This window comes from Brevibacterium sp. MGP-B1, assembly GCF_057766545.1.
Map to the genome: position 1 here is coordinate 3,377,498 of NZ_CM173407.1, position 56,730 is coordinate 3,434,227.

The following is a 56,730-nucleotide window of genomic DNA, read 5'->3' on the forward strand; positions in this document are numbered from 1 at the left end:
GTTCGAATCTCGACGCGTCCCTCGACAGCCGCACTCCGGATTCAGGGGACCGGCCTGTGGCTTCGTCGACGAGCCGCAGGATCTCTTGGCGTGAGAACCGGCTTCTGCCTCTGCGGCGCGCGGCGGCCGCCTCCACGGTGCGACCGATGTCGGGGAACCGGCGGTCGGACTGCGACAGGATCGTCGACTCTCCCTCGGAGTGCTCGATCGACACGCGCACCTGTTCGGGGTGGTCGACGGATCCTCCGGTGACAGCGATCGTGAGGGTCACCTCGCAGCTCGTGGTCGGGAGCGACAGCAGCGCCGAGGCGGTGACGACCGTCGACGCACCCACCGACCCCGCCGCACCGTCCGCTGGCGACGGGTCATCGATCTCGGCGGGGATGTGCGTGCGCGCCATCAGCACATAGCCGTCGGTCACGGCCAAGGTGAGGGCCTCGGGTTTGATCTCCACACTCAGGTGGTCGAAGGGCGAATCGGCGGGGTCCGTCCCCTTCGGCTGCGCCAGCTGGCGCACCGCGGCGGCGAGCACGGCGGAGTCGACCCGAGCGCGGCTGAGCGTCGTCGTCTCGGTCCGGGATCGGAGCACCGATCTCAAGTCGTCGACCAGCGCCGCGGCGGACTCGGCTCGTCCGACGGCCTCGGCCAGCCAGTCGTCGAGGATGGCCTCGGCGATCGCCGGTTCGCTGTCGAGGATGGTCCCGATCGTGCTCAGCCGAAAACCCGCGTCACGCAGGCGTCGGATCCAGATCGCACGCTGCTGCTGGTCGAGCGCGTAGTACCGATAGCCGGTCCGGTCCTCGACATGTGCGGGCGACAGAAGACCGCTGCTGTCGTACCCGCGCAGGGCGCTGGCACTGAGCCCGACGGCACGAGCGAAGTCACCGATCGTCTGCAGCGACCGGCTCGTCGACTGCGGCACTCGTGCGGTGTCGGGTTCGCGGGTGGGATCCATGGACCCATCATCGACTTTCACCCTGACTGAAGGTCAAGAGTGCGGGAGAAAGTCGTTGCGCAGGCACGTCGGACCCACAGGACAGTTCCTCAGTCCAGGTCCCTGCCCCTGTGTACGCTGATCCCATGTCCGCGCCGCTGCCGCCAGATGCCGCAACCGCCATCAGGTCCTACCTGCGTGCCGCCGATCGGATCCTGCCCGGCGGCATCATCGCCTGCGCAGTCACCGGATCGATCGCCCTCGGCGCCTATCGTCCGGGCCGCAGCGACATCGACCTCGTCGCGGTCATCGCCGATGAGTGGCTGGACCGTCCGGATCTCATTCGGCGGCTGCGGCTGCTCCACCTCTCGCAGGTGCCCCGCCTGGTGGTAGGGGCGGCGCGCGGGCGAGGTGTGAGTGCGTGCTGCAATACCGTCTTCATCGCCGAATCCGAGGCCAGTCGCCCCGTCACCCAGATCAGTCCGATCGCCTCCCATACGGGTGAGATCTTCGATGCGCACGGGGCGTTCGACGTCAATCCGGTGATCTGGAAGGAGCTCGTCGACGGCGGCATCACGGTGCGGGGACGACCGATCGCTGCATGGGATCTCGATGCGCAGCCGGAGGCGCTTCGACCATGGGTCCGCACGAACTTGCGCGAGTACTGGACTCCGTTGGCCGCACAGCTGCGCGACCGACCGCGGAGAACTCCACGCACGCTGTTCCACCGTCTCCTCACGTCACCGCGGGGACTGAGCGCCGGCACGGTTGCGTGGTGCGTGCTCGGCCCCGCGCGCATGCATCGCACGCTCGCGACCGGTGAGATCATCGGCAAGGAGGCAGCGGGTCGCCACGGATTGGACGCATTCCCTCAGCATGCCCCCATCACCGAGGTGGCCCTGGCCACGGTGAGCGGCGCGCGGATCCCATCCGCACCGTCACGTGCACAGTGGCGGGCATTGACCGCCTCGGCGATGGAGGACATGATCACCGCATCACTCGGCTGATCGACGACCGTGGTGGGTTGAGCGGCCGCCGGGAACTCGACGACAGTTGCGGTGATCTTGGGGTCAGCCGAACTGCCCCTATTTCGCGATGAAGTGGAGGCGCTTATTCACGAACTCACCCATCCCGATCGGACCCATCTCACGACCGAAACCAGACCGCTTCACACCACCGAACGGCAACTCAGCCGCCTCAGCAGCAATCGTGTTCACATGCGTCATCCCCACCTCGAGACGAGCAGCCACACGATCAGCACGCGCCTCATCAGTCGAGAACACCGACCCACCCAAACCAAGGGCACAATCATTGGCCAACTCGAGAGCTTCCTCGTCGCTGGAGACCTTGAAGACAGTCGCCACCGGTCCGAAGAGCTCCTCACCATACGACTCGGAATCCCGGGGCACATCAACCAACACAGTCGGCGAATAGTACGCAGCCGGGCCCTCGCCCAGCTCACCACCGACGAGCACCCGAGCCCCCTCAGCAACGGCTTTCTTCACCTGCGCATCAACGGTCTCCGCGGCGGCACAACTCGACAACGGCACATACTCACCCTCACCCAGATTCAGCGGATCCCCCGGAGCGAGTCCGGTCCCCAACTTCACGAGTTCGGCAACGAAGTCGTCATAGATGTCGTCCATAACGATGAGGCGTTTGTTCGAGTTGCACACCTGTCCGGCGTTATACGTCCGAAACTCCCACGCCTCACGCGCCACCGCCGCCACATCGTCGGCGTCGAGAACAACCATCGGATCGATCCCGCCGAGTTCGAGCACGGCCTTCTTCAGGTTCTGACCGGCCTGGGCACCGATGATCGCGCCCGCCCGCTCCGACCCGGTCAGGGACACACCCTGAACCCGAGGGTCAGCGATGAGCGCAGCGATCTGATCATGAGTGGCAAACAGGTGGGAGTATCCGCCGGCGGGGACCCCGGCGGCGTGGAAGATCTCCTCGATCAACAGTGCCGACCGTCCACAGATGTCGGCATGTTTGAGCATGATCGTATTGCCCAGCACCAGATTCGGGGCAGCGAACCGGGCCACTTGGTAGTAGGGGAAGTTCCACGGCATCACGCCCAGCAGGGCACCGACCGGCAGGGATTCGATGCGTGCGGTACCGGGGATGGTCGACGGGATCTGATAATCCGTGACCAGACTGGGTCCGTGGACGCCGTAGTAGTCGATGATGTCGGCGGCGAACTCGACCTCGTCAACGGACTCGGCATACGACTTGCCCATCTCGACCGAGATCGTTCTGGCGAGTTCGTCCTTGCGTTCATGGAAGATCTCCGCCGCCCGACGCACAATCGACGCCCGCTCCTGAATGTCGGTGTCCTTCCACGTCAGGTACGTGGAGTGGGCGGCAGTCACGGTGGACTCGATCTCGGCATTCATTGCCTCGGGGAAGGTCTCGACGACCTCGCCCGTGGCGGGATTCTGAACACGATAGTTCGACATGGTTGCTCCTTCGCAGTCTCGGGTCGGAATCGCATCTGCGCGACCGGAGACGGTCAATGGTGTGGATTTCTGGTGGGCGGTCAGTGCTGCGACCAGGGCAGCGCGCCCGGATATGGGGATCATGAGGCGATGAATGGCGTCGCTGCGGCCCCATCACCGCAGTCAGTTATCACCCATACCATCGACGGAAGCGCCCGAATCGGCGCGAACGATCATTCCGACTTGATCGTAATACAGGTCACGGAGTTTCGCCGAGGCGGCCGCCCACCGACCCGGCGATCGGTTCGTCGTCGAGGCGACCCGTCCAGTAATGCCATAACCGTTGTCAGCGCACGACTTCGCGGTGTGTGGTGTCGAGTCGGCGCGTCCAGCCCCGGCCGTCGAGGTGTTCGAGCAGGGGGATGACGACGCGGCGGGTCGTCCCCAGCGCCTGCCGCGCCTGGCTTGTGGTGAAGGGCTGGTCGAGACCGGCGAGGACCCGCATCGCCTGCGCGGGGGTGCGCGGAGCCACGATGATTCCGCCGCCGAGGCGCAGGATCCGTCCCGCCTTCTCCGCGACCGCGAGCTCCCGCGCTCCGAGACCGAGTTCGCGCAGGTCATCGGCTTCCGGGGCGGCGAACGGGTCGGCTGCGAGCAGGCGCTCGATCTCGGCGATACTGGCCTCGGCGGCGCCGAGTCCCGCGGTATGTCCGGGCGGGCGGACCATTCCGTCGACGGCTTCGAGCCCGGCGCGGGAGATGACCTGGTTGAGCAGTCGGCGAGTCGCAGCGTCCGTGCCTTTGGGCAGGGGCAGAGTCGGCCCAGCGTGCGATGTCGACGAGGTGATCAACGAGGCGTTCGGTCTGCGACCTGAGTCCGGAGTTCGCCGAAGTGCCTCGGCGACGGCTTTGACGGGTACTCCGGCGGCCATCGGCGTGGCGGCGAGTTCACAGTTGACCAGGGACTTCGTCGCCTCGACCCAGGAGGTCAGAGTCGGCGAGTGGACGAGCCAGCCGCCCACGTCCTCAACGTCGGCAGGCAGGCCCTCGTCATCGGGCACATGCAGTCCGAACCGGGTAAGGACGGAGCGTTCGACGGCTCCGCGGCGGGCCACCTCGTCGAGGATATCGCCCTCGATGGGACGGTCGGCAAGCTCTTGAGCTCGCCTGGCACCGTCGCCTCGTCGGGACAGTTCGGGCGGGTCGACGTCGAGCACGAGGAGACCTGCGAAGACGTTGCGGCTGCCCGGGGCACGGAGCACAATCCGGTCGCTGACCTGCAGGGGAAGTGGTCGGTCGAGGGTGAGCCGGGCGTGTTCGGCATCGAAGGCCCGCAATCGTGCGGGTACGGCGGCGGTGCCGATATGGGCCATGAGTTCGTGGATGCCGGTGTCGAGGGTCTCGCCCATGGTGCGGCGCACGTCGATCGTGTCGACGATCGGCCAGGCCCCACTCGTAAGCAGTGCGTCGCCGCGGTGGAGGTCGTCGGCGGGGACGTCGCGGAGGTTGACGGCCACGCGGGCCTGCGGGACCACCTCGGTGGTGGTGGAATTACGGGACTGCAGACCCCGCACACCCACGGTCCGGTCGATGGTCTCTCCGCGCACCTCGACTGTATCGCCCGTGGTCAGGGCGCCTGCCGTGAGGGTTCCGGTGACGACGGTGCCGGCTCCCTTGATGGTGAAGGCCCGGTCGACCCACAAACGCACCCTCCCCGAGGTGGTCGGAGGCTCGGCCGTGGCCGTGACCTCGTCGAGGACGCTGATGAGTTCGGGCAGGCCCTGCCCGGTCGTGGCCGAGACAGTGACAATCGGCGCTGCTTCGAGTGGTGTTCCACGCAGCTGCGCTCTGACCTGAGCCTTTGTGGTCTCGACGGAGTCGGGGGCGAGGTCGGCCCGGGTGATGACGACGAGGCCGCAGGTGATGCCGAGCGCATTGATCGCGTCGCGATGGTCAGTCGATTGGGCTTGCCAGCCCTTGTCTGCGGCGATGACGAAGCAGGCGATGGGGGCGGGGCCGAGCCCGGCGAGCATGTTCGCGAGGAATTTCTCGTGTCCGGGAACGTCGACGAAGGCGAGTTCGCGTCCCGAGGGCAGCGTCGTCCAGGCGAAACCGAGGTCGATGGTCAGTCCGCGTTTCTTCTCTTCGGCCCACCGGTCGGGTTCCATCCCGGTCAGGGCACCCACCAGTGTCGACTTCCCGTGGTCGACGTGGCCTGCGGTGGCGATGACGAAAGTGTCAGGCATTGTAGGCACGGACTCGTTTGATGGCGGCAGCGATGCGGTTGTCTTCGCTTTCGGGTACGCAGCGCAGGTCGATGAGGCATCGACCCTGGTGGACGCGGGCGACGGTCGCCGGATCGCCGAGGCGCAGCGGCTCGGCGAAGGCTTCGGGCAGTTCGACGGCCCAGCCGGACAGGGGCACTCCGGGGGCTCCCCCGCCGCCGACTCGTCCGTCGTGGTCGACGATCGTGGCACCGACCGCCTCGGCGAGGGTTTCGGTGCGTTTCCGCAGGTGATCTGCGTCGATGTGGAGGGCGTCGTGGATCGGGTTCGCCGTGTGCGTGATCGTGGCTTCGAGGGCGGCGAGGGTGAGTTTGTCCGTGCGCAGCGCTCTGGCCAGGGAGTGGCTGGCCAGTGTCTGCACTGCTTCGGTGCGGCCGAGGATGAGGCCGGCCTGCGGGCCGCCGAGGAGTTTGTCGCCGGAGACGATGACGAGGTCGGCGCCGGCGCGCAGGGCGGTGTCGATATCGGGTTCGTCGGGCAAGGCAGGGTCGGGGGTGAAGAGTCCGGAGCCGAGGTCGACGATGAGCGGCAGGTTGTGCTCGTCGGCGAGTCCGCGCAGGTCGGCCACGTCGACGGAGGAGGTGAATCCTTCGACGCGGAAGTTGCTCGTGTGCACCTTGAGCAGGCAGGACGTGTCGTCGCTGATGGCCTCGGCGTAGTCGGCCAGGTGGGTGCGGTTCGTCGTGCCGACCTCGCGCAGCCTGGCGCCGGTCGTCGTCATGAGGTCGGTGAGGCGGAACCCGGCGCCGATCTCGATGAGTTCGCCGCGGCTGATGATGATCTCACCGGAACCTGCACCTCGACCGCGCATCGCAGTGACGGCCAGCAGCAGGGCGGCCGCACCGTTGTTGACCACGAGAGCATCCTCGGCAGCCGGGCTCGCCTGCAGCAGGGCGGCCTTCGCTCCGGTGCCCCGCTTGCTGCGTTTGCCGGTGCCGAGGTCCATTTCGACGTCGACATATCCGGCGGCTTCGGTGATTGCCTGGGTTGCCGCAGGTGAGAGCGGTGCCCGGCCGAGGTTCGTGTGGACGAGGATGCCGGTGGCATTGAGCACTGGGGTCAGGGAGGAAGCCGAACGAGAGCTGAGCTTGGAGGTGATGGCGGGGGCCACCTCGGCGACGGGGATCTCACCGGCTCGGGCGGCGTTCTGCACCTCGGAGATGATGGCCTTGATGGTCGCCTGGTTGAGGCGCTCACCTGCGGCGATGACCTCGGGGAGGGCGAGGAGATGATCCGTGCGCGGAATGGATCGACGCGGGTCGGGGTCGACCATCTGACCTCCTCCTCTGTGCGGGGTCACGGCGGCGCCGCTTGGTCGGCGGGACCGCGAAACGGTTGGCGGAGGCGGACGGGAATCGAACCCGCCAGACCGAGATACTCGGTCTCACTGGTTTTGAAGACCAGGGCGCCCACCAGGACACGGACGCCTCCATAAGGAATCCTATCGCGGGCGTGGACGAGTTGAGACGAAGGGCCGATGTGGTCGGGGCGGCGCTCGGTTGACCAATCGAACCAGTATCGAGCGCGCCGGTACCGATCTTCCGACCGAGTTCACTCACCATTCGCTCAGGCTTCTCCAAGCGCGACTTAAGGTGACAAGGTTCCCAGCCATCACCGCTCGAAGGTCGCCATGCCCTCCTCGCTTCATCCTGCCTGGTCACATCACCATTCCAATCCCACGGGCGCACGTCGCTCCCCCGCGTTCGTCCCCGCCGTCCTCACCACTCTGGCGGTCCTCGCCGCCCTCATCGCCCCGGTGGGATCGCTTCCCGGTCAGCCGGGTCCCGCCTCGGCGCCGGCCTATGCGGCACCGCCGAGCGATGAGGACCTCGGCAAGGACGGCTCAGCACTGCGCTCGGCAGAGACGAAGCGGGTGGCTCCGGGGCTCGAGCTGACGAACTTCTCCCGCCTTGAAGACGGCGGGTGGAACAACGGCAATGTGCTCACCGCGGACCTCACCACGGACTCCCTGTCGATGGACGTCCGCGACACCGGGAAGGTCGCCGGCGCCGGCACCACCAGCGAGATCATGGCAGGCGGCCCCGATGGGAAGAAGGCCGTGGCCGCCGTCAACGGCACGTTCTTCGACATCAACAAATCGTGGGCTCCGATCTATACGTCGGTGTCGAAGGACGGGATGCGCATCGGCTCGAAGGAGCCCAAACCCGCGCTCACTCTCGAGGACAAAAATGCGGCCGTGTCGATGCTCTCCGCGGCGGGAACGCTCACCCACGACGGGCAGGAGACAGAACTCGGCGGATTGAACAATCCGGAGCTGAGCCCCGACACCATCGGTGTGTACAACGAGGCGTGGGGAGACCATACGCTCGACCGCCCGGTCGGCGGCCCCGATGACATAGCCGCCGAGGTCGCCCGCGTCACTGTCGTCGACGGAAAGGTCACCGAAACCTCGGGCATGGTGGACGAAGCGGGCGACCCGGACATCCCGGCAGACGGACAGGTCCTGCTCGGCCGCGATGCCGGGGCGAAGACGCTGTCGGAACTCGAAGTCGGCGACGACGTCGACGTCGAGATCGGACCGAGCGAGGACGTCGACATGGGGATCGCGGGCAGCCACCAGATCCTGGCCGACGGCTCGGTTCCCGACCTCCCCGCCGGCGACCTCGAAGACACCGAACACCCGCGCACCGCGGTGGGCATCAGCAAGGACGGTTCGGAGCTGTTCGTCACCACCATCGACGGACGCAGCGAGTCCTCGGGAGGCATGAGTCTCGAGGACATGGGCGAGTTCTTCTCTGACATCGGCGCCTACAACGCGGTCAACCTCGACGGCGGCGGGTCGACGACGATGCTCGCCCGCACAGCCGGCGCAGATGCTCCGGCACTGCAGAACGACCCGTCCGACGGTAAACAGCGCACCGTCGCCAATGCCCTCGTCTTCTACTCAGATGCCCCCGCGGAGCAGCTGGCCGATGCGCAGATCGAACCCGAACTCGACGGACAGACCACCGTGCTCAAGGGGCTGAGCCGATCGATGAGGGGCACCGGGCTCGGTAAGAATCTCGAACCGATCGCCTCCTCCGGAACGTTCTCCGCCGACGGCGGAGTGAAGCTCGCCGACTCCGATGAGTCGAACGCCCGCGTGACCGGTGAGACCACCGGCAAGGGTCGCGTGAGCTATGCCGTCGACGGGCACACCGCGCGACAGGACCTCGATGTGCTCGGCGAACCGGTCGGACTCTGGCCGAGCGCGCGGAGCATCAACCTCGAGGACGCCCAGGACTCGCAGACCTTGTCCCTGACCGGCTTCGACTCCGAGGGCAGGCGTTCTCTCATCGAAACCGGCGACATCGACGTCGACGCCGACGAAGGGCTGAGGGTCGACACCGACAGCCTCGGCGAACTCGTCGTCTCCGCCGATTCGTCGACGGCTGGGAAAGGCAAGGACTCCCGCGACGACGAACTGACGTCCGGGAACGTGAAGCTCACCGTCGGAGACGTGACAACGACGATCCCGGTGACCGTCGGCACAGAGTCGGCAGAGGTCCTCGACTTCTCCGACACCTCGGCGTTCACCGACGGCGCGGACCGGGCCACCGGGTCCTTCGCCGACGGTGAGCCCAGCCCCGACGGCAAGCCGAGCATCGACCTCTCATATGACTTCTCTACCTCCTCGGCGACGCGCGGCTACTACCTCATCCCGAAGGAGCCGGTGAAGCTGGAAGGCAACACGGTGGCGTTCGAGATGATGGTCCGCGGCGACGGCACCGGGGCCTGGCCCAGGCTGCAGGTGAGCACTCCCGACGGCACGGTGACGAACATCGACGGTGACCACATCACCTTCGACGGGTGGCAGAAGGTCCGCTTCACCGTCCCCGAAGGGCTCTCCCAACCGCTCACCCTCGAACGGATCCGGATGATGGAGACCCGATCTGCCGAGAAGTACAAAGGGGACATTTCGATCTCGGACCTCCAGGCGATCTCCACGCCCGAGACCGACGATCCGGCCACCTCGGCGCGGCATGATCCCGCCCTGCTGACGACCGGGACCGTCGATGACCGCCCGCAGAACATCGCCGTGATGAGCGACGCCCAGTTCGTCGCCACCGACCCGGATTCCGAAGCGGTCAAGGGTGCCCGGCGGACGCTCAAGGAAATCCGTGCCGCGAAGCCGGATCTGCTCGTCATCAACGGTGACCTCGTCGACGAGGCCTCTCCGGAGGACTTCGAACTGGCGAAGACGATCCTCGATGAGGAATGGGATGAGTCGATCCCCTACGTCTACGTGCCCGGCAACCACGAAATCATGGGCGGGGAGATCGAGAACTTCGAGGCCGCCTTCGGGTCGCCGACCGGCGAACGCACAGTGGGGCGGACGAAGATCGTGACCCTCAACTCCTCGGATGGAACGTTGAACGGCAGCGATGATGAGCAGCTGAACATGCTCGAAGACGCCCTCGACGAGGTAGCCGAACGTGACGAGCTCACCGGCGTCACAGTGTTCTTCCACCATCCCCCGCAGGACCCGCTGCCGTCGAAGACGAGCCAGCTCGGGGACCGGCGGGAGGCCGAGGAGCTGGAGAAGAAGCTCGGCGACTTCCGCAAGGACAGCGGCAAGTCCGCGGCCGTGATCAACGGCCATGTGGGGGCGTTCCACGGGTCCGCGGTCGAGGGCGTGAGCTACCTCATCAACGGAAACTCCGGGAAGGGTCCGGCCGGCACTCCGGCAACCGGTGGATTCACCGGATGGACGATGCTCGGCGTCGATCCCGGCGTCGGCGACGTCGGTGACGATCCGACCACGGCCGATCGGGTCGGTTGGCTGGCCGCGGAGACGAAGCCGCGCGTCGATTCGATCTCACTCGAGGCACCCGGCTCCCTGGCCCCGGGCCAGTCCGCGGACGTCGCGGCGTCCTTCACTCAGGGTGAGCGCACCGTTCCCGTGGGGTGGCCGGCGACGGCTCAGTGGGGTGGTGACGGGGTCGTCGTCGATTCCGGCGCCGAGGTGGCCATGCAGCAGGCGACGGGCGCGAAGGTCAGTGCCCGGTCGGTGAAATCCGGTGCCCCCGAGGCGGCCTCCGACGTCGTCCGCGTCAACCCGGCGACGGGGCAGATCACCGCGGAGAATCCGGGGACCGCGACGCTCGAGGTCACCGTCAACGGCAAGACCGCGAAGGCCACCGTCGAGGTCGCGGGGGAAGAACCGCCTCCGGGTCCCGGCGATGACGACGGATCTGAGGACAGCGGCGGATCCGCCGACAGTGCGGGAGCTGAGGACGGAGGCGCTTCGGCGGACGAGTCCGACGGCGGTGCTTCGACGCGTGGCTCCGACGCTTCCTCCGCGGGAAGCGAAGAGGGCGCATCGGACGGGTCGGACGATGACGGAGCGTCCTCCGGAGCCTCAGCCGGCACCGACCGGAATTCCTCTGCGGACAGCGGCTCCGATGGATCCGGTTCGGGAGCGTCGATCGATGGATCGTCGAGTGCCTCGGGCGGCACCTCCGATGGCGGCGGCGATCTGCCGCGCACCGGCGGACCGGTTCTGCTCACCGCACTGCTCGGCGCGTTGCTGGTCATCGGCGGAATCATCGCCGTCCGCGCGGCACGGGCACGGGCGGGCGCCCGTCGCGCCTCTTGACCTGCGATGTTAGTCTCCGAGTATGACTGCGATTCAGGACCGTCTGACCTCGTTCGCCCACGGTGGAGGATGCGCCTGCAAAATCCCTCCCGGCGAGCTCGAGGACGCGGTGCGTGGATTGGTCGGGCAGCCCGGTCCGGATGTCCTCGTCGGCCTCGATGACGGTGATGATGCCTCGGCGGTGCGAGTCCGGGATGATCTTGCGGTGCTCTCGACCGCGGACTTCTTCACCCCCGTCATCGACGACGCGTACGACTGGGGGCGGATCGCCGCAGCCAATGCGCTCTCCGACATCTACGCGATGGGCGGAACCCCCGTCACGGCGATCAACCTCGTCGGGTGGCCGCGGGAGAAGCTGCCGATGGAGCTGCTCACCGAGGTTCTGCGCGGCGGGCTCGACGTTGCGGCACAGGCGAACTGCCCCGTGGCCGGCGGGCATTCGATCGACGACCCCGAACCGAAGTACGGGATGGCCGTGACCGGTGTGGCCCACCCGGATGAACTCATGCGCAATGATTCCGCCGAGGCGGGGCTGCCCCTGACATTGACCAAGCCGATCGGCGTGGGGATCCTCAACAATCGGCACAAAGTCACTGGTGAGACCTTCGATGAGGCAATCGCCACGATGACCGCGCTCAATGCCGAAGCGTCACGGGCGGCCGTGGCTGCAGGCGTACGAGCGGCCACCGACGTCACCGGTTTCGGTCTGCTCGGGCACCTGTTCAAGATGGCGCGGGCCTCAGGAGTCGGAGCAGTCATCGATGCGGCCGCGGTGCCCCGCCTCGGCGGAGTCGATGCGTCGATCGCTGACGGGTATGTGTCCGGCGGGACGAGGCGAAACCTCGACTGGGTGCGGCCTCATCTGACCGCGGATGCTTCCGTGACTGAGGACGATCTGCTGCTTCTGGCCGATGCGCAGACCTCGGGCGGGCTGCTCGTCGTCGGCGAACTGCCCGGTCACCCGATCATCGGCGAGATTGTCGCCGGCTCGGGCGTGCACGTGAGGTGAGGGGCACTATCGACGCGGAGTGACGTCCTCGTCGCGGAACTGGCGGAAGCTGGACGTGAAGAACCAGAAGAAAGCGCCGGTGAAGAGGCCGGCCGACAGTGTCTGCCACCAGTTGAATGACTCGTTGCCCCAGCCGAGCAGATGCATGCCGAAGTAGACCAGTGGGAAGAGCAGTGCTACGAGCACAGCACTACTCAGACTCTTGCGGTCTCTGAGCAAGTTCTTCATAGAACTCTCACGCTACCCAAAGAGGGCTATTTTGCAAGATGCTTTGCTGAATACGGTGTCTGGTGAGGCTGTTTTTGACACCGATCGGCGTTCGCAGAGAGAAATTTCGCGACGATTTCGAGCATCCTTCATCGGTCCTCGCACACCATCCCGTTGCACCGAGGTGTTTTGGCACTAAAGGCGAGGGGTGTCGCAGGAACTGTAGGAAGAGCCACTCGCGAGTGGGTGTTGGCACTGCCGGTGCCCAGCAACACGAACGGTGAGCGATGCTCACGGTGAGGGGCGCTCGCGCTTAGCGGTGATGCCTTGCCCGCGCGCCTACCGGCCGGTGGTGATGGAATCGTCGGTGACGCCGGCCGCGCGGCGCTCCTCGAGGCGAGCGCGCTGCGGCTCGACCACGTGGCGCGGATCCTTCGTCGATTCGATGCCGGCCTCCAACACACCGAAACGCGTGTACGCCGAAGCGGCCGCAAGTGCCGCACCGGAGACGACGGACAGCCCACGCAACACAGCGCGGGTCTTCCAACTCCGTTTGCCGATACCGGCTGATTCGCTCGCGCTGCCCACAGCTTCCGCAATCGCACCAGTCGCGCCACCAGCTGCACCACCACCGCGCGCCAGCTTCTTCGCGAACACCCTGGCGCCCACCTCGGCGACGGCGGTGCCAATGGCTCCGGCGATGAGCAGCTTCTCGGCCCGATGGAGCTTGTGACCGGGTTCGCCCTCTTCCATGGGATCGACCTCGGCCGGATGCATCCCCTTCTTCATCCGGTCCATCGCCACCACTTCACTCGCGGCACCGGTCAGCGCGAGCAGACGAGCGGGCCCCGCCTCGCGAACCGGCGCCAGCCCCATAGCGGCACCACCAGCAGCCAGCGCAGCAGATGACGTAAACACGTACGTCAGTCCGTTGCGACCGGCCGCGTTCCAGGTCGGAACCGCGGTAGCGCCGAGGAGCACACCGGTATACGCGGCCAGAGGAGTCGCGAAAAGGGCCGACTCGATGGCGGCCGGCGTCTCGAAAGTGTGGAGCAGGCGCCGCAACGGACCGAACAGCAACAGCTTCTCGCCTGTCAGCCGATCGACCTCGATGGCGGCGAGCACTCCCGAGCCGACGCCGAAGCCGGAGAGGATCCAGGTGCCCAAACTCATCGGCGAGGAGACCTTGAACACGCGCATCATGTTGATGAAGCGCTCCGGTCGGCCGAGGTCGGCCACCAGGGCCGCGCCACCCACACCCGTCGCGGTGATCGCTGTCAGCCTCGTAGCGATGCGCAGACCGGGCCGATCGGTCAACTGTGCACCCAGACCCAGCAGGGAGGAGCCGCCCGCCAGGCCACCGAGGAACAGGTAAAGGCCGATCTCATCACCCCATGGTGGAGCCTTGACGATCGGTCGGCCGTAGTAGGACGTGAACTCAACGTCCTCGACCATCGGCATCTCACGATTGCCGTCGGCTCCGCGATTCTTCCATCCGCCGCCGCGACGGCCCCGTCGGCCACCGGGGCCGTCGGATCCGCTGGGACCTCCGCGGCCGCCTCGGCGACGCCTCTTCCGCCCGCCTTCCGGCTCGGGTGGGCGGTAGGAATCAAATTCGGATGTGCTCAACGCCTGCTCCCCAGGAACGCGAGACCGGCCGCCGCCGCCATGCCGAGCGCCGCCATGCCGGCCTTCGCGTACATGCCGGGCAGGTCCTTCGTCGCGACTCGCGGATCCGGCGGCAGTCCGTAGACCTCGGGCTCGTCGAGGAGGAGGAACACGGACCCTGTACCGCCGACACCGTCGTTCGGGTTCGCTCCGTAGAGGCGAGCCTCGGTCAGTCCCTTCGCATGCAGTGCTGCCACGCGTTCATGCGCCTGGGCGACCATGTCGTCCCGGTCGCCGAACTTGATCGACTGGGTCGGGCACGTCTGCGCGCAGGCCGGTTCCTGGCCCTCGACGAGGCGGTCGTAGCAGAGAGTGCACTTGTTCGCGGTGCCCGCGTCCGGCACATCCATGTCCGCAGCTCTGCGGTCTTCGCGGTCGGTGGGGGTGTTGATCGTGCCGTCGTCGCGACGTTCGATGACGCCGAAGGGACACCCGGCCACGCAGGTGCCGCAGCCGTTGCAGACGTCGTTCTGGACGACGACGGTGTCGAATTCGGTGCGGAAGAGCGCACCGGTCGGGCAGACGTCGAGGCAGCCGGCATGCGTGCAGTGTTTGCACACGTCAGAGGACATCAGCCAGCGGAAGTCGGCGGTGTCCGGCGGTGTCGTATCGACGCCGGTGAAGTCGGCAGGGTCACTCGGTTCGAGCGCACCGGGAGCCAACAGGTCGACACCGAGCTCGGGTGTTGTCGGCAGTCCCGCGCTGGTCCGACCCTCCGCAGCAGCCCCGAGGGCGCCGTCGAGTGGCTGGGCCCCCGATGACTCATCGGTGCGCGGGCGGATCGTCGGCATGCCGAGGTTGACGAGTTTGCGACCGGACTCCCGCGCCTTTTCGATGCGTTCGGAGTCCTGTTCGATGAACGCGACGTGCCGCCAGGTGTTCGCCCCGAGGCTGCCCGTGTTGTCATAGGAGGAGCCGAGCAGTTCGAAGGTGCCGTCCTGCGGGTTGTTGTTCCACTCCTTGCACGCGACCTCGCAGGCCTTGCAGCCGATGCAGATCGAGGTGTCGGTGAAGAATCCCTTGCGGCTGTGCGGCGAATCGTGCCAGTGCCCGTCCGCCGGCGCCTCCCTGTCGAACGGGTCTGGCCCGGCTGCGGTGTCGAGTGTCTGAGCCGACATCATTCCTCCTTCCCCTTTGAGCCATCATCCCCGATGTTCTTGTCTTCGGCGGTACCGGACTCGCCGTCGTCGGCCTCCGGGCCGTCCCCTCGGGCATGATCGCCGGCACTCGCGCCGCCGGTGACTCCGTCGGCGCTGCCATCCGATGTGCCGTCGGCACCGTCAAGAGTTCCGTCGTCCGCTGCGATCAGCGAGGAACCGTCATCGGAGGACCGTTTGGCAGTCAGGTCCTCCTTCGTCGCCCCCGCCGGTCGGATGTCGACGGGTCCGCGACGATCCTCGGCACTGTCACGCAGACGCACTTCGGGGACCTCCTCTGCGTGACCCGGGGCCTCGGTGTCGTCAGACCCGGCCCGATCACCGGATCCCCTTCCATAGGTGCGGCTCGGAGACACTCCGACCGCAGAGTCTCCCCCGCGGTCGTGGTGGCCGCCTGAATGCGCCGAACTGTCGGCACCGGAGGATTCGGCGACGATGCCTTCGGACACCGTGACGTGGGCGTTACCCGACTCGGGGCTCAGTCCGGCGCTGGCCTGGTACTTCTCGACGAAGTCGACAAGCTCGGGGCCTCTCGGACGACGACCGGGAACGACCGCGCCGGCGACGTACTTGCTGTTCTGGATGAAAACATTCGGGTCCATGGTCACGCCGAGCAGGTCGTTAGCCGAATCGCCCTCGACCACGGCACCTGTGCCGCCCACGCCCCAGTGGTAGGGCAGACCGATCTGATGGACTGTCTTGCCGCCGATCGTCAGAGGAGTCATCCGCTTGGTCACGAGTACCCGGGCTTCGATCGCCGCGCGCGGCGACACCAGAGTGGCCCAGCCATAGGGTTCGAGCCCCACTTCGGCGGCGAGCTCCGGCGAAACCTCGCAGAACATCTCCGGCTGCAGCTCGGACAGGTACGGCAACCAGCGGGACATGCCGCCGGCCGTGTGATGCTCGGTCAGCCGATAGGTCGTGAATACGTACGGATAGACCTCGGAACCCGGATAGCCCGCGCCCGGTGCGGACAGGTTGTCCTCACGCTTCATCGTCAGCCGCGACGGGCTGTTCTGCTGATCGTAGAGCGGGTTGGCCACAGTCGATTCCTGCGGCTCGTAATGCGTGGGCAACGGACCGTCGACCATACCGCTGGGAGCGAACAGCCACCCCTTGCCGTCGGCCTGCATGATGAACGGGTCATCTCCGTCGAGGTGACTCGGTCCTCCGTACGCCTGATCGGAACGAGCCGATGGCGCGCGGTCGATGGGGAAGTCGGGCACGTCTTCTCCGACCCAACGCTGCGTCTCCTCATCGAACCACACGTACTTCTTCCGCTCCGACCACGGCGTCCCGTCCGGAGCTGCAGACGCGCGGTTGTAGAGGATGCGGCGGTTGAGCGGCCAGGCCCACGCCCATTCGAGCGCGGTCTCGTCCTGCTCCTCCCGCGGCTTCCTGCGGGCGGCCATGTTCTCGCCTCCCGCATAGATGCCTGCGTAGATCCAGCAGCCCCCCGCCGTCGTTCCGTCCGCGGTCATTTCGTTGAAGGTGGCCAGCGGCTGACCGTCCTGCTCACCGCCGATGTGATATCCGTTGATCTCGGCGAGCACGGATTCGGGGTCGACCTCGCCTTCCTCGTCGACTGGATAGTCCCAGGTGAGGTCGAGGATCGGCCTATCGCGCGGATCGGTGGAGTCTTTGAGTTTCTCTCTGATCCGCTTGCCCAGGAAGAAGAAGAAATCGAGCTCGCTCTGGGCATCTCCCGGCGGGTCGACGGCCTTGTGTCTCCACTGCACGAGCCGCTGAGTCTGCGTGAAGGTACCGGCCTTCTCGGTGTGGTTGGCGGCCGGCATGAAGAACATCTCCGTTTCGATGTCCTCGGTCTTCAGCTCTCCCGTGGCGATCTCCGGGCCGTCCTTCCACCAGGTGGCCGATTCGATGAGGCTGAAGTCGCGGACAACCATCCACTTGAGGTGGCTCATCGCCATCCGCTGCATCCGCCCGTTCGCCGAGCCCACGGCGGGGTTCTGTCCGAGCAGGAAGTATCCGTCGACGCCGTCGGCGAGCATCCGCTCTGTGCTCTGGTACGTCCCATGCGCACCGTTGATGCGCGGCAGGTAATCGAAGGCGAAGTCGTTGTCCTCCGTGGCCGCGTCACCCCACCAGGCCTTGAGCAGATTGACGGCGTAGTTGCGCCCGTTGGCCCAGAAGCCCTTGTGTGTTTCGGGCGTGCCCACTGCCGCGACATAGTCGTCGAAGGAGTCGTGGGCTCCCGCGCTCGGCATCGGCAGATACCCGGGCAGCAGATTGAAGAGGGTGGGAATGTCCGTCGAGCCCTGGATCGTCGCGTGCCCGCGCAGCGCCATGATTCCGCCGCCCGGTCGGCCCATGTTGCCGAGCAGCAGCTGGAGGATCGAGGCGGTGCGGATGAATTGCGCGCCGAGGCTGTGCTGAGTCCAGCCCACGGCGTAGGCGAAGCAGGTGGTCCGTTCCCGCCCCGAGTTTTCGGTCACCGATTCGTAGAGGTAGTCGAAGTCGTCAGGCCGGATGCCGCAGCTCTCGGCAACCATCTCCGAGGTGTAGCGCGAGTAGTGCCGTTTGAGGATCTGGAGCACCGAGCGCGGATCACCCATCGACGGATCGGTGCGCGGGGCACCGTCTTCGTCGGTCTGGTACGACCACGTCGAATTGTCATACGAGTTCGTCTCCGGGTCGTACCCGGAGAACAGCCCCTCGAGGTCCTCTGCGTCGACATAGTCCTCGCTGATGAGGTTCGTCGCATTCGTGTAGGCGCGCACGTACTCCTCGAAGTATGTGCCCTCAGACAGGACGCGGTTGATGAGCGCACCGAGCAGCACGATGTCGGAACCGGCCCGAATGGGCACGTGCTTATCGGCGATCGCTGTGGTGCGCGTGAAACGAGGATCGACGTGGATGATGCGGGCACCCCGGGCCTTGGCCTCACTCACCCATTGGAAGCCCACGGGGTGGCACTCGGCCATATTGGAACCCTGGATGATGATGCAGTCCGCATTCGCCATATCCTGGACGGGTTGTGTGGCGCCGCCGCGCCCGAACGAAGTTCCCAAACTGGGAACGGTGGCGGAGTGTCAAATACGCGCCTGGTTCTCGATCTGTATCGCCCCGGCCGCGGTGTAGAGCTTCTTGGCGAGGTAGTTCTCCTCGTTGTCGATGGTCGCCCCGCCGAGGCTGGCGATGCCCATCGTCCGCCGCAGCGGGTGGCCTTTGTCGTCGAAGTCCTCCCAGTGGTTGCGGCGGGCTTCGATGAATCGGTCGGCGATCATGTCGATCGCGGTCGACCGGTCGATCTTCGTCCAGTCCTTGGCCTTCGGGGCCCGGTAGAGGACGTCGGTGACACGGCCGGGAGCGTTGACGAGCTGTTCGCTGGCTGCGCCCTTCGGGCACAGGCGACCGCGTGAGATCGGTGAGTCCGGGTCGCCTTCGATCTGCACGACCTTGTCATCCTTGACGAAGATCTTCTGCCCACAGCCGACGGCGCAATAGGGGCACACGGATTGGACGACCTTGTCGGCCGTGACCGTGCGTGGAGTGGTGTCCCGAGTCTGCTGGGACACGACGGATTCGCCGCGTCCCGTCTTATCCGACGTGCGCAGCTGCCGGAGTACCGGCCACTCGAGGAAGCTGAACCGAGCCATGGCACCACCTTAGCCCCTCACAGGGTGGAAATGCACCAGGTGAGACCGGGTTTTCGACCCCATCTCAGGGGGTTGGGAATCGCCCGGTTCGCCGAGGCGGCTGCGCGGTCATGATCGACCGCGCAGCCGCCTCGGCGCTGGGTACCGGGTTCGAGTCTCTGGGTTGGCCGAGTTCAGACCCGGCGGGCCAGGAGGATCGCGTCCTCGAGTTCGGCGGGTTCGCCCGACGGGGAGGTCACTTCTCGGGTGCGGGTGTCGGCGAGTTCGATCTCCCAGCGGTGCGGGCTGGCGCCGATGAGGAGGGCGAAGTCTCCGTTCGGGCTGACCAGTTCATGGTGGTGGTCCATGCCGTGCTCGAACTTCTCGCTGTGTTCGGCGGCCCACGGCGGCATCGTCGCATGGGAGACGAGCAGGAGGGCCCCGCCCGGTGCCACGTGCGCGGCGACGCGGGTGAGGAGCTCTTCCCGGGTGTCGGGCAACCGGGTGTGGAGGAAGGATCCGGTGACGAGGTCGAAGCCGCCTCGGCGATCGGGGTCGTCCGGTTCCCAGGTGGAGACGTCGGCGACGGCGAATTCGGCGGAGATTCCGCGGGATTCGGCGGCCCGGCGGGCTCGGTCGATGGCTGTGGTCGACAGGTCGATGCCGGTGGCGTCCCAGCCGTTCTCGGCCATCCAGAGGACGTCGGCGCCTTCTCCGCAGCCGACGTCGAGGACGCGGCCGGGGGTCATCTCGGAGACGACGGCGACGAGGGATTCGTTTGGATTTCCGGACCAAATGGCATCGTCGGCCTCGGCGTAGCGCTCTTCCCAGGCGGCCACCGAATCGGGCACGCCGGCACCGTCTGCGGCGGTGCTGTCTGCGTGGGTGTGGTCGTTGCTGCTGGTCGCGGTCACTTGTCGACGCCCGGGTCGGCAGGGATCGAATCGGGTGCGGCACCGTCCGCGCCGTCGCTCTCTGCGGCAGCGGCGGCTTCCTGTTTGGCCAGTTCGGCACGGACCTCGTCCATGTCGAGTCCCTTGACGGCGGTGATGACCTGTTCGAGCTGCGGGGCGGCGAGCGCGCCGGGCTGGGCGAAGACGACGATGCCCTGGCGGAAGGCGACGAGGGTCGGGATCGAGGAGATCGCGAAGAGTCCAGCCAGCTGCTGCTGGGCTTCGGTGTCGATCTTGCCGAAGACGATGTCGGGGTTGGCCTCGGCGGCCTGTTCGAAGACCGGGGCGAACTGCTTGCAGGGGCCGCACCAATCGGCCCAGAAGTCGAGGAGGATGATCTCGTTGTCGTTGATGGTCGACTCGAAGTTGTCTTGCGTGATTTCGATCGTAGACATGCCGACCAGTCTAGGAGCCGCGGATGAATATCGCCTGGACGGAGGTCACATGACGGGGCCGATGTCCGGAACGACGGGGCGGCCGAAACGGAGCTGACAACCGCCACGACGGGGATCAACTCGGCGGGCGCCCGATGCTCAGCCCACGAGGTCCGTGATCGGTTCGTCGTCGATGATGGCGGTGAACACGGCGTCCGCCTCGGCGGATTTGACCACCCGGTTTGGGTCTTCCGGTGCGGGTGTCCACGGCATGATCTCGAAGGTGATGTCGTCCTCGGGCACGGAGGCAACCGTCGTGGCCAAGGAGGCCAGCGAACGCATCGAGTCGAGTTCGTCGTCGACGCCGATCGTCGAGGTCACAGCGTCGAGGAATCCGTACAGGCGGTCGGGCCGGGTGAGGACCTGGCCGCTCTTGGCGCGGTCGATGATGGCTTCCATGACCATCTGCTGGTTGCCCATCCGCGAGATGTCGCTGCCATCGCCCACGGCGTGCCGTGTCCGGGCCAGGGCGAGGGCGTCGTCTCCGCCGATCGTCTGGTGGCCGGCAGGCAGGTCGAGGTTCGCCTTCGAGTCGGTGAGAGGTTCGTCGAGGTCGACGGTGATCCCGTCGAGCGCGTCGACGATCGCTGAGAATCCGTCGAAGTCGACGTTGATGAAGTGGTCGACGCGCACCCCGGTGAGTTCCTCCGCCGCTGATACGGAGCAGGCCGGCCCCGCATTGAGGGCCGAGTTGATCATCCCGTGCGTGGCCGCTGACGCGCCGTGGCCGGTGTCGTCGCAGGCGGGAATGTCCATGATCGTGTCACGTGGGATCTGCACGGCGTCGATGCGGCCGCCGTCGGAGGCGACGTGAGCGAGGATCATCGCATCGCTGCGGGCACCCTCAGCGCTGCCGAATCCTTGGCCCGAGGCGGCCCCGGAGTTCGCGCCTTCACCTGTACCCGAGTCATCGGAGGCGTCCTTCGCCGAGTCGAGATCGCGAGTGTCGGATCCGATGATGAGGACGTTCGTCTCGTCGGTCAGCTTCTCCGGGACGTCGCCGCCGTGGGCGCGCAGCGGGGAGGAGGAGATGTTCGCGCCGAGGTTGTGCACCGCCACCGCGATCGTCACGGGGGCGCCGATGATGAGGACCGCAGCCACGGCGACGAAGGTGCGCCGACGCCGGTACTTCGCGGCGAGGCGTCGCTGTCGGCGGGGTCCTGGCGGCGGTGACGATTCTTCGTTGTCCACGGTTCGGGTGCTCCTGCGTCCGGGGTCACGGCGGATTGCATACAAAACAGAATGTATACAATCCTAAATGCCCGTGCGGTCGAGTGCACATCGCTGTGTTCCATCTCTCGACTGAAATCATTCGACCGAAATCACCCGCAGAGCGATCACTCTGTTAAGCTGGAATCGTTCTCGCACAGAAATGTGCGGAGCAGATGGTGTCTGAAGAGCAGGTAGATTCGCTCGTCACCATGTGTTTGCCCGTCGGCGCGTGTCTGCCTTCCGCGCCCCTCATGATTTTTCCCAGTTCAGTCGTCTGACGACTCCCGTCCAGCACCTTCGAGTGCATGATCGAAACCGAGAATCCCCACGATTTCGTCTGAGACAGAGACCTCACATCAGAGAACTCATCCTCACCAGCGATTCCAAGTCCTCGGTTCACCCACAGATTTTCGTTGGATCTGCGTCTGAAGATCCAGTCCAGCCAGCGGGAAAGCCGGATCCAGCAATGGGTCCGACCATCACGATCGCAGCAGCGGTCATCAGTTAAAAAATAAGGATACAAAGATTATGGCAACAGGTACCGTGAAATGGTTCAACGCGGAAAAGGGTTTCGGATTCATCCAGCCTGACGACGGTTCGGCTGACGTGTTCACTCACTTCTCCGCGATCGAAGCCTCCGGCTACCGCGAGCTCACCGAGGGTCAGAACGTCGAGTTCGACTCTGAGATGGGCTCCAAGGGCCTGCAGGCGACTCGCGTCCGCGGCCTCTGAGACTCTTTGAGAGTCTCACCTAGAGACTTCTGAGATTCACCAGCGACCCTGCGTTCACCCATTTGGCGTGAACGCAGGGTCGCTGTCGTCTCTTCCCCAATTGCTACCTGACGGGGGCCCAGCAACCTGGCGCCAGGTTGCTGGGCCGCCGTCACCGGCGTTGACAGGCACCCTTGCTCTACTTAGAGTCAGTGCCAACGGCCGTGAACCCTGACGTTGGAGGAGCGATGAAGCACTCGCGACTCACCAGCTGGATCGTCGCATTCATCCTGCTCGCCGCCGCCTGCATACTGAGTTCCCAGGCGGCACCATTCCATGACTTTGCCGCGTTTCTGTGGTTCTTGGCCCTCGTACTCATGATCACCGCCACGACTCTCGCGGTCATTCGTGACCGCCGGCGACGCCGATCTGGCTGAACACTCCGGCAGCTCCACGCACATCGGCCCGCCCGGTTATCCTGAACTCATGCCGCCCTGCGACACTCCTCATCTGCGCCTGCGGGAGATGACCGACGACGATCTCGACGATATGGCCGCCCTCCTCGGCGATCCACAGGTGATGGAGTATTACCCTCACCCCAAAGACCGCACCGAGGCGGCTGCGTGGATCCGGTGGAACCGACGCAATTACGCAGAGCACGGGTTCGGGCTGTGGATCGTGGAGACGCACAAAGGTGAGTTCCTCGGCGACTGCGGCCTGACTTGGCAGATCGTCAACGGCGCACCTCACCTTGAGGTCGGTTTTCATGTGAAGCCGTCCGTCCAGGGTAATGGGTTCGCCACCGAGGCGGCTCTGGCCTGCGTCGATCACGCTCGAGAGCTCGACGTGGCTGCAATACTGACCGCCATCATCCACCGAGACAATCGACCGTCGCAGCGAGTGGCAGAGAAGCTCGGGATGCAGCGCAACCCCGAACTCCGACACAAGTCCCCGGACCACGAGGTATTCTCACTCCACCTCTGATCTCCCTAATTGCTACCTGACGGGGGCCCAGATACCTCGCGCGAGGTTGCTGGGCCGCCGTCGGGTAGCAATTAGTGGTGGGCTAGGAAAGTGCAGAAATCCTCGACTCCGCTGAGCTCGATGTCGTTCCGCCTACTGGTTTCCCACGCCGAGCGGGTCAGGCGCCAGCGCTGGATGCGTCCCGGCTCGCCTCGGCGGATGTCCCAGTCGACCCCGTTGCGCTCATACCCCAAGGCCTCGGACACCTTGTTCGATCCGATGTTGTCGACGAACGCATCGGAACCGGCCTCACTCGCCCCGAGCCCCGCGAACGCAAGATGGAGCAGAGCACTGCGCATCTCGGTGCCGAGGCCGCGACCGCGCACATCCGTCGACAGCCAGGAGAATGACGCGAACGTCCCGCAGGAGTCGAATTTCTCCGCTATGAGGTCCTGCATCCCCACGGCCTCACCATCGACGAGGACGGCGAAGGCCAACCGGAAATCAGAGGGAGAGAACCGCCCCCGACCACGCCATACGCTCTGGAGCCACCTGCTCACCCGCACGTCCGGGTCGGATTCGTAGAACGACATCGGATCGTCGTAGGGGGCGGGTTCCGCGAAGACCTTGCCGTCCCGCACAAGAGGGGCGAGCGCCGCGAGCATCTCATCGGCGGCACCGACGAGCTCGAGTCGGGGAGTCTTCACCCGGATCTGCAATGGCGGGTAGCCGATCATGAAACCAACCTAGGACAGCCAGACCGAATCCACAATGGTCCGACGACTCCAGGTAGCGTGGGGTTCGACTCCAGGATGCCGATAACAGGTGGTGGCCCATGACCGAACCCGATCGCCCGACCCCGACGACCGTCGTCTTCGACCTCGGCAATGTGCTCATCGGCTGGGACCAGACAGGGCCTCTGGCCGATCGCATGAGCGCCGATGAATGGCATTCCTTCGCCGAGGCGGCCGACTTCCCCTCGCTCAATACCGCAGCTGATTCCGGCGTTTCGATCACCGATATCGTCGCCCGAGCCGCCGAGGCGGACCCCCGCCACGGTGAGATCGTCGCCGGCTACTACGAGAACTTCGACAAATCCCTGACCGGTCCGATCGACGGCATGGCCAAGATCGTCGCAGATCTCAAGACCGCCGGCGTCCGCCTGCTCGGGCTGTCGAACTGGTCGGCTGAGACCATCCACCATGCCCCCGTCGTCGCCCCGGCGATCAGCGAACTCGAAGACATCGTCGTCTCCGGTCGAGTCGGTCTGGTCAAACCCGATCCGGCGATCTTCGAACTGACCCGGGACCGATTCGACCTCGACCCGGCCCGGACGGTCTTCGTCGATGATCTACCCGCCAACGTGGAGGCAGCTGAACGACTCGGCTTCATCGGCCACGTCTTCTCAGGAGCCGCCTCACTGCGCGAGGAACTGTCCGAGCTCGGTCTGTTTAAGTCTTACTAAGACATTGCGTCCGGTTACTTGTTGGACTTTCAGTCCGACTGAGGTGACAGTCTTAGATCCGAACCTTCACTTGAGTCTCTGCGAAGGTCGAAGGTCTTCCAGCGTCCGAAGTCGTTCTAGCGCACCCTCTATCTTGGTTGCGGCCTCGTGAACCACCGCCTCAACCAACGCCAGGCATCCCACTTGGCTATCAAAAAATGAAACGTCGACGGCGGCCTGCAGTACGACGTCGGAAATACCAGCGACCGGCGACAACCATTGGTCAGTGATCAACGCGACCGAAGCAGAGTTTCTCTTTGCGGCCTCAGAAACCTGGAAAAGATGCTCCTGATATCGCCTGACGTCAAGAACAAGCAAAACGTCTTGCCGCCGCAGATCGGTGACAACATGAAGGTCACGTCCCATCGGATCTTCCAAGAACGAGACGTTCGGCCTCACCTTCGATAGCTGCAGCTGAGCTACGCGGCCAACCAGCCCGCTGTAGTGTCCCCCAACAACCACCACGCGATTCGATACCTTTGTCAGCATCTTCACCAAGCGGTCGATTTCCGAACGTGGATTCTGCTGAAAAGTTCTAGTGATGAGATCCGCCCGGTCCGTCCCGCTCGAGGAGAACTCGTCTGAAAAATCTCGCCCAGCCGTCTCTGCCTCAGCCCGTATAAGCGGACTCGCCGATCTCGTCGTCAATTCGGTCCGCAGACGATCCTGCATTTCGACGAAGCTGTTGAATCCGAGCTGCGTACAGAAACGCACGACCGAAGCAGAACTCGAACTAGCCAAGGCCGCTAGTGACGATGTTGTCCCCAAACCAGCACTCGGATAGTCGGCCAGCAGAGCACGAGCAATCCGGCGACTGGCGGGACTGAGCGAATCAATCGACGAACTGACCGTCTCCGCGACTGTTTCCATCGTATGACTCCCGAGAATGAAGCGTACATTTCAAATGTGATCCACATTGCAGTTATGAAACAACTATGCCAAGCTGATCTCGCTCAGCACAAATGAAAGGAACATCACATGACTGAAACCATCCTCCGATCGTTTGGCCAGAGTACCGAGCCGCTTCTCATCGTTCATGGCGGTGCCGGACATCGATCGACTCCCCTTACCTCGGATGGTACAGCCAGCGCGCATGCAGCGTTGGAGAAAATTCTCGAAGCAGGCTACTCAGTACTCAGCGCGGGCGGCTCTGCAGTCGACGCAGTCGTTGCCGCGGTCCGCGAACTCGAGGATGCCCCCGATTTCAATGCGGGCCACGGGGCCGCACTCACTGCGTCAGGAACCGTTGAACTCGACGCTTCGATCATGGCTGGTGACGGCCGCTCGGGGGCCGTCACCGGTGTATCTACCGCTCGCAACCCCATTTCGGTTGCTCGCGCGGTGATGGACAAAACCGACCACCTGTTATTCGCGACACCGACTCACGAACAGCTGAGTAAGTGGGACGTCGAAACAGTCGATCCCGAATACTTCATCACGGAGAAAAGGCGAGAGGAACTCGCCGCCTTTCAGAAACAGCCTGACGCCTTGCTCCAGCACGGCACTGTCGGTGCCGTCGCTCGCGATGCAGACGGGAATCTGGCAGCAGCAACTTCCACCGGTGGAATCGTCAATCAGGAGCCAGGCAGGGTAGGCGACACACCGCTGGTAGGTGCCGGGACATTCGCTGACGACGGAACAGTGGCTGTCTCTTGCACCGGCACGGGAGAAGTATTCATGACTGAAGTCGCAGCTCACAGCGTGCACGATCGAGTTTCTCTCGGAGGAGCCTCTCCAAATGAGGCGGCAGTCGCAGTCCTCGACCGAATCGCAATTCGCGGCGGGATGGGAGGAATGATCGTCATTCCGACGTCTGGTACGGGGCTCGCGGCGTACAACAGCGGCGATATGTTCTACGGGTCATTCGATTCCACAGGTACATACACGCACGTGTGAACGTCCAGCCCGGGGAAACCGGTAGCTGGAGTTGACGATTACTTGATTAGGAGAGATATGTCAGTTCAAGCACCCACTGACGAGGACAGGCAAAGTCGCTTGTCCCGAGGAGTGATGAAACTCCTCGAAGCAGTAGACCGTGCAGGCAACAAACTGCCTCACCCATTCTGGATCTTTGTGGGCCTTGCCGTCATCGTCGCCCTGCTCAGCGCACTGTTCGCTCGCTTGGATCTTTCTTCAGTCAATCCCACTGACGGCAAAACAGTGGCCGTCAAGAGTTTGCTCACGTCCGAAGGCATTCAGATGATGCTCGACGGTGCGATCGAGAACTTCGTGAACTTTCCCCCGCTGGGGTTGATTGTCGTGGTCGCACTTGGAGTGTCTATTGCAGACGCAACAGGATTATTACCTTCCCTGATGAGGGGGATGCTTTCCAAGGTCAATCCTCGCTACGTGACCTTCATGATCGCGATTACCGCAATGGCCGCCCAAATTGCTGGCGACGCCGCCTTTGCAGTGATGATTCCGTTGGCGATGATCGCCTACCGCGCGGTCGGGCGCAGTCCGATCATCGGGGCTGTCGTGGCATATGTTGCTGTGGGTGGAGCAAGCAGCGTTGGACTGATTCCCACCGGAACCGACGCGGTATTTGCCGGTCTGACGACCGCCGCTGCCCACACGATCGACCCGAGCTATAACGTCAACCCGCTATCTAACTACTATTTCTCGGCTTCATCGTCCATTGTGCTGGCTCTCTCCATCACTTTGGTTGTTGAACTGGTTGTGGCCAAACGAGTCGCGTCCCTTGAGGCGGCAGAACCTTCAATAGACGCTGATCCGTTACCGGACATGAAGCTCAAGCTTTCTGAGCAACGTGGCATGATCGGCGCAGGAATCGCCACTGTTCTCTTCTTCGGCCTCCTTGTCCTGGCAACAGCACCGGCGAGTTCGCCCCTCCGCGGAGAGGGTGGGAGTGTTGTCGATTCACCTCTGATGAACAATATCGCCGTCATCATGATGTTGTTCTTCAGTACTGTGGGAATCGTCTACGGTGTCATCGTCGGCTCAATCAAGAAGTTCAGCGACATCCCCGAACTCATGGCTCCAGGCGTCTCTGCTCTCGTGCCAGTCGTGGTCCTCTTCTTCGCCGCTTCACAATTCTTGGCCTATTTCAAATGGACGAATATGGGGCAGGTCATCGCGATCGAGGGGGCAGGACTCCTCGACCGCATAGGTGCAGCTCCAATTGTCATTTTTGTTGTCGCCGTGCTGTTTATCAGCTGCCTCAATTTGGTGCTCACCTCGGGTTCGGCAATGTACGCATTCGTCGCACCGGTTCTCGTGCCGATGCTCATGCTCCTCGACATTGCACCAGAGACCACTCAGGCGATGTTCCGCATCGCTGATGCGCCGACAAACAGCTTGACCCCGATGAGCCCGTACTTCGTTCTTGCCCTAGGCTTCATCCGGCAACATCGACCCACTGCTGGTGTCGGCACATTGATGTCGCTGGTCCTTCCGATCGCCTTGGTCAATCTCGTCGTCTGGCTGGTCCTTTTCATCTTGTGGTACCTCGTGGGACTGCCTCTGGGGCCAGGAGTAGCCGCTCGGTAACCTCGTGGTTGGTGCCGCGTTGATCCTCTCGGCACCAACCGCGCACCGTTTGATCCGGCAGGTGCCAATGCTTGCGAACTTCCCGTCCGTCTCTGCGCAGCTCTTCCGCCCACCACCCGCAGTTGTCGCAACGTTTCGCACAACTGAAAATTTCGTACCGTTCGAAGCGCCACCCCGCTGATACTGTGAGAAATGTCCGCGCCTGGAGAGTCCACCCGCCGCCTGAACCGGAGACACGATGACGACACCTTCATTCCTCGACTCCATCGATTCCCAGCTCGACTGGCAGCACGAGGTCTACAAAGACCTTCACCGCAATCCTGAGGTCAGCCTCGACGAGCACAAGACCGCCGACCGCATCGCGGCCGAACTCGAGGGACTCGGCCTCGAGGTCACCCGGATCTCCGACACCGGTCTGGTCGCCGTCATCGACAACGGCACCGGACCGACCGTTCTCGCACGAGCCGATATCGATGCTCTCCCCGTCACCGAGGACACCGGCCTCGACTTCGCATCGGAGGTCGACGGTGTCATGCACGCCTGCGGTCACGATATGCATGCCGCCGCTCTGCTCGGCGCGGTCCGGCTGCTCAAAGAGAACCAAGATGCCTGGTCAGGCACGTATATCGCGCTCTTCCAACCGGCAGAGGAGAACGCGGCCGGAGCGAAGGCGATGATCGACGACGGGCTGACGGACAAGGTTCCGACCCCCGATGTGGCCCTGGCCTAGCACGTCATGCCGCTGCCGGCCGGCAAGATCTTCACCGCTGCCGGACCGGTGATGTCGGCCGGGGATTCGGTGAAGATCACGGTCTTCGGCCGCGGCGCCCACGGGTCCATGCCGCACCTGTCCGTCGACCCCGTGGTCCTCGCGGCCTCGATCGTTCTGCGCCTGCAGACCATCGTGTCCCGGGAGACCGAACCGGGTGAGTTCGCCGTCGTCACGGTCGGCGCGTCGAACGCCGGATCGAAGTCGAACATCATCCCCGATCGGGCCGAGCTGCTGCTCAACGTCCGCACCTACGACACCGCGGTGCGGGGGCGGGTGATCGCATCGATCGAGCGGATCGTCCGCGGCGAATGCGAGGCCGCCGGAACCCCGAAGGAACCGACGTTCGAGTATTTCGACCAGTTCCCGCTGACGGACAACAGTGAAGCCGTCAGTGACACCATCACCGAGGCGCTCACCGAGTTCTTCGGCACCGAGGCGGTGCTCGAGGCGACCCCCGCGACCGCGTCGGAGGACTTCAGCGAACTGCCGAAGGCCTTCGGCATTCCCTACGCCTACTGGTTCGTGGGGTCCTTCGATGCAGAGAAGTACCAGGCCGCCGAGGAGGCCGGAACCGTACTCACGGATGTTCCGGCCAATCATTCGCCGTTCTTCGCCCCCGAACTCGACCCGACTCTCGAGATCGCGACGAAGGCGCAGGTCGTCGGGGCTTTGTCCTACCTCGGCGGCTGAGCCTACCTACTTCGACCACCGATCCCGAGCAGTCTCCATGTGGCCTGTGATCTGTCGCGCGGAGACAGCAGGCTCCCTCCTCGGGTGATTCACTCGTCGATCGTGCGCACGACGTGTGCCGGTGAGCCGACGACGACGGCGCGAGCCGGAACGTCTCTGGTCACCACAGACGCCGCGGCGACGACGGCTTCATCACCGATGGTGATGCCGGGCAGGACGGTCACGTTCGACCCGATCCAGACATTGCGTCCGATGACGATCGGAGCCGGGTGCATGTCCGCACGACGGTCCGGCTCCATCCCATGGTTGAGGGTGGCGAGAACGGTATTGTGCCCGATGAGCGTGTCATCGCCGATCGTGATCCCGCCCTGGTCCTGAAAGCTGCACCCGGAGTTGATGAAGATCCGCTGCCCTAAAGTGATGTTCTTCCCAAAGTCCGTGTGGAACGGGGGAAACATGGCCACAGTCGGATCGACCGGGCGTCCCGTCAGCTCGGCCAGCAGCGCGCGAACCTCATCGGGTTCATGGTAGCTGCCGTTGATTTCCGCCGTGATGCGCAGGGCTTCCTGGCTGGTGCGATGCATGACCTCATGAAGAGGCGAGCCGCCCGTGATCGTCTCTCCGGCGTTGAGGGCTTTCAGCAGATCTGCTGTGTCCACAGTGTCACCTTTCCTGTACTGACAGATGAAGAAATCAGGGCCGCAGCAGGACCTTGACGGCTTCGCGGCTGTCCATGGCCGAATAGGCGGCCGCGGCGTCGTCGAGGCTCATCGTCTGGTCGAAGACCTTACCCGGGTCGATCTCTCGGTTCCAGATGAGTTCGATGAGGTCCGGCAGGAAGCGACGAACCGGTGCGGGCCCGCCGTGCAGATGAACCAGACCGAAGAACAGTTCTCCTCCGGGCAGCTCGACATCGTGTGAGACACCGACATAGCCGACATGACCGCCGGGTCGGGTCGACCGGATCGCCTGCATCATCGATTCCTGTGAGCCGACTGCCTCGATGGCGCTGTGGACGCCGAGGCCGTCGGTGAGCTCTCTGATCTTCGCCACGCCCTCGTCGCCGCGTTCTTCGACGATATGGGTGGCACCGAATTCGCGGGCGAGGTTCTGCCTGTCGACGTGACGGCTCATGGCGATGATCGTCTCCGCTCCCATCTGCTTGGCGGCAAGGACTCCCATCAGTCCGACAGCGCCGTCGCCGATAACGGCGACCGACTTACCGGGGCCCACCTCGGCGGCATCTGCAGCGAACCACCCGGTGCTGAGTACATCGGATGCGGCCAGCAGCGACGGGATGAGATCGTCATCAGGCTGTCCCGGCGTGGTGACCAGGGTGCCGTCGGCATGGGGAATGCGAGCGAATTCGGCCTGGGTGCCGATCCCGCCGTCGACGAAGATTCCGTTGACGCAGCGGGACTGGTAGCCGGCGGTGCAGATCGGGCAGGTGTTGTCGGAGATGACGAATGATCCGACGACGAAGTCACCGGGCGCGACGGTGCGCACCTCGTCACCGACCTGTTCGACGATGCCGACGTATTCGTGGCCCATCAGCTGTTGATCCGGTGCGTCCGCACCGCGGTAGGGCCACAGGTCCGATCCGCAGACGCACGCGGCCACGATCCGGATGACGGCATCAGTGGGTGCCTCGATGGTCGGATCGGGTCGTTCTTCGACCCGGACGTCGCCGGGCCCGTGCATGATCACTCCGCGCATAGTTCTCTCCTGGAAAAGTTCGGTTGTTCGCTGCTGTTCGGTTCGGATCATGAGGCTCAGCCTCGCGGACGGTTCAGGCCCGCCTCGGTGTCGGTCTCAGTTCGGCCTCTGGCGGAATCTGCGTGGGGGTGCTCGGTAGGGCTCGACGCCGCCCACGAGGCGAGCAGACGCAGCTTCTGCTCCGATTCCGAGCCAGGTTCTGCTGTGTAGATGAGGAGGACGAGGCCGTCTTCGGCGGTGATCCGCAGCTCCTCGAAGGCGAGGACGAGCTCGCCCACGACCGGATGGTTGAACCGCTTCATCCCCGTCCCGTGCGTGCGGACATCATGTTGGGCCCACAGGGTTCGGAACGTCTCGCTCTGAGTCGACAGTTCCCCGACGAGGTCCTGGATTCCGCGATTGTGGGGATCCCTTCCTGCCGCGCTGCGGATGATCGCCACGCACATCTGTGCAAAGAGGTCCCAGTCCGGATAGAAGTCCTTCGATGCGGGATCGAGGAACTGGAATCGCGCCAGGTTCGGTGTCCGTCCGCCATCGCCGATGACCGGCGAGTAGAAGGCTCGGCCGAGTTCGTTGACGGCGACCATGTCCTGCATATCGTTGCGGACGAAGGCGATCGATTCCTTGATCGAATCGAGCATCCAGAACAGCGTCTCGTGCGGTGGACGTTGAGCGGTCACAGGACGTCGTCTGCGACCCGAGGTCGGAATGCCGTCGGCGGCTCGGGCGAGATCAACGAGGTGGCCCCGCTCGGTGTCGTTGAGCAGCAGAGCCTCGGCGAGCGCTTCGAGGACAGCCGCGGAAGCCCCTCCGATCGCGCCCCGTTCGAGTTTTGAGTAGTACTCGACGCTCAGTCCGGCCAGGGCCGCGACCTCGCTGCGACGCAGGCCCGGCACTCGCCTCGTGCCGTGGGTGGGAAGGCCGACCCGATCAGGGGTGATCTTCGCCCGCCGTGACATGAGGAATTCGCGTACTTCGGCCCGGTTGTCCATATTCTCCAGGCTAGACGCGTTCTCATCTGAGAGGGATACCCTGTCAGGGCACCTCTGCGCATCACTCTCGCAGCACCGAGCGTGTCTACGGTTGTGGGTGGGGCATTCGGTCGCGATCGTAGGTGATCGTCGTGTACCCGTGTGGAACCGGTGTGCCGTCCTCGTCGACTCCGACGAATACGATCTTCTCGATGCTGAGGATCGTCTTCCGGGTGATCATATTGCGCACCCTCGCCTTCATCGTCAGCGACGTACGCCCGAACTGGGTGGCGATGAGCCCCATCTCGATGAGATCGCCTTCCCTCGCCGAAGCCTGGAAGTCGATCTCCGAGATCAGCTTCGTGACAACTCGATGGTTGCCGAGCTGGATGATCGCGTAGATCGCGGCCTCCTCGTCGATCCACCTCAGCAGGCTACCGCCGAAGAGGGAGCCGTTGGCGTTGAGGTCCTCAGGCCGCACCCATTTGCGGGTATAGAAGTTCATCCCGTCCGCATCGTGGCGGGCGGAGCTCTCTGTGGGCTGTGCCGTCGCTGTCATGCGATCAGAGTAGCGAGGAGTTGTTTCGCCCTCGTTTCGATCACGTCACCGCTGTGCGACGTCGTCTTTCAATTGTCGAAGTCATCCTTCGCGTTCGAAATCGTCCTTCATGGTCGTGAGCGTCCGCCGAATGTTCAATCGCTGGAAGTCCGCGAAGCTCCGCCCACGTGTGACGATGTGGTCGAAGACCCAGGCCAGCCAGTCGGGCCAACCGCGACGATCGTCTGTCCACGACTCCGTCACTCGAGTCGCCTCACCGAGGTCCTCGAACTCGTATGCCCAACTCGCGTTCGCTCCTTCGATGCTCGGAGTTCGGGGTCCGATCCGGCGCACGGTGAAGGCGAACCGTTTGCCGGGCACAGATTCGGTGACGACGCATTCGGTCACCCACGTCGCCGGCCCGCGACGGTTCGTCCCTTCGAAGACGTCGCCTGTCTGCAGCGGACCTGCAGTCGTGCGCGTGCTTGCGCCGGTGTTCTCCGGGCTCCATCGGGCCATCTGGGTCGGATCGGCGATCTGCTCCCAGAGTGCGGCGGCGTCGGCCTTGATCACCATGCTGTCGCTGACCTGCATCGTTCGCGTCATCGTCGTCCTTTCTCATTGTGGTCGTGCACGCACCAGATGCCGGCCGAGCACGTGGCCCCATTCAAACACGGGTCCTGAGCTAGCCTGGGCACATGGCCGGCTCCGCGACGAGCGACGAGATCATCGCCTTCCGCCTCCGCGCTCATCATCTCGATGAGCGACTCAGCCGCAACTCACTCACTGAGGCCGCGGGAGCCTGCGGCATCCAGAACAGCCCACCGGGATCCGCGCTGACCTCGCTCCATGCGCGGGTCGAGGACATGAGTGCGACAGCGTTTGCTTCGGCCGTCGAAGAGGAGAAGTCGCTGCTGCAGAGCTGGTGCATGCGAGGGGCGCCCCATTTCTTTCCCGCTGCGGATCTCCCGGTCTTCACCACCGGGGTCGAACCGACGAATGAGAAGGTGATGCGCCATTTCGTCCTCGGAGTCGAACAGTCGGTCGATTCGCTCGGGATCCCGCTGAGCCAGATCCTCGATCGGGTCGAGCAGGAGGTCGCCGGGGTGCTCAGAGGGCGGAGGATGACGATCACCGAGCTCGGCGAGGAACTCGCCGAGGTGCTCGCAAACTCCCTGACGACGAAACAGCGAAGCACATGGGAATCTCAGGGCCCGTATGCGAAGGGCCAGAGCCTCGGTGCCGGCGTGATCCACTTCTGCATTCGACTGCTCACTCTGCGGCAGATCCTCTGCTTCGCCCCGCGCGAGGGAAACACGGCTCCGTTCGTTCTGCTCGACGAATGGGTCGATCCGCGTTCGCTGCCCTCGACCGCATCCGACGAGGGCAAACGCGACCGGGCCAGGTCCGAACTGCTGCGGCGTTATCTGCACTGCTATGGACCGTCGACACGCGCCGACTTCGCCGCGTGGATCGGAATCCGGTCCACGGAGGCGACACCATGGTGGGACCTGATCGCCGGAGAGATCACCGAAATCGAGCGCGGGCGACGGACCTGGATGCTCGCCGAGGATGTCGATCAGCTGCATCGCGCGCAGCTTCCGCACGGCGTGCGTCTGCTTCCCCCACACGATCCCTATACGCAGATGCGGGATCGGGAGACGATCGCGTCCAAGGAGTTCCATCGGGAGATCTGGAAGACCGTGGGCGATCCAGGAGCGCTGCTGGTCGATGGCAGGATAGCGGGGACCTGGAGGGCGCGGAAGCGGAATCGACGACTGAGCATGACGATCGCAACCTTCGGCACCGTCCCGAAGTCGGTGAAGAGCGCACTGACCGCTGAGGCAGAGGCGATCGGCGCACTGCGCGAGGCAGACGCCGTCGACATCGAATTCGCGTCAGACTGAGATCATTCGGCGAGTTCGCTGATCAGCACGCGAGCGAGGGCTCCGAGTCGGAATCGCTCGGGAATCACGGTTCTGATGCCCTGTTCATGCAGCGGTGCCGCGGTGACGTCGCCGACTGCTGCCGCCACCACCGATTCGTTGAACGCCTCGATCACGGCCGACAGCAGTCCGTGTTCCTCGGCCGCGGTGAGAAATGCTGCCGCCCCGGGTGCTGATGTGAAGGCCACGGCATCGCACCTGCGCTCCGCGACGAGTCGGACCGCGTCGACCACGGCGGCCGGATCGGGGGCCGGGCCCCACCGGTAGATGACTAGCGAGCGGACATCGGCGCCTGCTGCGGCGAAGGCCTCATCGAGTCCGTCGGCGCCGGCACCGTGATGCTGTACGGCGATGCGCTGACCATTCACGCCCTCGCCGAGGAGGACCTGCTGGATCTCTGCGCTCGTCTCGGATTCGGCGACCCAGTGAGCTCTCAGTCCGGCAGCCTGTATCGCTCCGCGTGCCTTGGGACCGCGGGCGTATATCCGTGCTCCGGCGAGCATCGAATGCCACTCCTCGCGCAGACCCGCGGCTTCAGCCACGTCGCCCCAACCGGTGAAACCGACTCCGGTCGTGACCACGACGATGTCCGGCCGGTCCTCGATGAGTTCACGGGTGCGGGTGACGAGTTCAGGGTCGTCGATATGCGGGATGACGGACAGGGTCGGGGCGTGCACGATCTTGGCACCGTGACGCTCGAGGGCGGAGGCAAGCTGCTCCGCGCGCCGCTGAGCTGTGAGCACGATGCGACGTCCGGCCAGCTCGTCGCCGATGTCATTTTGGGGCTGGTTCATGCTCACATCCTGGTCGCGCCGCGTCACCGGGGCAACTTCCGGCCTTCGAGAGCAGCCTGGTGGGCGAGCATCTCATCCTTGAGTCCCTGGACGACGGCGGCGATCGCCGGTCGCCGCATCGAATCGGGTCTGAGCACCATCCAGTAGGGCAGTCGCTCGGCCACCGAATCGGGGAAGAGTCGCACGAGGTCGGGGTGACGGTCGGCCATGAAACACGGGAGGAAGCCGATTCCGGCACCCGCACGCGTCGCTTCGACGTGAACGAAAACGTTCGTCGAGGTCAGTGCATCCTTCATCTCGGGAAACAGCCGCCTCGGCGCATCGAGGTCGTCGACCTGGAGCATGGAATCGACGAAATAGACGAGCCGGTGGTCGCTGATTTCATCCACCGAGGCGGGGGTGCCGTTGGCCGCGAGATAGTCGCGCGAGGCGTAGAGTCCGAGTTCGTAGTCACCGAGCTCGATCGCCTCCGCTCGGTGCACGCGCGGTTCGCCGACGACGATCTCGATGTCGAGACCGGACCGCTGCTGCAGGGCCTGCCTGGTGACGGTGACGATCTCGACACTCAGCCCGGGATGTCGACGTCGCAGCTTCGCGACCGCCGGGGAGGCGATATAGGCGCTGAACCCATCCGTCGCGGTCATCCGCACCACTCCGGACACCGTCTCCGGGCCCTGTCCGGGACTCTCGAGTTCGGCGACCGCGGTCTCCATCTGTTCGGCCACCGCAACGGCTCGTTCCCCGAGGTCGGTCAGCTCCCATCCGTCATCCGAGCGAGCCAGCACGCGTCCGCCCAAGGACTTCTCCAAGGCGGCGATGCGGCGGGAGACCGTCGAATGGGTGAGCCCGAGGTTATGTGCCGCCGTCGTGAACTTGGCGGTGCGGGAGACGGCCAGCAGCACGAGCAGATCGTTGGGAGTGGTGTCCATGTCAGCCATGGTGGCACACCTGCAACAAGCGCGGCCTCGTCAGCGCACGTGCTGCTGCGACGGCGAACGCGTCCAGCGCAGCAGCACGACGATGAGACAGATGAGGAACACGATCCCCGAGGCGACCAGTCCGGTGACGAGGATGCCGATATCGGCAGGCAGATCCACGTCTTCGGCCGGTTTGGTCGGTGCCTTCCCCTCCGGATCGATGAGGACGGAGATCGTGTCGCCTTCATCGAAGTCGTCGTATCCGTCCTTGCCGCGGTAGATCAGCGGTTCGGCGACGGGGGCGCCGTCGGTGCGTTCAAGTCTGTAGGTATGAACATAGACCTGCCGCGACCTGGGCGGATTGGAACTGTGCACGGTCTTCTGCTCGACTTGATGATCGGCGACGACCACCTCGGTGAGTTCGCCGGCTTGCGACAAAGCGAGATCCTCGCCGAGCATCACAGTGCCGATGAGCGCAATGGCCACGAATGGTCCGGTGTACCAATACGCCGGCGTGTGTCCCATGAACCTGCGCATCGCCAGAGTGACGCCGAGGAACACGAAGCATCCGAGGATGATCGTGAACAGCAGTTGGTCCGGATACAGGTATCCGATCGTGAAGACCGCACCCGTGCCGACGAAGAATACAGCACCGGTGATGATAATGGTCAGCGGATTCCGGCTGCCCTGGTTCCAGCGGCGCTCACTCTTCCCGCCGTCACCCCACTTGCCGCGCATCCAGTAGGCGTCCATTCAAGCCCCGCTCGTCACTGCGGCATGTTGACGAAGCGGGACTTCGCGCCCTGGAACGCCACGGGGATGTCCATCGTCGGACCGGCACGGTGCTTGGCGACGATGATGTCGGCTTCACCGGCGCGTTCGTGTTCCTTGTCGTACATGTCCTCACGGTGGATGAGGAGGACCATATCCGCGTCCTGCTCGATCGAACCGGACTCACGCAGATCCGAGATCATCGGCCGCTTGTCCGTGCGCTGCTCGCTGCCGCGGTTGAGCTGAGACAGTGCGATGACCGGAACTTCGAGCTCCTTGGCCAACAGCTTGAGCGAACGGGAGAACTCCGAGACCTCCTGCTGACGAGACTCGACGCGCTTGCCCGAGGACATCAGCTGCAGGTAGTCGACGCAGACCATCTGCAGATTGTGCTGCTGCTTGAGCCGGCGGCACTTCGCGCGGATCTCGGTCAGCGCCATGTTCGGCGAATCGTCGACGAACAGCGGCGCATTGTTGATCCGGGCTTCGGTCGCGGCCAGCGTCGTCCAGTCGTGGGGGCTGAGTTCGCCGCGGCGCAGGTTCTGCAGCGGAATCTCGGACTCCGCCGAGAGCAGACGCATGACGAGTTCGTTCTTGCCCATCTCGAGCGAGAAGAACACAGCTGCCGCATCATTGTGAATTGCAGCCGACCGGATGATGTCGAGCGCCAGAGTCGACTTGCCGACACCAGGGCGCGCGGCGATGACGATCATCGTGCCCGGGTGCAGACCGTTGGTGAGGTTGTCGAACTCGGTGAATCCGGTGGGCACACCTGCGGTCTGCCCATCGGTGTTGCCGTTGCGTTCGATCTCCTGGGCCACCTCGCCGAGGATGTCGGAGAGGATGACATAATCCTCTGTCGTATGGCGTTCGGTGACCTTGTAGATCTCCGCCTGAGCGGAGTTCACGACGTCATCGGTATCGCCTTCGGCGTCGTAGCCCATCTGCACGATGCGGGTGCCGGCCTCGACGAGGCGGCGCAGCACGGCCTGTTCGCTGACGATCGCGGCATAGTAGCCGGCGTTGGCGGCGGTCGGGACCGACGAGATGAGGGTGTGCAGGTAGGCGGCACCGCCGACGCGGGCGAGGTCGCCGGTCTTCGTCAGGTAGTTGGCCACCGTCACCGAGTCCGCGGGCTCACCCCGGGAGTAGAGGTCGAGGACCGCCTCGTAGATGGTTTCGTGAGCGGGCTTGTAGAAGTCGTCGCCCTTCATCGTCTCGACGCAGTCGGCGATGGCGTCCTTCGACAGAAGCATCGCACCGAGCACGCTCTGCTCGGCTTCGACGTCCTGCGGAGGGGTCCTCAGACCGTCATAGCCCTGGTCGTTGCTCACTTCAGTTCCTCTTCCTACACAGCCGCGTCGACACGCACCCGCAGATGGTGCGCTCCAACTGTACCCGGAGACCCGCGGAGGGTCCCACCGGCCCGATCACTCCCGCCGAACCGGTGCCGACCATCCTAGGACGCGGCACTGACGCAGAAGCTTCAGTCCCGCGTCCTCCCGGCTGTGGCCGCGGAGTGCAGAATCGGCTTCGTCAGCTGCAGCCCGACGCGGATGATGCCGATGCCGACGACCACTGTGAGCAGGATCGTGAGGAAGGTGACCGGCTTGAACACGAGCGCCGCTCCGGCCAGGGGCAGGACGAGCAGCAGCCCGAGCCCTCCGGCCAGCAGGGACACCCAGATCGCTGGGGCCATGACGGCCCGCACCAGCGCTCGGTGCAGCAGCCGGGTATCGGCGCCCGCGGCATAGAGGTCGGAGAAGGTGTCGACTCGGTCGTAGATGTCGGCGACCTGGTTGATCACCGCGGACACGGCGATGAGCACGATCGCGATGCCCATGACGAGCAGCACCCCGGTGAACAGGTCGTGGAAGAGGTTGATATCGGAGGTGCCCATCGTTGCCGGGTCGTCCTCGGCGGCGTCGAGGCCGAGCTGCATCAGCGCCACCCCCGACCCGCAGACGGCCGCGGTGAACGAAGCCATCGCGAGTCCGGACACGCGTCGCCAGAACCGTTTGGGTTCGTCGGAGACCAGGCGGGCCGCGATGAGGCGCTCCGGGGTGGCGGCCCGCCGTCCGGACAGGTGGGCGAACCAGCGGACGAGGAGCCCGCCGAGGAGGTCGACGACGACCAGCCCGAGAGCGAAGAATCCGACCATCGCGCCGAGCACGATCCCCACGCCGAGGCCGCCGCTCTGGGTGAGCGCGAAGACGACCGGCAGCAGGCAGATCACGAGCACCGAGACGATGACCTTGACCACGGGGAACTTCCGCTCCAAGCTCTTCGTCCGCACCCCCAACGGAGAGACCGCGACCTTGCGCAGACCCAGCAGGGCCGAGCCCGCGCAGACCAGGGCCAGGAAGACGACCACGACGAGGATGAGCCAAGCGGGCATGAGCATGTTCGCGTACCCGATGGGTTCGCCCATGAAATGGATGAAGCTGACCGGCAGCGCCAATCCGAGATACCCGAACACCCCGAGGACGATGCCGGCCAGGGCCGGGATCAGCGGTTCGGCCACGGCGAGCGCAGTGATCTGGGAGCGTCGGGCCCCGAGCAGCGACATCGTCGACAGCCGTTCGTCCTGGCGACGTGCCGACAGGGTCGCCGAGGCCGATGCCAGGGTGGAGGCGGGGATGATCAGCAGCGCCGTGGCCAGGGCCGCGAGGGTCTTGTACATGATGTCGAGCCCCTGGTCCGCGGGATCGGGGCTCGGTGGGATCTGGAAGAACATCCAGGTCCCGCCCGCCACGGTGAGGAACAGCGTGGCACACGCGAAGAACGCGGCGGCCACGAGCACGGAGCTCGCCGAGGTCAGCGATCTCCGTCCGAGGACGAGGGGAACTGCTGCGAAGGACGTGGACATCGGGTCTCCTCTCAGGCCATGGTCGCCTCGGCGGTGGCCCGGTTCTCGGGTGCCGCCTCGGCGAGGGTGCGGTTGTGGGGATCGATCTCGGTGACCCGGCGGACGAGCGGCCGGGTGACCTGCAGCCCCAGCCACACCATCACAACCCCGGCCACGAGGACGGCGGCGACGGTTCCGATGGTGAACGGATCGCCGAGGTCACTCACCGAAGCCATGAGCCAGGCGAGGATTCCGCCGAGGAACAGGGAGACGACGGTGACCAGCAGGATCGGCGACATCACGGCGTTGACGGTCACCCGGTGCATCATCTGCTGGGTCATTCCGGCGGCGTGGAGCTCGCGGTAGGTCGTCGCCCGGTCGAGGATGTCGGCGGCCTGGTTGATCGTGGCCGAGACGATGACGAGGACGAAGGCGATGACCAGGGTGAGGATGAGTCCGGTGAAGATATCGTCGCCGAGGTGGACGTACGGACCCATGACCGCGCGGTCCTCGGCGGAGAAGTCCTCCTGACCGCTGCGCATCATCGCCGTTCCCGCCCCGCCGACGACGGCGATGAAGGTGATCATCGCCAGCCCGGCGACCCGGCGCCAGTACTGTCCGGGAGCATCGGCGATCATTCCCGCCGCCATAACCGAGGCGGGACCGCGGGCCATTCTGCCGGCGATGCCGGCGTGGATGCGGATGCACAGGACGCCGAGGACGCTGATGAGCAGGAGTGTGATGCCGATCGTGGCGATGCTGTACATGATCGTCACCGCCATCGGCAGCTCCATCTGGGTGGAGATATAGGTCGCGATGGCCACGATGAGGATGAGCACGATGGCCGTGATGATGCGGGCCAGGGGGAATCTCCGGGGCAGCGACCGGGTGCGCACCCCCAGCGGGGAGACCTGGATCTTGCGCAGGCCGATGAGCGAGGCGATCAGACAGACGGCAAGGAGGCCGGCGACGACCGCGGCGAGCAGCCAGACCGGCATGAGCAGTGCCTGGTAGCCCAAGGGTTCGCCGACGAAGGTGATGAAGCTGAGCGGCCAGGCGACCAGCAGGTAGCCGCCGATTCCGGCGAGGATGCCCAGCGAGGCGGGGATGAAGGGTTCGGCGACGGCGATGAGGCGGATCGTGCCGCGTTGCGCCCCGAGCAGGGACAGGGTCGAGAGTCGTTCGTCCTGACGGCGGGCGCTCAATTTCGCCGAGGCGACCCCGAGGCTGGTCGCGGGCACGATGAGGAAGACCGTGGCGAGGACGGCGAGGAGCTGGTACAGCTCGGCCACCTCGGCGTATCCGGAGACGTCGGGGCGGTCGATGAATGCCCAGGCGCCGGCGGCCACGGTGAGGAAGATCGTCGAGCAGGAGAAGAAGGCGATCCCGACGAGCCGCGCCGTCGTCGAGGTCAGGGACTGTTTGGACAGGAGGATGGGAAGGATCTTCATCACTGTGCGGCTTCCTGCATTGCCGAGTCGGCGACGATGCGACCGTCGGCGAGTCTGACGACACGGGAGCAGCGGGCGGCGACGTTCTCATCGTGGGTGACGACGACGAGAGTGGAGCCGCGGCCGACAGTGGAGCCCAGCAGCTCGGTGAGGACCTCATTCGAGGTGCGCGAGTCGAGGGCGCCGGTCGGTTCGTCGGCGAAGGTGACGACAGGCTGGGTGACCTGGGCGCGGGCGATGGCCACGCGCTGAGCCTGGCCGCCGGAGAGCTGTCCGATCCGCTTGTGTCCGTGCTCGCTCAGGCCGAGACGGTCGAGCCAGGCCCTGGCGTGCTGGGTGGCGTCCGAGCGGTTCATGCCTGCGAGCATGGCGGCGAGCGCGACATTGTCGATGGCGGTGAGTTCGGGCAGGAGCAGTCCCTGTTGGAAGACGAAGCCGAAGACCTCGCGGCGCAGAGCGGTGCGGCCGGATTCCTTGAGGGAGGTGATCTCGGCGGCGGCGCTGCGGTCGGTCGGCGAGAGTCGGATGCGGCCGCTGTCGGGACTGATGATGCCGGCCAGGCAGTGCAGAAGAGTCGTCTTGCCGGAACCGGAGGGTCCCATGATCGCCAGGGATTCGCCGAGGCCGATCGTGAGGTCGACTCCGGCGAGAGCATACGTCTGGTTGAAGTGCTTCGTGACGTTGCCGGCGGTGATGATGGCGGGGTGCTGGTGGGCGGGCTGCTGCGCTGCGGCAGGATGCTGTGAAGAAGTCATGTCTCCATGTTTTCGCCCAACGGACCTTGGCACTATGCGGTCAGCCCGTCAGCCGGTGCGGGATTTCCCAACCTCCGTTGACGGAAAACCGAGTTCGGGCACCGGGCTCGATGGTCTTCTGACACCACCTCATCGACACTGTGGTCTCCCCGGAAGATCCCGATGGCCTAGGGATCGTCCCCGAACGCAATTCGCGTCCTGCGGTGGTTCCCTTCACCGAGGCGCTCGTGGCCGTTGGGATCCCGATGAATCAGTTCACCGTCGATGACGTCCAAGCCGAGTATGAGCGGCTGAGCCCGCCTCGGCGTCACCTCCACTCAGGTACCCACGACGATGGGACCGATCACCACGGCGGTGCTCGACGACACCGTCGGCACCCTCATTCAGCTCGTCCACCAGGACGGGTGACCGGCTGACCCTCCTGAAGCAGCTCGTCGCGGATATCGACCTTGAGTACCTTCCCTACCTTGGACCTCGGCAGATCCGACCAGGCCTCGATGTGCTTCGGGGTCTTCACACTGCCGATCCGGGCTTTGACGTGGGCACGCAGCTCCTCCATCGTCACCTCACCGCCTCGGCGCAACTGGACGACGGCGGCGACCTTCTCACCCCAGTGGTCATCGGGAAGACCAATGACGGCACAGTCCTGCACCTCCGAGTGCGAGAGCAGTGCCTGCTCCACTTCGGTGGAGTAGACGTTGAACCCGCCGGTGATGATCATGTCCTTGGCCCGGTCCACGACGTAGAGGAAGTCATCGTCATCGAGGTAGCCGATGTCACCGGTGTGGTGCCATCCGAAGCGAGAGGCCTCCTTGGTGGCTGCGGGATTCTTATAGTAGCCGTCCATGACGAGTGAGCCGCGGACGACGATCTCGCCGCGCTCACCGCGGGGCAGGAGTGCGCCGTCGACATCCATGATCGCCACCGTGCACAGCGGCGTGGGCCTGCCCGCAGAACGCAGACGGCCCGTGGCCACCGACCCATCAGGGAGGAAGTGGTCCTGTGGCGCCAGGGTGGAGACCATCATCGGAGCCTCCGTCTGCCCGAACAGCTGCGCCATGACGGGGCCTATTCGCTCGAGTGCTTCCTCCAGCCGCACGTGAGACATCGGAGCGGCTCCGTACCACAGGCATTCCAGCGAACTGAGGTCCGTGGAATCGAGTCCTTCCTCGGCAAGGATCATGTACACGATCGTCGGCGGCAGGAACGAATGAGTCACCCGGTGCGACACGACGTTCGCGAGGAACTGCCCGACGTCGGCAGTACGCATGATGACGATCTCCCCACCAAGCGCCAGAATCGGGAAGCACAGCACTCCCGCGGCGTGGGTGAGCGGAGCCATCGCCAGATACACCGGTCGCGCGGTAAACGGATAGGACATCAGGGTCAGTGCCGTCATCGTCTCAAGACTGCGATTGGACAGCATGACGCCCTTCGGCCGCCCCGTCGTGCCTCCGGTGCCGACGACCATCGCGAGATCGTCGACAGGCTCTGCCTCGGCCGCAGTGTCTCCACCACTGCCGAGGAAGGCTTCCCATGTCAGCGCCCCGTCCGCTGCCCCATCGAGGCACACCCAGGTGTGGACGAGTGGCAGGTCGGCTCTGATCTTCTCGACGAGCTGCGCATACGCACCGGCGAAGATGACGACCCGACAGTCAGAAAGCTCCAACAGCTCGCGATTCTCTGCAGCTTCGTTGCGCGGGTTGATCGGACACCACACCGCGCCGAGGCGGCTGATGCCGAATACGCAGGTGAAGGCCGTGGGATCGTTACTCGAGATGATGGCCACCTTGTCACCGGGCGCCACGTGTCTCGCAGCGAGCCCGGCGGCGATCTCGAACGACAGCTCCTGTACCTGCGCATAGCTGCGAGTCTGACCGTCCGTGGTCAGACACGGAGCGTCGGGGTCGATGGTCGCTCCCTTGTCGAGGAAGTCCGCGAGTCTCATGATTCTCGATCCCCTGACTCAGTTCTGCACCGTGAGCACCGGTTCGGCGACGAGGCCGAACTCCCTCAGCACTCCGAGGAGCTCCTTGTGCCCGAATGCCTGGCATCCCGAGGCGAAGCCCACTCGCCGAGGTGGCTGCTGAAGCAGGTGATACGCGAAATAGGCCTGGAGCAGCCCGGTCTGCTGATAGTTGCTGTTGCCATGGATGACGCAGTGCGCTCTGCCGAGCGGTCCGCTCGCGTGGACCGAGTCGAGTGACTTGTTCACCAGTGGATTCTCCCGCGGCGGCATCTCGCTCATCACCTGCGCAGCCATCTCGGTGAGGACCGCGTCACGTTCGTCATCGGACATGTCCTTCGTCTGCTCGAGGGCATTGGCCACGATGACCGGGACACCCCGCATGAGCGGCGTGTTGAAGACCCCGCCCTGTGCCTTGACATTGGCAACCCGCGGATCGTTCTTGAACCACACTGGGTGGCTCGTGCCGCCCCAGGGAAGCGACTGCGCGAGTTCGTGCTGGCCGGGAACGACGAGCGGGACGAGCCCTTCATTCGGGTCGAATTCGGTATAGGCATTGCGCTCGAGGTAGTACGCCTTCGAGGTCGCTGCGTTGACGAGGATCGTCTGCGTCGATGCAATCGTCGGACTGCCGCCCCAGAACACCGCGATATCCAAGGTATCGAGGCCGGGCTTGTCGAGGCAGAGGTTCGCCGCGATCTCGCCGATCGTGTACATCTGGGCCAGACCGGGCGAGAGCAGCCTGTCCTTTGCGGCGAACTGCTCACCGAACTGCTCTTGGCAGGTGATCAGCCAGTCCTGCTCACCCGAGGTATCGGAGTAGTGGACTTTGGCGTCGAGAGCCGCCTGGACGACTGTGGGCCCGTACTTGCTGAAGGGGCCGACGGTGTTGATGACGACCTCGGCTCCGGAGAAGAGCTCGGTGAGCGCTGCCACTTCGTTCTCAACGGCCCTGACCTCGAAGTCGGCGGTCTCGATTCCGGGGACGTTGGTGGCCATCGAGTCCTTCAGCCGCTGCTCATTGCGTCCGGCGGCAATGAATGGAACACCATATTGTCGGAGGTATTCGCAGACGATCCGGCCCGTGAAGCCGCTGGCGCCGTAGACGATGACGGGTTTGTTCGATGCTGACATCTCTGTCTCCTTCTTCGCAGTTCTTCGTTGTTTCGAGTGTTCGGGTATTTGGGGTGGCGGGACGGTCACCGGGTCTCACCTCGGCAGACTTCACATGCCCATGCCGCCGTCGACCTGGAGTGCGGCGCCGTTGACGAATCGAGACTGGTCCGAGGCGAGGAAGAGCAGGGCATCGGTGATGTCTTTCTCCTCGGCGAGGCGCCCCGACGGGGTGAGGTCGATGACTGCCGCGACGGCCGCCTCGGGGCTCTCGAAAAGACCGAGTTCGGAGACATCGTTGGCCAGCCCCGCACCCATCTGGTTGGGAACAAGACCGGGGAAGATGCAGTTCACCCGAACCCCGTAGCCGAGCTTTCCGCTCTCCATCGCTGCGACCCGCGTGAGCCGGTCGATCGCCGACTTCGTTGCCGAGTACACAGAGATGCCAGGAAAAGCGATCGTGGCGGCCACCGAAGCGACGTTGATGATCGTTCCACCGCCTTCGGCGGGGCCTCCAGGGCGCATCGCACGCAATCCGTGCTTGAGACCGAGCACCGTACCGAGAACATTGACATCGAGCATCGTCCTCGCATCGGTCGGGTCGATATCGGTGATCAGACTGGTGATCTCGACTCCGGCGTTGTTGACGATGATGTCCAGACCGCCCAGTGCGCCGACGGTCGATTCGATCGCCGTCTGCCAGGATGCGTCGTCGGTGACGTCGAGCTTGGCGAAATGATGACCGGCACCGAGCTCGGCAGCCACCTCTGCGCCGCGTTCCTGCAGGTCAGCAATCGCGACCTTAGCCCCCGAGGCGGACAGTGCACGGGCGTAGGACTCTCCGAGTCCCTGCGCCCCACCTGTCACCAATGCTCGACGTCCGGTCAGATCATAGATAGACATTGCGGCTCCTTTGCCGTCGTTTCCATGCTGGGTGTTCAGCGTCACATTCATTCTTGACACCTGTCAAGACCAATTGTCCAGACCGATTGCCCAGATCAGACGGAGAAGCTAGCATCGAAATGTGGCCAGTACCGAGTCTCAGCAGAAGCCCGCCCGCAGCAGACGGGGCACGGGCAGCTACGACGAGCGTCGGATCAAGCTCGCGGAATCCGCGTTGCAGACGCTCGGCGAGCTCGGCTATGCCCGAACGAGCCTGCGTGAGATCGCGGCCAATTCGGAGTTCAGTCACGGGGTCGTCCACTACTACTTCCGTGACAAGACAGAACTCATCGTCTTCTGCGTCAAGCACTACAAGACCCAGTGCATGCACCGCTACGACTCGGTCGTCGAGGAGTCGACTACCGCCGAGAATCTGCTCACCGGCTTCGCGGACAAGCTCGTGCAGACGCTGACGGAGGAGTCGTCGATGCATCGCCTGTGGTACGACCTGCGCTCTCAGAGCATGTTCCAGGAAGTGCTTCGCGAGGACGTCTACGACATCGACCGTGGACTCGAGGATATGATCTGGCGCGTGGTCAGCCAGTATGCCGACCTTGCTGGGAATCGACCGCTGGTCGAGTCGCGTGCGGCCTACACGATGTTCGACGGCATCTTCGAAAGTGCGCTCCGCGACCACATCGCCGGTCGTGCGGGAGCGGTCGAATGGATCAGGAAGCAGATCGCCACACTGATCCCGGCACTGTGTTCACAACCCGTGGAGACTGAGTCCGCCTGATCTCGCAGTCTCGACTCTCACTCGGCGGGAACGAAAACCGGCCGACCTCATCGGCTCAGTGTGAGGCTCATCCCGGCAGGAGCACGATGACGGTGTGGATCACGAGACCGACCAGCGCGCCGATGACAGTGCCGTTGATGCGGATGTACTGGAGGTCGCGGCCGACGTAGAGCTCGATGCGTTCGGCAGCTTCCTTCGCGTCCCAGCGCTCGATGGTGTCGGAGATGACGCTGGCGATCTCGGGGCCGAAGCTCTCGGCCAGATCGCCGGCGGTGGTGGCGATCCGGTCATCGATGCGGCGGGAGAAGTCCGAGTCCGCCTGCAGCCGTTCGGCGAATTCGCCGATGAGCTGCCAGATGCGGGCGCGGACTTCGCCGCCTTCGTCGATGATGGCCTCGCGCAGCAGCTGTTTGAGCGAACCCCAGATCTCGAGGACGGAGTCGACGACTCCCTCCTGGCTGAGCAGGTCGTTGAAGATCTCTTCGGCCCGCTGGGACAGGGACGAGTCCGATTCGAGGTCGTCGGAGAGGTCGACGAGCCACGCATCCAGCGCCTGTCGGGCCTTGTGGTATTCATTGTCGCGGACATCGGCGACCCAGCCGAGCACTTCGCGCTGCAGTCGGTTGGCCAGCTGTTCGTTGACGAAATCGGGGACCCAGGACGGTGCCCGGTTGTGGACGATCTCATCGATGACCTGCGGATTGTCACCCAGCCAGCTGTAGGCCTCCGCGACGATGAGGTCGACGAGTCTGTGGTGAGCACCGTCGAGGACGATCTGACGCAGCAGCTGCGCAAGCACCGGTGTCTTCCGGGTGGCCACGAGCCGAGGAATGATGACGTTCCTGGTCAGCGCCTTGATCGAGTCGTCATCGATACGGGCGAGCACATATTCGAGGCCTCCTGCAGCACGGTCGACGACGATATCTCGGTTAGCGGGCTTGGCCAGCCATTTCCCGGCACGATGCGAGATCTCGGCGGATCGGATCTTCGTCGACACTGCCTCGGCGTGGAGGAAATTCGCGGCGACGAAGGCCGACAGACTCGCACCGAGGGTGTCCTTCTTGCGCGGGATGATCGCGGTGTGCGGAATCGGCAGCCCGAGAGGGTGGCGGAACAGCGCGGTGACGGCGAACCAGTCGGCGATCGCGCCGATCATCGCGGCCTCCGAGGCGCGGGAGACGAACCCCCAGACGCCGGTGTTGTCGGTGAAGAGATGGGTGGAGAGGAAGATGAGTGTGGCGAGGATGAGCAGCGAGAGCGCGAGCGTACGCATCTTCTTCAGACCGCGAGCGCGCTCTTGATCCTCCGGCGTGAGCTCGGCCGGCCCGCCGTTTCCGCTGCCGGCGCCGAAGCGCGGTACGGATGGTGTCTTCTCGATCGACATCGTTACCCCCTGCTCCACGACTTTAGCGAAACCCGGCCCCTCCACACGCATCCGCAGGCGGGTTCGCACCTGGGAATTCCGCGGAGAGCCCCACCGCTCGGGCCGCCCCATCGCTCACGAGCATCCCTCACCGTTACTCTTACTTCGCCGCGTTGCTCGCTATCCACCCCTTCCCTCTCATAACTCCCCGGTGCACCGGGTCGAGATGCCACGACTCATGAGGGATGAGCCTTTCGACCAGGTACTCGAGCTAGAATTCGACCATGGTCCGCCCGCTGAACGCCCGGGAACACAGCGTCGCACTGCGCATGATCCGCTCGGCTACGACGTCTCCCGACGAAGCAGACTATGCCGACTTCACTCCTGAGCAGCGGCAGGGTTGGGATCCACCCGAGCCCATTTCGAACGAACAGCGTCAGATCTGGGAGGGCCGCCTCGGCGAGGTGATGGTCACCAGCCATTGCGACTGTGGAACCTGTCCAAGCGTGGGAATGCGTCCGCAGGATCGCCTCGACGATGAGCATCGCGATGATCAGGGCGGAGACGGGGACTGGTCGGAGCGCGTCGTCCTCACAGCCGGTTCACCAGGCGCGATGCTGCTGCTCTTCATTGACGACGACTATCCCAGCTATCTCGAGCTGGCGCCGATCGACGAGGATCAGAGTTTCACCGATTTCCCCGAACCGGAGACGATCTCCATCTGATCCGGTACGGATGGATTTCCATCCCCTCGCCGAGGCGGCCCTGCCCGACCGCGAAACGTTAGGCTTCGTAGATGGAATACTTCGAGAATCGTGAACGTGCTGAATCCTTCGGCGAGGTCGCCCAGGAGTACGACGCCTTCCGACCGAAGTACCCGTCCGCCCTCGTCGCAGCGATCATGGAAGCGGCCGCAGTTGGCACCGACTCCCGAACGCATGCCTCACTGCCGCCCACCAGCGGTCGAACCTCGGGTGCCCCGCACATCCTCGATGTCGGTTCCGGTACCGGCATTCTCGCGTCCCAGCTCCGGTCAGCAGGCGCTGAGATCCTCGCCGTCGAACCGGATGACGAGATGGCTGCGGTTGCTCGGTCCAAAGGACTCGATGTGGACGTTTCGACGTTCGAGGACTGGGATGCACAAGGGCGAGACTTCGATCTCGTCAGCTTCGGTCAGTCCTTCCACTGGGTCGACCCGGCGGTGGCGCTCCCGACGATTCGCACGGTGCTCCGCCCCGGTGGAATTCTGGCTCTGGCCTGGAACGATATCGAACCCATCGGTGAGCTGAAGACCCGGCTCAATGCGGTCATCGCTCGCTTTCATTCCGACGGCAGGACCGCGAGTCTCGGTTCGAGAGCGAGCTGGGGCACCGAAGCGAGCCAACAGGCGAGGGCGGGCAGCGGTACGACTGAACCCGCACTGACGGTCGAACCCGTCGAACATCCGGCGCTCACGCAACTGCGGGATGCCGGTTTCACCCCGAATGAGACCACTTTCGTCGAGGACCTTCACTATTCGAAGCACGATTGGCTGTCGATGGTCTTCACCTACTCGGCTCAGCTGACGATGGATCCAGTGAAGAGAGCGGTCATGCGCGAAGAGATGTCCGCCGAAATCCCCGACGACGGGCTCGATGCGCGGAACGAGGCCCTTCTCGTCCTCGCTGGGGCCTGAATATGGGACACTCATGGTTGAAAAGCTGCGCTCAATGCTGAGCAGTTCCCACCCACTGGGCCGGTCCCACACGGCATGAGTCCGACCCGTAGAGTGAAGGCGTATGGTCACCGCTGTCCTGCACGGGGACCACGTCCGCGCTGGGACCGCCACTCCGCGGAGACGTCCGACGTCCCCGCTGGGACCACCGCGGCCCTCCCGCAGACGCAGCGATCTGACCGAAACGAGACCACCCGCATCCGAGAGTCAGGAGCAGTCGTGTCAGCGACACCCGCCGAGGCCACCATCACCGAGATCACGAATCTCATCACCTTCGACACGACGAGCCGGGACACGAACCTCCCGCTCATCGACCACGTCGAGGCCCGCCTCCATGCCGCCGGCATCGAATCACGCCGGATCCCGAACCCGGAGGGCACGAAGGCGAACCTGCTCGCAACCATTCCTGCAGCCGACGGCACGACCACCGGAGGCATCGTCCTGTCCGGACACACCGACGTCGTCCCCGTCGACGGCCAGGACTGGTCCTCCGACCCGTTCACCCCCGAGATCCGCGACGGAAAGTTCTATGCCCGCGGCAGCGCCGACATGAAGTCCTTCATCGGCGTCATCCTCTCCCGCCTCGAAGCGCTCAAGTCCGCGAAACTCAGCGAACCCATCCATCTCGCCTTCTCCTATGACGAAGAGATCGGCTGCGTGGGCGCCATCTCCCTCGTCGAGGCCATCACCGAGGAGGGCCTGGCGCCCCGCGGCTGCATCGTCGGCGAACCCTCGAGCATGCGCGCCATCCGCGGCCACAAGTCGATGAACGTCTTCCGCGTCGACTTCCATGGCGTCGCCGCCCACTCCTCGCTCACCCCCGACGGCGTCAATGCCATCGCCTATGCCTCCGAATTCGTCGCCTTCGTCCACGCCGTCGCAGCCGAATTCCGCACCGAGGGACCCTTCGACGAGGCCTATGTCGTGCCCTTCACCTCGGTCACGGCGAACACGTTCACCGGCGGCATCGCCGTGAACACCATCCCCGCCGAGGCGACCGTCCAGTTCGAGTTCCGATCGCTCGGTTCCGTGGACCGCGAGGCGCTCATCGAACGCTTCCGCGCCGAGGCGCAGCGTCTCGGTCGAGCGATGGCCGCCGAGAACGAGACCGCCGGAGTCGATTTCACGATCGAAGCCGAAGCTCCCGGCTGCGAGACCCCGGCCGACGCGGACATCGTCTCGCTCACCGCGAACTGGGGCGCAATCGCCACCGATGACAAAGTCACCTACGGCACCGAGGCGGGACTGTTCTCCGAAGCAGGCATCCCGACCGTCGTCTGCGGTCCCGGAGACATCGCCCAGGCTCACGCTCCCGACGAGTTCATCGAACTCGAACAGATCGCCGCCTGCGAATCGTTCATCGACGCCCTCATCTCCGGCCTCTCCGAGAGCTGAGGAGGCGGATTCAGGGGTCGTACACTGCAGATAGGATCACAGACCCAGACAGGGAGGCAGCATGGCAACTGAATACTCGGTCGGTGACCGCGTGGGCTGGAACTCCGAGGCCGGCCAAGTTTCCGGTCGTATCACGAAGATCCACACTGCCGACTTCGACTACAAGGGACACCGTCGCCGCGCCTCGGCAGAGGACCCGCAATACGAGATCAAGAGCGACAAGACCGACCACATCGCCGCCCACAAAGGCAGCGCTCTGCATCTCATCGACGACGAATGACGGGACGGGCTACCGCGAAATCCCGGGCCGCGTCTGTCGGCTCTGCCGACGCCGGTCTGCCGCGTCTGCTGACAGTCGGGCATTCGAATCGTGAACTGAACGAGTTCATCGAACTGCTCATGGATACCGGCACCGAGGCGGTCGTCGACGTCCGGAAACTGCCCGGTTCGACGAAGAACCCCTGGTTCAACGCCGACACCCTTGAGAGCGACCTCGCCGAAGCAGGGATCGAATTGCGGCGCCTCGAAGGGCTGACCGGTCGCCGACCGGTCAGCCGGACGGTGCCCTTCGACGTCAACGCATGGTGGCAGAACCGCAGCTTCCACAACTATGCCGACCACTGCCTCTCAGAGGCATTCCGCATCGACCTCGAAACTCTCATCGGCTGGAGTACGGAGGCACGCTGCGCGATCATGTGCTCGGAGGCCGTGTGGTGGCGGTGTCACCGGAGGATCATCGCCGATCAGCTGCTCGCCCGGGATCTCCCCGTCACGCACATCCTCGGTGAAGGTCACATCGATCCGGCGAAGCTGAGCGAGGGCGCCCAGGTCGACGGCGACGGCATGCTCACCTACCCCAGCGACAACTGACCCTGCTTTCCTGCGATTTCATCGCTTCTCATCGTCAGAGAATGCCCGAAAGCGGATGTACACTGAATCAGCCGACCTTAGGTTAGGCTAAATTCGTTCATCCCCTTTCGAGACGGCCCGAACACCCGCCTCGACGAACTGACGAGAGTGAGTCAGATGTTCGTCGCGAACCTCCTCATCGCCTTGCGCGAAGGTCTCGAGGCCACCTTGGTCATCGGCATCCTCGTGGGCTACCTGGTCAAAACCGATCGCCGAGACGTCCTGCCCAAACTCTGGCTCGGTGTCGGACTCGCCGCACTCATCCCCTTCGGCATCGGCGCCCTGCTGACTTGGGGACCGAAGACCCTGACTTACCAGGCGCAGGAGATCATCGGCGGCGTACTCTCCATCATCACCGTGGCCCTGGTGACCGGCATGATCTTCTGGATGGGCAAGCACGCCCGCGCACTCAAAGGTGAGCTCGAATCGTCGATGGCCGCCTCGTTGGACAAGCGCTCCTCCGGCTGGGGTCTCGTCTGGCTCGCCGTGCTCGCTGTCGGCCGTGAAGGCGCCGAATCCGCGCTGTTCATCTGGGCCACGGTCCGCTCTTCGGTGGAGAACAACGTCATCGCCACCACCGCCGGCGTCGTCACCGGTCTGCTGCTCTCACTCGTCCTCGGCTGGCTCATCTACCGCGGTTCGCGCAAGATCAATATGAAGCTCTTCTTCTCCGTCACCGGCTACTTCCTCATCCTCGTCGCCGCCGGAATCTTCGCGTACGGCATCAGCGATCTGCAGGAGGCCGGAGTCCTGCCCGGCATCATGAACCATGCGTGGAACTTCAGCCATCTGCTGCCCGAACCGACGTCGCCGATCTACTGGCTCTACGTCGTCGGCCAAGCGATCTTCCAGGTCAACGTCCAACCCACGGTGCTCCAGACCATCGGCTGGATCGTCTATATCTTCCCCGTGGCGATCATCTTCTACCGCCAGGTCCGCGGGAAGAGGCCCGGCAAGAAGGGCGGGACGACCCCCACCCCGACGGAAGGGAACACCCTCGCCGAGGCGGCCCCCGCCTCGGCGACGGTTGAGCCGAGATCATCGGCGACCACGCCCCATCCCTGATCTGCCGCACCGCCCCTGGTGCGGCCCGGCCGCACCAAAGCACCATCCTGATTCACCAATCTCATCTGCGAGGACATCCATGAAACGCCATTCCGCTCTCATCGCCCTGCCCACGGTCACTCTGCTCGCTCTGTCGCTGGCAGCCTGCACCGACAATCCGCAGAACAAGAAGGACGATGCCGCTGCCTCCGGCGACACCGTCACGGTGACGATTACCGATGACACCTGCGATGTCAGCCCCGCCACTCTGCCTTCGGGCAAGGTGAGCTTCTCCGTAACGAACAACGGCACGAAGCCGAACGAGTTCGAGATCCTCGCCGAGAACAAACTCCAGATCGAGTCCGAGAAGGAGAACATCGGCCCGGGCACGACGACTACGGTGACCACAGCACTCGAAGAAGGCACGTACTACACGGCATGCAAGCCGAATATGGTCGGCGATTTCGTGGGACTGGCGAAATTCGCCGTGACGAAGGGCGAAGAAGTCTCCGTCGACAGCGATACCCAAGCCGCCGAGGACAAGGCGATCACGAACTACACCGGCTACGTCAAGGATCAGGTCGGTCAGCTCGTCGATGCGACGAAGGACTTCACCGATGCTTACACCTCGGGTGATACCGAGAAGGCGAAGGCCCTCTATCCGTTGGCGCGTCAGCACTACGAACGCATCGAACCGACCGCCGAGTCCTTCGGCATCAAAGAGGCCGGAGACCTCGACGGTGCGCTCGACGCCCGAGTCCAAGACCTCTCGGCCGATGCCGGGAAGAAGCCCAACGACCCAGAGGTGCTCGCCGACTGGACCGGGTGGCACCGGATCGAAGCCGATCTGTTCACGGACAAGTCCGAAGGCTATAAGTTCGAGTCCGAGGCTGAACGGAAGAAGGTCGCAGACAAACTCAACGAGGACACGAAGACCCTCTACGACCTCGTCTACGGCAAGGTCGACGGCGCCAGCGGCACGTTCGAACTCAAACTCTCCGATGTCGCCACGGGTGCATCCGCGCTGCTCGAAGAGGTCGCACTGTCGAAGATCGGCGGCGAAGAGGAGACCTTCTCGCACACCGACCTCTATGACTTCCACGCGAATGTCGAAGGCGCTGAGGTGGCCTACGGCAATGTCGAAAAGCTCGTCGAAGCCCAGGATCCCGAGCTCGCCAAGACGATCACAACGAACCTCGACGGTGTGAAGACAGTGCTCAAGAAGTACCAGACCGGCAAGGACGATGAGGGCAACATCCTCTACAAGGACTATTCGAAGGTCGCGGCAGTGCAGAAGGACGCCGGCGAAGCTCCGCAGGACACCGACTACACCAAAGCCCAGCAGGAACTCTCAGACGCAGTCAATGCCCTGAGCGAACCCCTGTCACAGGTCAGCGGCACGATCCTGCGCTGAAGTCTGTCGGAGTACGAGCATGAGCAATGACGATCCCATCGAGGCGGGTTCCATCGAAGGCAAGGTCCGCGGGATTCCGAGGCGTCGGCTGTTCGCCCTCGGTGGGGCCGCCGGGGCTCTCGGCATCGCTGGTGTCGGGGGCGGTGCGGCCGGCTATGCCGTGCGCGGGGCGCAGGAGAAGAAGCAGTCCGCCGTCCATCTCAGCTATCCCTTCCGGGCTGAGAAGCAGCAGGGCATCCTCACTCCCGCTCAGGACAATATGTACACGGTGGCCTTCGACGTCACGACCACGGGCCGTCAAGCGCTCATCAGCCTCCTCGAGGAATGGACGGTCGCGGCGGAACAGATGAGTGCCGGTGACCTGGTCGGTGGCGCTCCGGACGCGAACGCCGAGCTGCCGCCGAAGGATTCCGGTGAGGTGTGGGGCTATCCTGCCAGCGGGCTGACGATCACCTTCGGCTTCGGTGCCACCTTGTTCGTCGATGAGTCGGGCAAGGATCGTTTCGGCCTGAAGAGCAGAATGCCGCAGGTGCTCAAGGACGGTGTGCCGAAGTTCGCGAATGAAGCCATCCATGCCTCCGAGAGCAATGGGGATCTGCTCGTCCAGGCCTGCGCGAACGATCCGCAGGTCGCCGTCCATGCGATCCGCAACCTCACTCGCATCGCTTTCGGCACTGCGAAGCTCAAGTGGGGGCAGATCGGCTACGGCCGCACCTCGTCGACGTCGACAGAGCAGGAGACCCCACGCAACCTGTTCGGGTTCAAGGACGGGACGAACAACATCAAGAGCGAAGACGCCGACGGCGAACTCGACAAGCACCTGTGGGTGCAGTCCGGTGATGATCCGGCATCCGATGGCTGGCTGGCCGGTGGCACCTACTTCATGGCTCGCAAGATCCACATGTACTTGGAGATCTGGGACCGAGTGTCCTTGGCTGAACAGGAAGACATCATCGGCCGCGACAAACGCTATGGCGCCCCACAGTCCGTGGCAGAACCCACCGCCGATGAAGAGTTCACCCCCATCGACTTCTCCGCGAAGAACGCGGAGGGTGCAGCCGCGATCGATGCGCGGTCGCATATCGCCATCGTCGCTCCCGAGCACCACAAGGGGGCGAAGATGCTGCGCCGGGGGTACAACTTCACCGATGGCAATGATTCGCTCGGCCGCCTCGATGCGGGTCTGTTCTTCATCGCCTATGTGCGGGACCCGCGGACGAACTTCTATCCGATCCTCAAGACCATGGCGCAGAAGGACCTGCTCACCGAGTACCTGCAGCATCAGGCCTCGGCGCTGTTCGCCGTCCCGCCCGGAATCGGCACCGGCGACACGATGATCGGGCAGAAGCTCTTCACCTGACCCATCCCTTCCCATCGTCCCGCAACGTCCGCGCGGCATCACAGCATCCCACACCGCCAGCGACGTTGCGCACCGCAAGCGTCGTGTCCTCCATCTGCGACCCACGAGCATGCGTCACCGCAAGCGGCACAACCTACGACTGCAAATGCATCTGTCACCGGCAGCCGCACAACGCACAGGTGCAACGGGATGTTATGCAACTGTAGCGAGGTTCTAGGTGCGACACGTCGTTTTGCCGCGAACCCGGATGGATGCTCGACTGCCCTCCAGTGCAGACCGCAGCCCTCAACGTCGTCCGCAGCTCAGTGCCTACCGTGAGGCAGTGCCCACCGTGAGCAAGTATCAGCGCCGAGCCGCCGCCGGCCGCACCCTCACAGCTCGAACAGTCGAATCCCAACCCCACGGAAAACGCCGAGGCGG

The 56,730-nt window shown here is 64.5% G+C and carries 49 protein-coding genes, 1 tRNA gene and 1 pseudogene (1 of these 51 running past the window's edge); 21 read left to right on the forward strand and 30 right to left on the reverse strand.

The genetic code is table 11. The annotated features are described in order from the left end of the window. Positions 1-955: the 5' portion of a MerR family transcriptional regulator gene (locus AC3CD9_RS15320; protein WP_488364791.1), read on the reverse strand. The gene continues 146 nt to the left of window position 1, outside the view; the window shows 955 of its 1,101 coding nt (coding positions 1-955); its start codon is at positions 953-955; the stop codon falls past the left edge of the window. Between the two features lie 125 nt (positions 956-1,080). Here AC3CD9_RS15320 and AC3CD9_RS15325 point away from each other — a divergent pair, with 125 nt between their 5' ends. Next, positions 1,081-1,941, forward strand: a complete 861-nt coding sequence (locus AC3CD9_RS15325; RefSeq protein WP_488364793.1) for a nucleotidyltransferase domain-containing protein — start codon at positions 1,081-1,083, stop codon at positions 1,939-1,941. 78 nt (positions 1,942-2,019) lie between these two features. Here AC3CD9_RS15325 and AC3CD9_RS15330 read toward each other — a convergent pair whose 3' ends face one another. The 4 genes from AC3CD9_RS15330 to AC3CD9_RS15345 all read right to left on the reverse strand — a co-directional run bounded on the left by AC3CD9_RS15330 (position 2,020) and on the right by AC3CD9_RS15345 (position 7,090). Beyond that, a complete protein-coding gene (locus AC3CD9_RS15330) occupies positions 2,020-3,396 on the reverse strand; it encodes an NAD-dependent succinate-semialdehyde dehydrogenase (RefSeq protein WP_488364794.1) in 1,377 nt (458 codons plus the stop codon). A 325-nt stretch (positions 3,397-3,721) separates the two neighbouring features. Further along, entirely contained in the window at positions 3,722-5,620 is a 1,899-nt protein-coding gene (gene selB, locus AC3CD9_RS15335) for a selenocysteine-specific translation elongation factor (RefSeq protein WP_488364796.1), read from the reverse strand. Further along, positions 5,613-6,932: an L-seryl-tRNA(Sec) selenium transferase gene (selA, locus tag AC3CD9_RS15340; RefSeq protein WP_488364797.1), complete on the reverse strand. Its 1,320-nt coding sequence runs from the start codon at positions 6,930-6,932 to the stop codon at positions 5,613-5,615. Before selA ends, selB begins: the two co-directional genes overlap by 8 nt. Before the next feature lie 63 nt (positions 6,933-6,995). Further along, positions 6,996-7,090, reverse strand: a tRNA-Sec gene (locus tag AC3CD9_RS15345). Positions 7,091-7,289: 199 nt separating this feature from the next. Between AC3CD9_RS15345 and AC3CD9_RS15350 the strand changes: the two genes are divergently transcribed. After that, a complete protein-coding gene (locus tag AC3CD9_RS15350) occupies positions 7,290-11,258 on the forward strand; it encodes a phosphodiester glycosidase family protein (RefSeq protein ID WP_488364798.1) in 3,969 nt (1,322 codons plus the stop codon). Between the two features lie 22 nt (positions 11,259-11,280). Beyond that, positions 11,281-12,267: a selenide, water dikinase SelD gene (selD, locus tag AC3CD9_RS15355; protein ID WP_488364799.1), complete on the forward strand. Its 987-nt coding sequence runs from the start codon at positions 11,281-11,283 to the stop codon at positions 12,265-12,267. Positions 12,268-12,273: 6 nt separating this feature from the next. On the opposite strand, the gene AC3CD9_RS15360 is transcribed toward selD, so the two are convergent. From AC3CD9_RS15360 to AC3CD9_RS15390, 7 genes and pseudogenes are all read right to left on the reverse strand, one after another. Continuing rightward, complete coding sequence (locus AC3CD9_RS15360) at positions 12,274-12,495, reverse strand: hypothetical protein (protein ID WP_488364801.1); 222 nt, start codon at positions 12,493-12,495, stop codon at positions 12,274-12,276. Positions 12,496-12,813: 318 nt separating this feature from the next. Further along, entirely contained in the window at positions 12,814-14,103 is a 1,290-nt protein-coding gene (gene nrfD, locus AC3CD9_RS15365; RefSeq protein WP_488364802.1) for an NrfD/PsrC family molybdoenzyme membrane anchor subunit, read from the reverse strand. Beyond that, positions 14,100-15,260 carry a 4Fe-4S dicluster domain-containing protein gene (locus AC3CD9_RS15370; protein WP_488364803.1) on the reverse strand — a complete coding sequence of 387 codons (1,161 nt, stop codon included), beginning with the start codon at positions 15,258-15,260 and terminating at the stop codon, positions 14,100-14,102. The genes nrfD and AC3CD9_RS15370 overlap by 4 nt, the downstream gene beginning before the upstream one ends. 500 nt (positions 15,261-15,760) lie before the next feature. Next, positions 15,761-18,919 (reverse strand): annotated as a pseudogene (fdnG, locus tag AC3CD9_RS15375) (formate dehydrogenase-N subunit alpha); the annotation flags it as partial. Positions 18,920-19,092: 173 nt separating this feature from the next. Next, entirely contained in the window at positions 19,093-19,812 is a 720-nt protein-coding gene (locus AC3CD9_RS15380) for a class I SAM-dependent methyltransferase (protein WP_488364804.1), read from the reverse strand. Further along, positions 19,809-20,246, reverse strand: a complete 438-nt coding sequence (gene trxA / locus AC3CD9_RS15385) for a thioredoxin (protein WP_488364806.1) — start codon at positions 20,244-20,246, stop codon at positions 19,809-19,811. Before trxA ends, AC3CD9_RS15380 begins: the two co-directional genes overlap by 4 nt. Before the next feature lie 138 nt (positions 20,247-20,384). Continuing rightward, entirely contained in the window at positions 20,385-21,476 is a 1,092-nt protein-coding gene (locus AC3CD9_RS15390; RefSeq protein WP_488364807.1) for an LCP family protein, read from the reverse strand. A gap of 549 nt (positions 21,477-22,025) precedes the next feature. Between AC3CD9_RS15390 and AC3CD9_RS15395 the strand changes: the two genes are divergently transcribed. The 3 genes from AC3CD9_RS15395 to AC3CD9_RS15405 all read left to right on the forward strand — a co-directional run bounded on the left by AC3CD9_RS15395 (position 22,026) and on the right by AC3CD9_RS15405 (position 23,192). Then, entirely contained in the window at positions 22,026-22,229 is a 204-nt protein-coding gene (locus AC3CD9_RS15395) for a cold-shock protein (protein WP_062240453.1), read from the forward strand. A gap of 227 nt (positions 22,230-22,456) precedes the next feature. Then, a complete protein-coding gene (locus AC3CD9_RS15400; RefSeq protein WP_488364808.1) occupies positions 22,457-22,645 on the forward strand; it encodes a hypothetical protein in 189 nt (62 codons plus the stop codon). A 49-nt stretch (positions 22,646-22,694) separates the two neighbouring features. Continuing rightward, the gene (locus AC3CD9_RS15405; RefSeq protein WP_488364810.1) at positions 22,695-23,192 is read left to right on the forward strand and encodes a GNAT family N-acetyltransferase; all 498 of its coding nucleotides are present in this window, start codon (positions 22,695-22,697) and stop codon (positions 23,190-23,192) included. Between the two features lie 71 nt (positions 23,193-23,263). Here the strand turns inward: AC3CD9_RS15405 and AC3CD9_RS15410 are convergent, their stop codons facing one another. Further along, positions 23,264-23,908, reverse strand: a complete 645-nt coding sequence (locus AC3CD9_RS15410; RefSeq protein ID WP_488364811.1) for a GNAT family N-acetyltransferase — start codon at positions 23,906-23,908, stop codon at positions 23,264-23,266. A 98-nt stretch (positions 23,909-24,006) separates the two neighbouring features. On the opposite strand from AC3CD9_RS15410, the gene AC3CD9_RS15415 reads away from it, so the two are divergent. Beyond that, complete coding sequence (locus AC3CD9_RS15415; RefSeq protein WP_488364812.1) at positions 24,007-24,636, forward strand: HAD family hydrolase; 630 nt, start codon at positions 24,007-24,009, stop codon at positions 24,634-24,636. Between the two features lie 66 nt (positions 24,637-24,702). Here the strand turns inward: AC3CD9_RS15415 and AC3CD9_RS15420 are convergent, their stop codons facing one another. After that, the gene (locus AC3CD9_RS15420; RefSeq protein ID WP_488364813.1) at positions 24,703-25,545 is read right to left on the reverse strand and encodes a MurR/RpiR family transcriptional regulator; all 843 of its coding nucleotides are present in this window, start codon (positions 25,543-25,545) and stop codon (positions 24,703-24,705) included. 108 nt (positions 25,546-25,653) lie between these two features. Here AC3CD9_RS15420 and AC3CD9_RS15425 point away from each other — a divergent pair, with 108 nt between their 5' ends. The 4 genes from AC3CD9_RS15425 (at position 25,654) to AC3CD9_RS15440 (ending at position 29,647) form a co-directional block, all read left to right on the forward strand. Continuing rightward, a complete protein-coding gene (locus AC3CD9_RS15425) occupies positions 25,654-26,571 on the forward strand; it encodes an isoaspartyl peptidase/L-asparaginase family protein (RefSeq protein WP_139467573.1) in 918 nt (305 codons plus the stop codon). A gap of 114 nt (positions 26,572-26,685) precedes the next feature. Further along, a complete protein-coding gene (locus tag AC3CD9_RS15430; RefSeq protein ID WP_488364815.1) occupies positions 26,686-28,185 on the forward strand; it encodes an AbgT family transporter in 1,500 nt (499 codons plus the stop codon). 238 nt (positions 28,186-28,423) lie between these two features. After that, the gene (locus AC3CD9_RS15435) at positions 28,424-28,915 is read left to right on the forward strand and encodes a M20/M25/M40 family metallo-hydrolase (RefSeq protein WP_488364816.1); all 492 of its coding nucleotides are present in this window, start codon (positions 28,424-28,426) and stop codon (positions 28,913-28,915) included. Positions 28,916-28,921: 6 nt separating this feature from the next. Next, positions 28,922-29,647, forward strand: coding sequence for a peptidase dimerization domain-containing protein (locus AC3CD9_RS15440; protein ID WP_488364817.1), 726 nt, complete (start codon positions 28,922-28,924; stop codon positions 29,645-29,647). 89 nt (positions 29,648-29,736) lie between these two features. Here AC3CD9_RS15440 and AC3CD9_RS15445 read toward each other — a convergent pair whose 3' ends face one another. The 5 genes from AC3CD9_RS15445 to AC3CD9_RS15465 all read right to left on the reverse strand — a co-directional run bounded on the left by AC3CD9_RS15445 (position 29,737) and on the right by AC3CD9_RS15465 (position 33,478). After that, positions 29,737-30,306, reverse strand: coding sequence for a DapH/DapD/GlmU-related protein (locus AC3CD9_RS15445; RefSeq protein ID WP_488364819.1), 570 nt, complete (start codon positions 30,304-30,306; stop codon positions 29,737-29,739). A gap of 34 nt (positions 30,307-30,340) precedes the next feature. Further along, positions 30,341-31,363 carry a zinc-dependent alcohol dehydrogenase family protein gene (locus AC3CD9_RS15450; RefSeq protein WP_488364820.1) on the reverse strand — a complete coding sequence of 341 codons (1,023 nt, stop codon included), beginning with the start codon at positions 31,361-31,363 and terminating at the stop codon, positions 30,341-30,343. 56 nt (positions 31,364-31,419) lie between these two features. Beyond that, a complete protein-coding gene (locus AC3CD9_RS15455) occupies positions 31,420-32,355 on the reverse strand; it encodes a helix-turn-helix domain-containing protein (protein WP_488364822.1) in 936 nt (311 codons plus the stop codon). Between the two features lie 85 nt (positions 32,356-32,440). Next, a complete protein-coding gene (locus tag AC3CD9_RS15460) occupies positions 32,441-32,839 on the reverse strand; it encodes an acyl-CoA thioesterase (RefSeq protein ID WP_167201219.1) in 399 nt (132 codons plus the stop codon). Between the two features lie 135 nt (positions 32,840-32,974). Beyond that, positions 32,975-33,478: an SRPBCC family protein gene (locus AC3CD9_RS15465; RefSeq protein ID WP_181272204.1), complete on the reverse strand. Its 504-nt coding sequence runs from the start codon at positions 33,476-33,478 to the stop codon at positions 32,975-32,977. Between the two features lie 92 nt (positions 33,479-33,570). Here AC3CD9_RS15465 and AC3CD9_RS15470 point away from each other — a divergent pair, with 92 nt between their 5' ends. Beyond that, entirely contained in the window at positions 33,571-34,779 is a 1,209-nt protein-coding gene (locus AC3CD9_RS15470; protein WP_488364823.1) for a winged helix DNA-binding domain-containing protein, read from the forward strand. 2 nt (positions 34,780-34,781) lie between these two features. On the opposite strand, the gene AC3CD9_RS15475 is transcribed toward AC3CD9_RS15470, so the two are convergent. The 10 genes from AC3CD9_RS15475 to AC3CD9_RS15520 form a co-directional block, all read right to left on the reverse strand. Beyond that, positions 34,782-35,612 carry a uroporphyrinogen-III synthase gene (locus AC3CD9_RS15475; RefSeq protein WP_488364825.1) on the reverse strand — a complete coding sequence of 277 codons (831 nt, stop codon included), beginning with the start codon at positions 35,610-35,612 and terminating at the stop codon, positions 34,782-34,784. Between the two features lie 23 nt (positions 35,613-35,635). Then, complete coding sequence (locus AC3CD9_RS15480) at positions 35,636-36,541, reverse strand: LysR family transcriptional regulator (RefSeq protein WP_488367564.1); 906 nt, start codon at positions 36,539-36,541, stop codon at positions 35,636-35,638. A 39-nt stretch (positions 36,542-36,580) separates the two neighbouring features. Beyond that, a complete protein-coding gene (locus tag AC3CD9_RS15485) occupies positions 36,581-37,282 on the reverse strand; it encodes a hypothetical protein (RefSeq protein ID WP_488364826.1) in 702 nt (233 codons plus the stop codon). Between the two features lie 14 nt (positions 37,283-37,296). Further along, complete coding sequence (gene dnaB / locus AC3CD9_RS15490; RefSeq protein ID WP_488364827.1) at positions 37,297-38,634, reverse strand: replicative DNA helicase; 1,338 nt, start codon at positions 38,632-38,634, stop codon at positions 37,297-37,299. A gap of 152 nt (positions 38,635-38,786) precedes the next feature. Further along, a complete protein-coding gene (locus AC3CD9_RS15495) occupies positions 38,787-40,169 on the reverse strand; it encodes an FtsX-like permease family protein (RefSeq protein ID WP_488364829.1) in 1,383 nt (460 codons plus the stop codon). A gap of 11 nt (positions 40,170-40,180) precedes the next feature. Further along, the gene (locus AC3CD9_RS15500; RefSeq protein ID WP_488364830.1) at positions 40,181-41,599 is read right to left on the reverse strand and encodes an FtsX-like permease family protein; all 1,419 of its coding nucleotides are present in this window, start codon (positions 41,597-41,599) and stop codon (positions 40,181-40,183) included. Further along, positions 41,599-42,354 (reverse strand): ABC transporter ATP-binding protein, encoded by a 756-nt coding sequence (locus tag AC3CD9_RS15505; protein WP_139467588.1) that lies wholly within the window; start codon positions 42,352-42,354, stop codon positions 41,599-41,601. Before AC3CD9_RS15505 ends, AC3CD9_RS15500 begins: the two co-directional genes overlap by 1 nt. Positions 42,355-42,733: 379 nt before the next feature. Then, positions 42,734-44,302 carry an AMP-binding protein gene (locus AC3CD9_RS15510; RefSeq protein ID WP_488364831.1) on the reverse strand — a complete coding sequence of 523 codons (1,569 nt, stop codon included), beginning with the start codon at positions 44,300-44,302 and terminating at the stop codon, positions 42,734-42,736. An 18-nt stretch (positions 44,303-44,320) separates the two neighbouring features. Then, entirely contained in the window at positions 44,321-45,454 is a 1,134-nt protein-coding gene (locus tag AC3CD9_RS15515; RefSeq protein ID WP_488364833.1) for a DUF5938 domain-containing protein, read from the reverse strand. Between the two features lie 90 nt (positions 45,455-45,544). Next, entirely contained in the window at positions 45,545-46,336 is a 792-nt protein-coding gene (locus AC3CD9_RS15520) for an SDR family NAD(P)-dependent oxidoreductase (protein ID WP_488364834.1), read from the reverse strand. Positions 46,337-46,457: 121 nt separating this feature from the next. Here AC3CD9_RS15520 and AC3CD9_RS15525 point away from each other — a divergent pair, with 121 nt between their 5' ends. After that, positions 46,458-47,111: a TetR/AcrR family transcriptional regulator gene (locus AC3CD9_RS15525; RefSeq protein ID WP_181272193.1), complete on the forward strand. Its 654-nt coding sequence runs from the start codon at positions 46,458-46,460 to the stop codon at positions 47,109-47,111. 67 nt (positions 47,112-47,178) lie between these two features. On the opposite strand, the gene AC3CD9_RS15530 is transcribed toward AC3CD9_RS15525, so the two are convergent. After that, complete coding sequence (locus AC3CD9_RS15530) at positions 47,179-48,495, reverse strand: DUF445 domain-containing protein (RefSeq protein WP_486002733.1); 1,317 nt, start codon at positions 48,493-48,495, stop codon at positions 47,179-47,181. A gap of 263 nt (positions 48,496-48,758) precedes the next feature. Here AC3CD9_RS15530 and AC3CD9_RS15535 point away from each other — a divergent pair, with 263 nt between their 5' ends. The 8 genes from AC3CD9_RS15535 (at position 48,759) to AC3CD9_RS15570 (ending at position 56,310) form a co-directional block, all read left to right on the forward strand. Next, entirely contained in the window at positions 48,759-49,199 is a 441-nt protein-coding gene (locus tag AC3CD9_RS15535) for a hypothetical protein (protein WP_488364836.1), read from the forward strand. Between the two features lie 71 nt (positions 49,200-49,270). Beyond that, positions 49,271-50,149, forward strand: coding sequence for a class I SAM-dependent methyltransferase (locus AC3CD9_RS15540; protein ID WP_488364837.1), 879 nt, complete (start codon positions 49,271-49,273; stop codon positions 50,147-50,149). Between the two features lie 258 nt (positions 50,150-50,407). Next, positions 50,408-51,583: an acetylornithine deacetylase gene (argE, locus tag AC3CD9_RS15545; protein ID WP_488364839.1), complete on the forward strand. Its 1,176-nt coding sequence runs from the start codon at positions 50,408-50,410 to the stop codon at positions 51,581-51,583. A gap of 61 nt (positions 51,584-51,644) precedes the next feature. After that, positions 51,645-51,863 carry a hypervirulence associated TUDOR domain-containing protein gene (locus AC3CD9_RS15550; protein ID WP_488364840.1) on the forward strand — a complete coding sequence of 73 codons (219 nt, stop codon included), beginning with the start codon at positions 51,645-51,647 and terminating at the stop codon, positions 51,861-51,863. After that, the gene (locus AC3CD9_RS15555) at positions 51,860-52,453 is read left to right on the forward strand and encodes a DUF488 domain-containing protein (RefSeq protein ID WP_488364842.1); all 594 of its coding nucleotides are present in this window, start codon (positions 51,860-51,862) and stop codon (positions 52,451-52,453) included. Before AC3CD9_RS15550 ends, AC3CD9_RS15555 begins: the two co-directional genes overlap by 4 nt. 156 nt (positions 52,454-52,609) lie before the next feature. Further along, a complete protein-coding gene (efeU, locus tag AC3CD9_RS15560) occupies positions 52,610-53,557 on the forward strand; it encodes an iron uptake transporter permease EfeU (RefSeq protein ID WP_488364843.1) in 948 nt (315 codons plus the stop codon). Between the two features lie 79 nt (positions 53,558-53,636). After that, on the forward strand, positions 53,637-54,950 hold the full coding sequence (efeO, locus tag AC3CD9_RS15565; protein WP_488364844.1) for an iron uptake system protein EfeO: 1,314 nt from the start codon (positions 53,637-53,639) through the stop codon (positions 54,948-54,950). 19 nt (positions 54,951-54,969) lie between these two features. Continuing rightward, on the forward strand, positions 54,970-56,310 hold the full coding sequence (locus AC3CD9_RS15570; RefSeq protein ID WP_488364846.1) for a Dyp-type peroxidase: 1,341 nt from the start codon (positions 54,970-54,972) through the stop codon (positions 56,308-56,310). Positions 56,311-56,730 lie beyond the last annotated feature (420 nt).

What these genes read in the sequence shown, in the direction of transcription:
- AC3CD9_RS15405 (WP_488364810.1), top strand. Translation starts at nt 22,695, where the DNA reads ATGCCGCCCTGCGACACTCCTCATCTGCGCCTGCGGGAGATGACCGAC.
- AC3CD9_RS15520 (WP_488364834.1), bottom strand. Translation starts at nt 46,336, where the DNA reads ATGTCTATCTATGATCTGACCGGACGTCGAGCATTGGTGACAGGTGGG.
- AC3CD9_RS15470 (WP_488364823.1), top strand. Translation starts at nt 33,571, where the DNA reads ATGGCCGGCTCCGCGACGAGCGACGAGATCATCGCCTTCCGCCTCCGC.
- AC3CD9_RS15480 (WP_488367564.1), bottom strand. Translation starts at nt 36,541, where the DNA reads ATGGACACCACTCCCAACGATCTGCTCGTGCTGCTGGCCGTCTCCCGC.
- AC3CD9_RS15420 (WP_488364813.1), bottom strand. Translation starts at nt 25,545, where the DNA reads ATGGAAACAGTCGCGGAGACGGTCAGTTCGTCGATTGATTCGCTCAGT.
- AC3CD9_RS15460 (WP_167201219.1), bottom strand. Translation starts at nt 32,839, where the DNA reads ATGAACTTCTATACCCGCAAATGGGTGCGGCCTGAGGACCTCAACGCC.
- selB (WP_488364796.1), bottom strand. Translation starts at nt 5,620, where the DNA reads ATGCCTGACACTTTCGTCATCGCCACCGCAGGCCACGTCGACCACGGG.
- selD (WP_488364799.1), top strand. Translation starts at nt 11,281, where the DNA reads ATGACTGCGATTCAGGACCGTCTGACCTCGTTCGCCCACGGTGGAGGA.
- AC3CD9_RS15485 (WP_488364826.1), bottom strand. Translation starts at nt 37,282, where the DNA reads ATGGACGCCTACTGGATGCGCGGCAAGTGGGGTGACGGCGGGAAGAGT.
- AC3CD9_RS15555 (WP_488364842.1), top strand. Translation starts at nt 51,860, where the DNA reads ATGACGGGACGGGCTACCGCGAAATCCCGGGCCGCGTCTGTCGGCTCT.
- AC3CD9_RS15535 (WP_488364836.1), top strand. Translation starts at nt 48,759, where the DNA reads ATGGTCCGCCCGCTGAACGCCCGGGAACACAGCGTCGCACTGCGCATG.
- AC3CD9_RS15330 (WP_488364794.1), bottom strand. Translation starts at nt 3,396, where the DNA reads ATGTCGAACTATCGTGTTCAGAATCCCGCCACGGGCGAGGTCGTCGAG.
- AC3CD9_RS15440 (WP_488364817.1), top strand. Translation starts at nt 28,922, where the DNA reads ATGCCGCTGCCGGCCGGCAAGATCTTCACCGCTGCCGGACCGGTGATG.
- AC3CD9_RS15360 (WP_488364801.1), bottom strand. Translation starts at nt 12,495, where the DNA reads ATGAAGAACTTGCTCAGAGACCGCAAGAGTCTGAGTAGTGCTGTGCTC.
- AC3CD9_RS15400 (WP_488364808.1), top strand. Translation starts at nt 22,457, where the DNA reads ATGAAGCACTCGCGACTCACCAGCTGGATCGTCGCATTCATCCTGCTC.
- AC3CD9_RS15475 (WP_488364825.1), bottom strand. Translation starts at nt 35,612, where the DNA reads ATGAACCAGCCCCAAAATGACATCGGCGACGAGCTGGCCGGACGTCGC.
- AC3CD9_RS15540 (WP_488364837.1), top strand. Translation starts at nt 49,271, where the DNA reads ATGGAATACTTCGAGAATCGTGAACGTGCTGAATCCTTCGGCGAGGTC.
- AC3CD9_RS15370 (WP_488364803.1), bottom strand. Translation starts at nt 15,260, where the DNA reads ATGTCGGCTCAGACACTCGACACCGCAGCCGGGCCAGACCCGTTCGAC.
- AC3CD9_RS15510 (WP_488364831.1), bottom strand. Translation starts at nt 44,302, where the DNA reads ATGAGACTCGCGGACTTCCTCGACAAGGGAGCGACCATCGACCCCGAC.
- AC3CD9_RS15425 (WP_139467573.1), top strand. Translation starts at nt 25,654, where the DNA reads ATGACTGAAACCATCCTCCGATCGTTTGGCCAGAGTACCGAGCCGCTT.
- AC3CD9_RS15455 (WP_488364822.1), bottom strand. Translation starts at nt 32,355, where the DNA reads ATGGACAACCGGGCCGAAGTACGCGAATTCCTCATGTCACGGCGGGCG.
- AC3CD9_RS15350 (WP_488364798.1), top strand. Translation starts at nt 7,290, where the DNA reads ATGCCCTCCTCGCTTCATCCTGCCTGGTCACATCACCATTCCAATCCC.
- AC3CD9_RS15530 (WP_486002733.1), bottom strand. Translation starts at nt 48,495, where the DNA reads ATGTCGATCGAGAAGACACCATCCGTACCGCGCTTCGGCGCCGGCAGC.
- AC3CD9_RS15505 (WP_139467588.1), bottom strand. Translation starts at nt 42,354, where the DNA reads ATGACTTCTTCACAGCATCCTGCCGCAGCGCAGCAGCCCGCCCACCAG.
- AC3CD9_RS15500 (WP_488364830.1), bottom strand. Translation starts at nt 41,599, where the DNA reads ATGAAGATCCTTCCCATCCTCCTGTCCAAACAGTCCCTGACCTCGACG.
- AC3CD9_RS15450 (WP_488364820.1), bottom strand. Translation starts at nt 31,363, where the DNA reads ATGCGCGGAGTGATCATGCACGGGCCCGGCGACGTCCGGGTCGAAGAA.
- efeO (WP_488364844.1), top strand. Translation starts at nt 53,637, where the DNA reads ATGAAACGCCATTCCGCTCTCATCGCCCTGCCCACGGTCACTCTGCTC.
- AC3CD9_RS15550 (WP_488364840.1), top strand. Translation starts at nt 51,645, where the DNA reads ATGGCAACTGAATACTCGGTCGGTGACCGCGTGGGCTGGAACTCCGAG.
- AC3CD9_RS15415 (WP_488364812.1), top strand. Translation starts at nt 24,007, where the DNA reads ATGACCGAACCCGATCGCCCGACCCCGACGACCGTCGTCTTCGACCTC.
- trxA (WP_488364806.1), bottom strand. Translation starts at nt 20,246, where the DNA reads ATGTCTACGATCGAAATCACGCAAGACAACTTCGAGTCGACCATCAAC.
- AC3CD9_RS15325 (WP_488364793.1), top strand. Translation starts at nt 1,081, where the DNA reads ATGTCCGCGCCGCTGCCGCCAGATGCCGCAACCGCCATCAGGTCCTAC.
- AC3CD9_RS15495 (WP_488364829.1), bottom strand. Translation starts at nt 40,169, where the DNA reads ATGTCCACGTCCTTCGCAGCAGTTCCCCTCGTCCTCGGACGGAGATCG.
- AC3CD9_RS15465 (WP_181272204.1), bottom strand. Translation starts at nt 33,478, where the DNA reads ATGACGCGAACGATGCAGGTCAGCGACAGCATGGTGATCAAGGCCGAC.
- AC3CD9_RS15435 (WP_488364816.1), top strand. Translation starts at nt 28,424, where the DNA reads ATGACGACACCTTCATTCCTCGACTCCATCGATTCCCAGCTCGACTGG.
- AC3CD9_RS15395 (WP_062240453.1), top strand. Translation starts at nt 22,026, where the DNA reads ATGGCAACAGGTACCGTGAAATGGTTCAACGCGGAAAAGGGTTTCGGA.
- AC3CD9_RS15570 (WP_488364846.1), top strand. Translation starts at nt 54,970, where the DNA reads ATGAGCAATGACGATCCCATCGAGGCGGGTTCCATCGAAGGCAAGGTC.
- AC3CD9_RS15430 (WP_488364815.1), top strand. Translation starts at nt 26,686, where the DNA reads ATGAAACTCCTCGAAGCAGTAGACCGTGCAGGCAACAAACTGCCTCAC.
- selA (WP_488364797.1), bottom strand. Translation starts at nt 6,932, where the DNA reads ATGGTCGACCCCGACCCGCGTCGATCCATTCCGCGCACGGATCATCTC.
- efeU (WP_488364843.1), top strand. Translation starts at nt 52,610, where the DNA reads ATGTTCGTCGCGAACCTCCTCATCGCCTTGCGCGAAGGTCTCGAGGCC.
- AC3CD9_RS15515 (WP_488364833.1), bottom strand. Translation starts at nt 45,454, where the DNA reads ATGTCAGCATCGAACAAACCCGTCATCGTCTACGGCGCCAGCGGCTTC.
- AC3CD9_RS15410 (WP_488364811.1), bottom strand. Translation starts at nt 23,908, where the DNA reads ATGATCGGCTACCCGCCATTGCAGATCCGGGTGAAGACTCCCCGACTC.